Origin of the sequence: Nitrincola schmidtii, assembly GCF_008973715.1 — a bacterium.
Lineage (GTDB): Bacteria > Pseudomonadota > Gammaproteobacteria > Pseudomonadales > Balneatricaceae > Nitrincola > Nitrincola schmidtii.
Genome location: NZ_WBOL01000003.1, coordinates 1 through 57,671, shown reverse-complemented (window position 1 = coordinate 57,671; position 57,671 = coordinate 1). Strand labels below are relative to the sequence as shown.

At 44.6% G+C, this 57,671-nt stretch carries 51 protein-coding genes (1 of these 51 running past the window's edge); 28 read left to right on the top strand and 23 right to left on the bottom strand.

Features of this window, described 5'->3' with window-relative positions; all coding sequences use genetic code 11:
* The 5 genes from F7R24_RS03585 to F7R24_RS03565 form a co-directional block, all read left to right on the top strand.
* Nucleotides 1-3,076, top strand: partial view of an efflux RND transporter permease subunit gene (locus F7R24_RS03585; protein ID WP_151669885.1) — the 3' portion only. Its footprint begins 5 nt before the window's first position; the window shows 3,076 of its 3,081 coding nt (coding positions 6-3,081); its start codon lies off the left edge, out of view; the stop codon is at nt 3,074-3,076.
* 150 nt (nt 3,077-3,226) lie between these two features.
* Nucleotides 3,227-4,417, top strand: coding sequence for a thiamine pyrophosphate-dependent dehydrogenase E1 component subunit alpha (locus F7R24_RS03580; RefSeq protein WP_151669884.1), 1,191 nt, complete (start codon nt 3,227-3,229; stop codon nt 4,415-4,417).
* Nucleotides 4,410-5,387 carry an alpha-ketoacid dehydrogenase subunit beta gene (locus F7R24_RS03575; RefSeq protein WP_151669883.1) on the top strand — a complete coding sequence of 326 codons (978 nt, stop codon included), beginning with the start codon at nt 4,410-4,412 and terminating at the stop codon, nt 5,385-5,387. Before F7R24_RS03580 ends, F7R24_RS03575 begins: the two co-directional genes overlap by 8 nt.
* A 26-nt stretch (nt 5,388-5,413) precedes the next feature.
* Complete coding sequence (locus F7R24_RS03570) at nt 5,414-6,679, top strand: 2-oxo acid dehydrogenase subunit E2 (protein WP_151669882.1); 1,266 nt, start codon at nt 5,414-5,416, stop codon at nt 6,677-6,679.
* 15 nt (nt 6,680-6,694) lie between these two features.
* Nucleotides 6,695-8,530, top strand: coding sequence for a protein kinase domain-containing protein (locus tag F7R24_RS03565; RefSeq protein WP_151669881.1), 1,836 nt, complete (start codon nt 6,695-6,697; stop codon nt 8,528-8,530).
* Nucleotides 8,531-8,542: 12 nt separating this feature from the next.
* Here the strand turns inward: F7R24_RS03565 and F7R24_RS03560 are convergent, their stop codons facing one another.
* The 9 genes from F7R24_RS03560 to F7R24_RS03520 form a co-directional block, all read right to left on the bottom strand.
* Complete coding sequence (locus F7R24_RS03560) at nt 8,543-9,391, bottom strand: alpha/beta fold hydrolase (protein ID WP_206057463.1); 849 nt, start codon at nt 9,389-9,391, stop codon at nt 8,543-8,545.
* A 7-nt stretch (nt 9,392-9,398) separates the two neighbouring features.
* Nucleotides 9,399-9,998 (bottom strand): phenylacetic acid degradation protein PaaY, encoded by a 600-nt coding sequence (gene paaY / locus F7R24_RS03555; RefSeq protein WP_151669880.1) that lies wholly within the window; start codon nt 9,996-9,998, stop codon nt 9,399-9,401.
* A gap of 38 nt (nt 9,999-10,036) precedes the next feature.
* The gene (locus tag F7R24_RS03550; RefSeq protein WP_151669879.1) at nt 10,037-10,966 is read right to left on the bottom strand and encodes an electron transfer flavoprotein subunit alpha/FixB family protein; all 930 of its coding nucleotides are present in this window, start codon (nt 10,964-10,966) and stop codon (nt 10,037-10,039) included.
* The gene (locus F7R24_RS03545; RefSeq protein WP_151669878.1) at nt 10,963-11,715 is read right to left on the bottom strand and encodes an electron transfer flavoprotein subunit beta/FixA family protein; all 753 of its coding nucleotides are present in this window, start codon (nt 11,713-11,715) and stop codon (nt 10,963-10,965) included. The genes F7R24_RS03550 and F7R24_RS03545 overlap by 4 nt, the downstream gene beginning before the upstream one ends.
* Before the next feature lie 31 nt (nt 11,716-11,746).
* Complete coding sequence (locus tag F7R24_RS03540; protein WP_420812979.1) at nt 11,747-12,667, bottom strand: branched-chain amino acid ABC transporter permease; 921 nt, start codon at nt 12,665-12,667, stop codon at nt 11,747-11,749.
* 77 nt (nt 12,668-12,744) lie between these two features.
* Nucleotides 12,745-13,632, bottom strand: coding sequence for a branched-chain amino acid ABC transporter permease (locus F7R24_RS03535; RefSeq protein ID WP_151669876.1), 888 nt, complete (start codon nt 13,630-13,632; stop codon nt 12,745-12,747).
* A 76-nt stretch (nt 13,633-13,708) separates the two neighbouring features.
* Complete coding sequence (locus F7R24_RS03530) at nt 13,709-14,920, bottom strand: ABC transporter substrate-binding protein (protein ID WP_151669875.1); 1,212 nt, start codon at nt 14,918-14,920, stop codon at nt 13,709-13,711.
* Nucleotides 14,921-15,019: 99 nt separating this feature from the next.
* On the bottom strand, nt 15,020-15,742 hold the full coding sequence (locus F7R24_RS03525) for an ABC transporter ATP-binding protein (RefSeq protein ID WP_151669874.1): 723 nt from the start codon (nt 15,740-15,742) through the stop codon (nt 15,020-15,022).
* A complete protein-coding gene (locus F7R24_RS03520) occupies nt 15,742-16,515 on the bottom strand; it encodes an ABC transporter ATP-binding protein (RefSeq protein WP_151669873.1) in 774 nt (257 codons plus the stop codon). The genes F7R24_RS03525 and F7R24_RS03520 overlap by 1 nt, the downstream gene beginning before the upstream one ends.
* A gap of 285 nt (nt 16,516-16,800) precedes the next feature.
* Here F7R24_RS03520 and F7R24_RS03515 point away from each other — a divergent pair, with 285 nt between their 5' ends.
* Genes F7R24_RS03515 through F7R24_RS03480 form a run of 8 tightly spaced genes read left to right on the top strand, consistent with a single transcriptional unit; the run spans nt 16,801 to nt 26,131 of the window.
* Nucleotides 16,801-17,262 carry a MerR family transcriptional regulator gene (locus F7R24_RS03515; protein ID WP_151669872.1) on the top strand — a complete coding sequence of 154 codons (462 nt, stop codon included), beginning with the start codon at nt 16,801-16,803 and terminating at the stop codon, nt 17,260-17,262.
* A 22-nt stretch (nt 17,263-17,284) separates the two neighbouring features.
* Nucleotides 17,285-18,451: an isovaleryl-CoA dehydrogenase gene (locus F7R24_RS03510; RefSeq protein WP_151669871.1), complete on the top strand. Its 1,167-nt coding sequence runs from the start codon at nt 17,285-17,287 to the stop codon at nt 18,449-18,451.
* A 24-nt stretch (nt 18,452-18,475) separates the two neighbouring features.
* A complete protein-coding gene (locus F7R24_RS03505; RefSeq protein ID WP_151669870.1) occupies nt 18,476-20,083 on the top strand; it encodes a carboxyl transferase domain-containing protein in 1,608 nt (535 codons plus the stop codon).
* Between the two features lie 10 nt (nt 20,084-20,093).
* Nucleotides 20,094-20,909 carry an enoyl-CoA hydratase/isomerase family protein gene (locus F7R24_RS03500; RefSeq protein WP_151669869.1) on the top strand — a complete coding sequence of 272 codons (816 nt, stop codon included), beginning with the start codon at nt 20,094-20,096 and terminating at the stop codon, nt 20,907-20,909.
* Between the two features lie 5 nt (nt 20,910-20,914).
* Nucleotides 20,915-22,915 (top strand): acetyl/propionyl/methylcrotonyl-CoA carboxylase subunit alpha, encoded by a 2,001-nt coding sequence (locus F7R24_RS03495; protein WP_151669868.1) that lies wholly within the window; start codon nt 20,915-20,917, stop codon nt 22,913-22,915.
* On the top strand, nt 22,912-23,820 hold the full coding sequence (locus F7R24_RS03490; protein WP_151669867.1) for a hydroxymethylglutaryl-CoA lyase: 909 nt from the start codon (nt 22,912-22,914) through the stop codon (nt 23,818-23,820). The genes F7R24_RS03495 and F7R24_RS03490 overlap by 4 nt, the downstream gene beginning before the upstream one ends.
* Complete coding sequence (locus F7R24_RS03485) at nt 23,813-24,385, top strand: peroxidase-related enzyme (protein ID WP_151669866.1); 573 nt, start codon at nt 23,813-23,815, stop codon at nt 24,383-24,385. The genes F7R24_RS03490 and F7R24_RS03485 overlap by 8 nt, the downstream gene beginning before the upstream one ends.
* A 57-nt stretch (nt 24,386-24,442) precedes the next feature.
* The gene (locus tag F7R24_RS03480; RefSeq protein ID WP_151669865.1) at nt 24,443-26,131 is read left to right on the top strand and encodes an AMP-binding protein; all 1,689 of its coding nucleotides are present in this window, start codon (nt 24,443-24,445) and stop codon (nt 26,129-26,131) included.
* A gap of 93 nt (nt 26,132-26,224) precedes the next feature.
* Here the strand turns inward: F7R24_RS03480 and F7R24_RS03475 are convergent, their stop codons facing one another.
* Nucleotides 26,225-28,126: an SLC13 family permease gene (locus F7R24_RS03475; protein ID WP_151669864.1), complete on the bottom strand. Its 1,902-nt coding sequence runs from the start codon at nt 28,124-28,126 to the stop codon at nt 26,225-26,227.
* A gap of 168 nt (nt 28,127-28,294) precedes the next feature.
* On the opposite strand from F7R24_RS03475, the gene F7R24_RS03470 reads away from it, so the two are divergent.
* Together F7R24_RS03470 and F7R24_RS03465 are read left to right on the top strand one after the other, a co-directional pair.
* Nucleotides 28,295-29,359 carry a sulfate ABC transporter substrate-binding protein gene (locus F7R24_RS03470; RefSeq protein WP_151669863.1) on the top strand — a complete coding sequence of 355 codons (1,065 nt, stop codon included), beginning with the start codon at nt 28,295-28,297 and terminating at the stop codon, nt 29,357-29,359.
* Between the two features lie 52 nt (nt 29,360-29,411).
* Nucleotides 29,412-29,978, top strand: a complete 567-nt coding sequence (locus F7R24_RS03465; protein ID WP_151669862.1) for a TlpA family protein disulfide reductase — start codon at nt 29,412-29,414, stop codon at nt 29,976-29,978.
* Between the two features lie 61 nt (nt 29,979-30,039).
* Here the strand turns inward: F7R24_RS03465 and F7R24_RS03460 are convergent, their stop codons facing one another.
* From F7R24_RS03460 to F7R24_RS03450, 3 genes are read right to left on the bottom strand one after another with little or no spacing between them, the layout of a single operon-like run.
* On the bottom strand, nt 30,040-30,822 hold the full coding sequence (locus F7R24_RS03460) for a CLCA_X family protein (protein ID WP_151669861.1): 783 nt from the start codon (nt 30,820-30,822) through the stop codon (nt 30,040-30,042).
* Nucleotides 30,823-30,840: 18 nt separating this feature from the next.
* Nucleotides 30,841-32,481 carry a sensor domain-containing diguanylate cyclase gene (locus F7R24_RS03455; RefSeq protein WP_168926767.1) on the bottom strand — a complete coding sequence of 547 codons (1,641 nt, stop codon included), beginning with the start codon at nt 32,479-32,481 and terminating at the stop codon, nt 30,841-30,843.
* 8 nt (nt 32,482-32,489) lie between these two features.
* Nucleotides 32,490-33,245, bottom strand: coding sequence for a CHASE domain-containing protein (locus F7R24_RS03450; RefSeq protein WP_151669859.1), 756 nt, complete (start codon nt 33,243-33,245; stop codon nt 32,490-32,492).
* Between the two features lie 109 nt (nt 33,246-33,354).
* Between F7R24_RS03450 and F7R24_RS03445 the strand changes: the two genes are divergently transcribed.
* Nucleotides 33,355-34,035, top strand: a complete 681-nt coding sequence (locus F7R24_RS03445; protein ID WP_151669858.1) for a type 1 glutamine amidotransferase domain-containing protein — start codon at nt 33,355-33,357, stop codon at nt 34,033-34,035.
* 33 nt (nt 34,036-34,068) lie between these two features.
* Here F7R24_RS03445 and F7R24_RS03440 read toward each other — a convergent pair whose 3' ends face one another.
* Nucleotides 34,069-34,263 carry a CPXCG motif-containing cysteine-rich protein gene (locus F7R24_RS03440; protein ID WP_151669857.1) on the bottom strand — a complete coding sequence of 65 codons (195 nt, stop codon included), beginning with the start codon at nt 34,261-34,263 and terminating at the stop codon, nt 34,069-34,071.
* Between the two features lie 107 nt (nt 34,264-34,370).
* On the opposite strand from F7R24_RS03440, the gene F7R24_RS03435 reads away from it, so the two are divergent.
* The 5 genes from F7R24_RS03435 to eutC all read left to right on the top strand — a co-directional run bounded on the left by F7R24_RS03435 (nt 34,371) and on the right by eutC (nt 39,296).
* Nucleotides 34,371-35,498 carry an RNA-guided endonuclease InsQ/TnpB family protein gene (locus F7R24_RS03435; protein WP_151669856.1) on the top strand — a complete coding sequence of 376 codons (1,128 nt, stop codon included), beginning with the start codon at nt 34,371-34,373 and terminating at the stop codon, nt 35,496-35,498.
* Between the two features lie 178 nt (nt 35,499-35,676).
* The gene (locus tag F7R24_RS03430; RefSeq protein WP_151669855.1) at nt 35,677-36,507 is read left to right on the top strand and encodes an alpha/beta hydrolase; all 831 of its coding nucleotides are present in this window, start codon (nt 35,677-35,679) and stop codon (nt 36,505-36,507) included.
* Nucleotides 36,508-36,570: 63 nt separating this feature from the next.
* On the top strand, nt 36,571-36,912 hold the full coding sequence (locus F7R24_RS03425; RefSeq protein ID WP_151669854.1) for an FKBP-type peptidyl-prolyl cis-trans isomerase: 342 nt from the start codon (nt 36,571-36,573) through the stop codon (nt 36,910-36,912).
* Nucleotides 36,913-37,080: 168 nt separating this feature from the next.
* Nucleotides 37,081-38,478 carry an ethanolamine ammonia-lyase subunit EutB gene (locus tag F7R24_RS03420; protein ID WP_151669853.1) on the top strand — a complete coding sequence of 466 codons (1,398 nt, stop codon included), beginning with the start codon at nt 37,081-37,083 and terminating at the stop codon, nt 38,476-38,478.
* A complete protein-coding gene (eutC, locus tag F7R24_RS03415; RefSeq protein WP_151669852.1) occupies nt 38,475-39,296 on the top strand; it encodes an ethanolamine ammonia-lyase subunit EutC in 822 nt (273 codons plus the stop codon). The genes F7R24_RS03420 and eutC overlap by 4 nt, the downstream gene beginning before the upstream one ends.
* Nucleotides 39,297-39,320: 24 nt before the next feature.
* On the opposite strand, the gene F7R24_RS03410 is transcribed toward eutC, so the two are convergent.
* Nucleotides 39,321-40,769, bottom strand: a complete 1,449-nt coding sequence (locus tag F7R24_RS03410; protein ID WP_151669851.1) for a diguanylate cyclase domain-containing protein — start codon at nt 40,767-40,769, stop codon at nt 39,321-39,323.
* Nucleotides 40,770-41,011: 242 nt separating this feature from the next.
* Between F7R24_RS03410 and F7R24_RS03405 the strand changes: the two genes are divergently transcribed.
* Nucleotides 41,012-41,782, top strand: coding sequence for an SHOCT domain-containing protein (locus tag F7R24_RS03405; protein WP_151669850.1), 771 nt, complete (start codon nt 41,012-41,014; stop codon nt 41,780-41,782).
* A gap of 93 nt (nt 41,783-41,875) precedes the next feature.
* On the opposite strand, the gene F7R24_RS03400 is transcribed toward F7R24_RS03405, so the two are convergent.
* Nucleotides 41,876-42,271 (bottom strand): ectoine synthase, encoded by a 396-nt coding sequence (locus tag F7R24_RS03400; RefSeq protein WP_151669849.1) that lies wholly within the window; start codon nt 42,269-42,271, stop codon nt 41,876-41,878.
* A gap of 218 nt (nt 42,272-42,489) precedes the next feature.
* Between F7R24_RS03400 and F7R24_RS03395 the strand changes: the two genes are divergently transcribed.
* Nucleotides 42,490-43,554, top strand: coding sequence for a zinc-binding metallopeptidase family protein (locus tag F7R24_RS03395; RefSeq protein ID WP_151669848.1), 1,065 nt, complete (start codon nt 42,490-42,492; stop codon nt 43,552-43,554).
* Between the two features lie 38 nt (nt 43,555-43,592).
* Here F7R24_RS03395 and F7R24_RS03390 read toward each other — a convergent pair whose 3' ends face one another.
* The 5 genes from F7R24_RS03390 to F7R24_RS03370 form a co-directional block, all read right to left on the bottom strand.
* Entirely contained in the window at nt 43,593-44,378 is a 786-nt protein-coding gene (locus tag F7R24_RS03390; RefSeq protein WP_151669847.1) for a DUF2189 domain-containing protein, read from the bottom strand.
* Nucleotides 44,379-44,579: 201 nt separating this feature from the next.
* Nucleotides 44,580-45,881: a GGDEF domain-containing protein gene (locus tag F7R24_RS03385; RefSeq protein WP_151669846.1), complete on the bottom strand. Its 1,302-nt coding sequence runs from the start codon at nt 45,879-45,881 to the stop codon at nt 44,580-44,582.
* Between the two features lie 20 nt (nt 45,882-45,901).
* Nucleotides 45,902-47,245, bottom strand: a complete 1,344-nt coding sequence (locus tag F7R24_RS03380; RefSeq protein ID WP_151669845.1) for a substrate-binding periplasmic protein — start codon at nt 47,243-47,245, stop codon at nt 45,902-45,904.
* Nucleotides 47,246-47,414: 169 nt separating this feature from the next.
* Nucleotides 47,415-49,241 (bottom strand): ATP-binding protein, encoded by a 1,827-nt coding sequence (locus F7R24_RS03375; protein ID WP_151669844.1) that lies wholly within the window; start codon nt 49,239-49,241, stop codon nt 47,415-47,417.
* A gap of 27 nt (nt 49,242-49,268) precedes the next feature.
* Nucleotides 49,269-49,781, bottom strand: coding sequence for a putative pterin-binding protein (locus F7R24_RS03370; RefSeq protein ID WP_151669843.1), 513 nt, complete (start codon nt 49,779-49,781; stop codon nt 49,269-49,271).
* Between the two features lie 143 nt (nt 49,782-49,924).
* On the opposite strand from F7R24_RS03370, the gene rlmF reads away from it, so the two are divergent.
* Both rlmF and F7R24_RS03360 read left to right on the top strand, forming a co-directional pair.
* Nucleotides 49,925-50,923, top strand: a complete 999-nt coding sequence (gene rlmF, locus F7R24_RS03365) for a 23S rRNA (adenine(1618)-N(6))-methyltransferase RlmF (RefSeq protein ID WP_151669842.1) — start codon at nt 49,925-49,927, stop codon at nt 50,921-50,923.
* 130 nt (nt 50,924-51,053) lie between these two features.
* Nucleotides 51,054-54,260 (top strand): EAL domain-containing protein, encoded by a 3,207-nt coding sequence (locus F7R24_RS03360; protein WP_168926766.1) that lies wholly within the window; start codon nt 51,054-51,056, stop codon nt 54,258-54,260.
* 297 nt (nt 54,261-54,557) lie between these two features.
* Here the strand turns inward: F7R24_RS03360 and F7R24_RS03355 are convergent, their stop codons facing one another.
* On the bottom strand, nt 54,558-55,463 hold the full coding sequence (locus F7R24_RS03355) for a BLUF domain-containing protein (protein WP_151669840.1): 906 nt from the start codon (nt 55,461-55,463) through the stop codon (nt 54,558-54,560).
* Between the two features lie 413 nt (nt 55,464-55,876).
* On the opposite strand from F7R24_RS03355, the gene F7R24_RS03350 reads away from it, so the two are divergent.
* Entirely contained in the window at nt 55,877-56,689 is an 813-nt protein-coding gene (locus F7R24_RS03350; RefSeq protein ID WP_151669839.1) for a squalene/phytoene synthase family protein, read from the top strand.
* An 83-nt stretch (nt 56,690-56,772) separates the two neighbouring features.
* On the opposite strand, the gene F7R24_RS03345 is transcribed toward F7R24_RS03350, so the two are convergent.
* Nucleotides 56,773-57,012: a GGDEF domain-containing protein gene (locus F7R24_RS03345; RefSeq protein WP_276613233.1), complete on the bottom strand. Its 240-nt coding sequence runs from the start codon at nt 57,010-57,012 to the stop codon at nt 56,773-56,775.
* A gap of 104 nt (nt 57,013-57,116) precedes the next feature.
* On the opposite strand from F7R24_RS03345, the gene umuD reads away from it, so the two are divergent.
* Nucleotides 57,117-57,551 (top strand): translesion error-prone DNA polymerase V autoproteolytic subunit, encoded by a 435-nt coding sequence (gene umuD, locus F7R24_RS03340; protein ID WP_151669837.1) that lies wholly within the window; start codon nt 57,117-57,119, stop codon nt 57,549-57,551.
* 3 nt (nt 57,552-57,554) lie between these two features.
* Nucleotides 57,555-57,671, top strand: a 117-nt coding sequence (locus F7R24_RS03335) for a Y-family DNA polymerase (protein ID WP_206057469.1), incomplete at its 3' end; no start/stop codon positions are given.

Sequence of the window (57,671 nt, the reverse complement as noted above, 5' to 3'; positions counted from 1 at the left end):
TCGAGCGCTACTTCGCAATACAGTTCTAGCTAACCTTGTTTTTGTATTAGTGTTAGTCATAGGGGCATTATCCTATCAAATGCTGCCACGCCAGCAAGATCCGACCATTAACTTTAACTGGATCGTGATTGTCACCGCTCTACCCGGTGCCAGTGCAGAAGATATTGAGATGCGCGTTACGCAGCCAATGGAAGATGCGCTGCGTAAACTGAATGATGTCAATTTTGTCTCCAGCACATCCCGTGTAGGTCTTTCGAACATTTTGGTTCGCTTTCGTGATCTTGATGAGCGCACCTTCGATAAACGCGTTAACGACCTAAGACGAGAAATTCAAAGTAAGCGTAGTGAACTGCCACGCGATATTGTCGAGCCAATGATTCTTGAAATCACCAGTGCCAACGCCTTTCCTGCTGCCACTATTGTGGTTCAGGGTATGGATAATGATGAGTCATTGCGAAGAATGTCCTATCAACTGCAACGTGATTTAGAACAACTTCGTGGCATAGATCGTATTGACACACTCGGGCTCAACGATCCTGAAGTTCAAGTAAAGCTGGATTTCAATCGATTGGCCTCGTTAGGTGTCAGCCCTGTTCAAGTTGCCGATATGATTGCTATGCAGTGGCAGGATCTTGCGGCGGGTAAATTGACGGTATCCAATCAACAGTGGTTAATTCGTCACATAGGACAATCACCCGATCCGGAAGCGTTGGCCCGCCTTGAACTGCCAATCCAGACTGGTGAAGTGTTACTTGAAGAGGTCGCTAGCATTCAACGTGCTCGCCAAGATGCGACGCAAAAAGTCCTTTTTGAACAGCAGCCCGCCGTCATGATGGCGGTAATGAAAGACGCCAGTGCCAATACCTTAGAACTGGTTGAAACACTTGACCAATACCTAAACGACTGGAACCAACTTAATTCCTCTCAAGGTATCACCGCCATTTTAGCGGATGATCAAACCGAAACCACGCGAAGAGCGATTGAAATCATGCAATCCAATGCTCTTCAGGGGTTGTTATTCGTCTTTGCGGTGAGTTGGCTGTTTTTAGGATGGCGAATCGGTGTCTTGGTTGCCTTAGCGATACCCTTCTCGTTGACCGGTGTATTTATTTTATTGAGAGCGCAGGATGAAACACTCAATCTCACGGTCTTATTAGGCGTCATTATTGCACTAGGCATGCTCGTGGATGTTGCGGTGGTCATGGTAGAGGCAATGCATCAACGCTTGCAGCGTGGTCTCGATTCGATTGAGGCCGCCCTAGGAGCTATGCAGGAAGTTGGCTGGCCTTTATTGGCTGCCATTATGACGACAGTCGCCGCTTTTCTTCCCTTGATGCTGATGCCTGGTATTTTAGGTGATTTTATGCGCGTCGTGCCTTTAGTGGTGACCTTTGCACTGCTATTTAGTTTAATTCAAGCTTTCTGGATGCTGCCATCTCAAACCAAACTATTGCAATCAGACCCTGCCTATCAGCAACACCGCATTAGTCAACGTGAACGTATCATGATGCGTTTAAGAAATCTCTATGGACGAATTCTTGTTCGAAGTTTCCGTCATCCCTGGGTTACATTACTGCTATTGTGCGGAGCTTTTTCATCAGCAATCTATCTGTTTGCCAGTGAACGGATTGCCACCAACTTTTTTGCAGCGGACACTCTGCAAGTTTTCTATGTCAATGTTGAAATGCCAGCAGGATCAACTCTCGATAACACCTTGGAGGCAACAAGACAGGTTGAACTCTTATCAAGAGAATTGATAAAGCCTGACGAGCTTCGTTCTATGGTGACCTATGCGGGTCAGATATTTACCGAGACAGAACCCTTATTGGGAGAGTCTTACGGACAAGTTTTTATCAGCCTTACCTCACGTCAGAACAATGGTCGAAGTGCGGACGATATTATTCAAGAACTTCGCGATCAACTCCCGCTACTAGCGCCTGCTCCTGCTCGAATTAACTTGTTAAAACTTTCCGGCGGACCTCCAAGCTCGATGCCGATCAGCATCAAAGTACGTGGTGATGATTACACCCTCATTCAGAAAGCGGTCGATGATTTAACCGCCATCTTACAAAGCATTAACGGTGTGACAGATATCAGCAATGACGCCTCACCCGGTGCGCAACAACTGGTCACTCAGTTAAACCTGCCTGCCATAAGTCGTGCGGGTCTGGATCCTGTCACCGTCACTCGAACACTTCGTATCATGACCGATGGTGAAATTGTTGCACAGATGACAGATCGTGGAGAACAAGTAGACCTTCGCGTGCGTGCCCCTTCAACCAGAACAGATGATATTCGTCAGTGGCTAGATACCTTAATAGCAACGCCGAGCGGTCAATTGATTCCGTTAAGTGAACTGATTCACATTGAGGTTAGAACCGGCTTTGAAAGTTTGCGTCATTACAACTTCAGCCGCGCGATTACCCTTGAAGCGAATTTAGATCGCGATCAAATCGATACATTGGAAGCTAATCAGCGCATCCAAGATGCCTGGCAACTCATCGCAACGGAGCATCCGGGCATTAACCTAGACTTCTCTGGCGAGCTTGATGATATACAAGAATCCTTAAGTGCACTAACCCTATTGTTTATCTTAGGTGTTGGCCTGATGTACTTAATTCTAGGGGCTCAATTCAAAAGCTACTTTCAACCCTTTATCATCCTACTGACCATTCCTATGGCATTTACTGGGGTTGCTTATGGTTTATGGCTAAGCAACAACCCGCTTAGCCTCTATACCCTTTATGGATTAGTCGCGCTATCAGGCATTGCTGTAAACTCTGCCATCGTGTTAATGGCAGCCGCTAACAGTCGGCGCTCAGCAGGCATGAGCGTGCAACATGCCATCGTTTATGCAGCAAGAAGACGCTTGGTACCTATCCTTATCACAGCCGCCACCACCATGGCTGGCTTAATGGGGTTAGCCTTGGGGCTAGGTGGAAAGTCATTGATCTTTGGTCCCGTCGCAACCGCAATAGTGTGGGGCATTAGTGTATCCACACTGTTAACTTTGTTTACTATTCCATTGATTTATAAACTAGTTACACCCAAGAAAAATATTAATCTATTAGATTAGCGTAACCAGATCTACCGCACTTGGTTGAAAGCTTCTTTACAACAACCGGTTAAGAAGCTAATTTTAACCTTGTAAAGACAGTGATCCTGTCTGAGACGATAGCTATTGACACAATCAGTAGATATTACAATAAAAACAAGAAGGTTTATTATGACTGATAAACGTGAGACGGCTGCACTGATCGTGCATGAGCCGGCATTCTATGATGCAACATCGCTGCAAATTCCAACCCTAAGAATCCTCCGAGAAGACGGCACCCTCTACCCTGGCGCTTCGCTTCCCGAAATAAACCAAACGCTTGCCTTAAAAATCTACGACACATTTTTATTCATACGTGCCCTAGATGAGCGCTTATTAGCGTCGCAACGCCAAGGCCGAATCAGCTTTTACATGACGGAAACTGGAGAGGAAGCGGCTGACATTGGCAGTACCGCAGCCTTGGCAGATGACGACATGATCATGGCGCAATACCGTGAACAAGGCGCGTTAGCTTTTCGTGGATTTACGCCCGATCAGTTTATGAATCAGCTCTTTTCTAACGAAAAAGATCTTGGCAAAGGCCGACAGATGCCGATTCACTATGGGTCCAGCGAGCTTCACTATATGACCGTCTCTTCAACCTTGGGCACACAACTTCCTCATGCCACTGGGTATGCCTTTGCTCTGAAAGCCCAGCAAAAACCTAACTGTGTGTTGTGTTTTTTTGGTGAAGGCGCGGCCTCTGAAGGAGACTTTCATGCGGCTCTCAACATGGCAGGCGTGTTCAAAGTTCCAGTGATTTTTTTCTGCCGCAACAACGGTTATGCAATCTCAACACCCGCACATGAACAGTACGCAGGTGATGGCATTGCGCCTCGTGGAGTGGGTTATGGTCTTAAAACCATTCGTGTCGATGGTAATGACGTTTTTGCTGTGCTCAAAGCCACTCAAGAAGCACGTAAACTGGCGGTAGAACATCATCAACCGGTGCTAATTGAAGCCATGACCTATCGTTTGGGTGCTCACTCCAGTTCCGATGACCCCAGTGGTTACCGCAATAAATCGGAAGAGGATACTTGGCGAGCCAAATGTCCGGTGATGCGCTTAAAAAACTGGTTAATTCATCAACATTGGTGGGATGAAGAACAGGATAGCCAACGCAAGCAGTTTCATCGGGATGCCATCGTGGCAGCCATGAAAAAAGCGGAAAAGCTCCCCGCCCCACCCCTTAATGATCTGTTCACTGACGTCTATGACGCCCTACCTTGGCATCTTAAAGAACAACAGGCTGAACTCGTTTCACATCTGCGTAAATATCCTGACGCCTATCCTAAATCAGCCGGGAGGTTAGGTGATGAGTAAGATGAATTTATTGCAGGCGATCAATAACGCCTTAGATATTGCACTGTCCAGTAATGAAAAAGCCTTGTGCTTCGGTGAGGATGTAGGACATTTTGGCGGCGTATTTAGAGCCACCAGCCACCTTCAAGAGAAGTACGGCAAGCATCGTTGCTTTAACACGCCACTGACCGAGCAAGGTATTGTTGGTTTTGCCAATGGTTTAGCCGCCCAAGGGATGACGGCGATTGCGGAAATTCAGTTTGCCGATTATATCTTTCCGGCCTTTGATCAGATCGTCAATGAAACGGCTAAATTCCGATATCGTTCAGGTAATGAATTTAACGTGGGTGGCATCACTATTCGCACTCCCTACGGAGGTGGCATCAATGGTGGTCATTACCATTCACAGTCTCCTGAAGCCTATTTTACCCATACCCCCGGCTTAAAAGTGGTGGTGCCACGCAACCCAGAACAGGCAAAGGGATTACTGTTAGCCGCCATTCGCGACCCCAACCCAGTTATTTTCTTTGAACCCAAACGCATCTATCGTGCTTCTGTGGGCGAAGTGCCCGACGAGGATTACCAACTTCCCTTGGGTAAAGCCGAGGTGGTTCGTGAGGGCACGGATATCACCTTGGTGGCTTGGGGCGCTCAAATGGAAGCCATCGAAAAAGCAGCCGATCTTGCCGAAAAAGATGGTATCTCCTGCGAACTGATCGATTTACGCACATTATTGCCTTGGGACAGAGACACGCTGGCTGAGTCCGTTAAAAAAACGGGACGATTGATTATCAACCACGAAGCGCCCAAAACTTCCGGTTTTGGTGCAGAAATCGCGGCAGCTATTCAAGAAGCCTGCTTTTTGCATTTGGAATCACCCATATTGCGTGTCACCGGTCTGGATACCCCCTTCCCGCTTGCACTGGAGAAGGAATACTTACCGGATCATCTGAAAACCTATGAAGCTATCATCACGAGCATCAATTACTAATTTGCCGATTCAGTTTGGAGTAAGCCATGAAAATTGATTTTATCCTGCCTGATATTGGTGAAGGCATTGTTGAGTGTGAGCTGGTCGAGTGGCGCATCGCAGAAGGTGAAACCATCACAGAAGATCAACCTGTTGCGGATGTTATGACCGATAAAGCCTTAGTCGAAATCACCTCAATGTATAACGGCGTGATCAGTAAACTCTACTATCAGCAAGGGGATATCGCTAAGGTTCACCAACCCTTATTTGAGATAGAAGTAGAGTCTGAACAAGACGCCATCGAAGAAACCGTAGAAACAATTGATACAGAAACCGTAGGTACACCGATCAAACAGTCTAAGCCAGCGAGCACCAGTCAATGCCCACTCGCAACTGCTAATGCTGTTGGTAATAAACCGATTGCCAGCCCAGCCGTTAGACGCCTCGCCAGAGAGATGCAGTTGGATCTGAAAGCCGTTGAGGGCAGTGGCAAAAACGGCCGTATCTACAAAGAGGACCTTCAACAACATCTACAGCATCATGCTCAAGCAAGTAACGACACCAACATTAATTCGAATGAAAAAGTGACGCCAAGTCAAACGGATACTGTGAATAAAACCGAGAGCATCAAAGGCATCAAGGCTCTGATGGCCAAACAGATGCAAGATTCGGTAAGCAGTATTCCTCACTTCACTTATGCTGATGAACTGGATGTCACCGAGTTAGAAGCAACTCGTGATACTTTAAAGCCAAGTTTTGAGGCGGAAGGTTTACGCTTGAGTCTGATGCCTCTGTTTATAAAGGCACTCTCGCTAGCTTTACAGGAACATCCTTTATTGAACAGCCGTGTTAATGAAGCCTGTACCGAAATCCTCTACCAAGAGGATCACAACATCGGCTTTGCGGTGGATACCCCATCGGGTCTGGTGGTACCCAATATCAAGGGCGTGCAACATCTGACGCTGTTAGACATTACCCAGGAAATAAACCAACTGATAGAAGCAGCTCGACTCGGCAAGCTGACCTCTCAGCAGATGAAAGGTGGCACCATTACACTATCCAATATCGGTGTGATAGGTGGAACGGTGGCGACACCCATTATCAACAAGCCGGAAGTGGCTATCGTAGCCTTGGGTAAAATACAAAAGTTGCCTCGCTTTGATGAAAACGATCAGGTGGTTGCACGAAAAATCATGCAGATCAGCTGGTCTGGTGATCATCGTATTATTGATGGTGCCAGCATGGCGCGCTTCTGCAATACTTGGAAAGCTTACTTGGAAAACCCAATCAGCATGTTAACCAAGCTACGCTAACAAGGTCTTTTGGTGATGACGCGCCCTTTGCTGCAGCAGTTTTATATCAATGAGGAACAATCCATCTATCTGATGAGCCATGAAGATGCTCAAAAGATTAAAGACTGGGTGCAGCTCTGTATGGATCAGCTCAGATTACTGGGATTTTCCGATATAGAATTTATCGGCAAGGGCGCGTACGGTTTTGTGTTTGCTGGGCGATCCGACGAAGAATGTGACTATGTATTCAAATTCTCGCGCATCAACCTACCTCAAGCGGTGCAGGATCGACTGGAAGATGAAGCCTGGATGCAAAGCCAAGTGTTACATCATGGCATTCCTGCCGTGAGCGAATACACGGCTATTTCACGTCAATCTGTACTGATGATGGAACGAGCACAAGGGATGGATCTGGAGGCTTTTTCTATTCAGCAAGGCCCCCTTTCACCACGACTGATCATTAAGATTGCCGCACAACTGGTCGAGATTTTAACAACCCTAAGAGCCTTTAGGCTTGATGATCAACCCGCGCCCATCGTGCACGGCGATATCAAACCTTCCAACATTGTCTTTGACCCGATTCGTGAACAGGTCAAACTGATTGACTGGGGTTCAAGTGTGTTTGCTCAACAGGATGCTGATGGCCAGCCGGTCATTGCACCTGGGTTAAGTAGCCTCAGTGAGGATCTTCACACCACCAATGCACGACTCGGTGATGTTTACTTTATCGGTGAAGAACAACTCAACGGTGAACTCAGCTCTCCACGTTTTGACGAGCAAGGATTGGCGGGAACGCTTTATGCACTAGCCTCCGGACAGTCTTGTCGTTATGGTTATGACGCGATTCCGGTCACCGCTCTAGGACTTCCAGAAGCCTTTGCCATCACACTGCAAACGCTGTTGGCTGGCAATGCAGAGGAAAAACGCCGAGCAGGCGATTACTTGATCTCGCAAATGCCTTATATCAAGCGCTGGAGTGTACCCGAATTAGAGCGACCCACTGAGAAACCCCTGATTCCCGTCTGGGTGTTTCAAGAGCAACACAGCATGGAAACGGTGGTTTACAGCTCACGCAAAAGTTTTCTGCGGGAGGGTCACATTGATGCATCGCTCTTGAATGAAATTAATGATGTTGAACTGGAAAAATACTATAAAAACTTTATGCATAGCATGGGCAGTACTGAACGCGCGTTTCTCTGTGCGGTCAGTCGATTAGGCAAATATCCGGTATTAGGTGGATTAGCGATACGCTGGGAAGATAATGAGATCTATATTGATTCTAGCCTTAACTTACATGATTCCCATTTAAAGCAACCTTTTAACCATGCAGTCAATACGCTCGTGACCTTGGCCCGTGCGGTTCATCGTGAAGGGGTGTTTAAGTGCTGTTTTTTTGATGCGAAAACAACACTTCACCTGCACAGAGAACAAGAGTATCAGCGGTTTACTCCTCCCCCTGATATGACCATTGCTTTCGAAGTAACTCAAGCGCCTTTGCAAGAAGACAACAGCCGGAATCACTCTTACTTTGAAGATGGAGAAGACCCCGATGAATTCTTACAACTTCCAGACAGTATTATGCGAGAAATCACTTACCTGAATGAGATACGCCATACCGGATTGATTATATTTGAGGCACTTCCCAAGCATTTAAAAATCCATAACGACTATGTGCTGTTAGATCCTGACAGAACAGCCGATTTCGCTGCATCACTGCAACGGATCGTAGAAGCATTACCCGATATTGAAGGCTTAGGCGTTTCTGGATTTATGAAAATGCCCTATAAAAATACTCGAGAATTTACCCGACAAGCGCGTGTCCCCGATCACTTTTACCCGAAGAACCCTAAAGCAAAAGTGACGGAAAGATAACCCAGTATTTTATCATCCGCCATCTTTAGCGTTTTGCAGAAATGCAGAAATTAGGTTTAACACCGCCTCTGTTTGCTCAGCGTGAGGAATATGACCACACTGCGCAATCGTTGCTTGCTGCCCTCGCCCTTTGACACCTTCGGCAATCCGCACCGACAGACTGGCAGGGCCATACTCATCGGAATCACCATGCATCGCTAATACCGGAGAGGTGATCTTTGACAAATAGGGATAGATCGTCCAAGAACTAAAATCATCCGCTAACCAAGTTTCAGTCCATGCATCTAACACCCAGCGGGTTTTCTCACCATGCCACTTCCTGAGTTTATTAAAGGATTCAGTGTGTGCAAAAAACTGCTTTGCCTCTTCTATCCCCTCTAATAAGCGATCATGAATTTCAACCGGTGCAGCCAAGGTGATGACCGCTTTACACTCGCGAGGATGCAAGGACGCGATTGCGATGGCCATGGCACCACCGACACTGTGCCCAACCAGGCAATAGTGGTCGATATTCAACGCCTGACACAATACTGGAAAAACCACTTCTGCTTCTTCAGTAATAAAGTCAAAAGATGGCAGTGATTGGCGCGGTGTTGATAGACCAAAACCCAATCGGTCATAAGCAATGACAGGACGCTGCAAATGCTCCGCCAGCTGCTGTGGAAAACTTCGCCACTGAGCAACACTGCCTAGGGAGTCATGCAGCAATACCATAGGAACATCTGATTGAATCACCGCGGGCAACCAGGTTCTAACGAATACTTGTCCGCCCGGAATCTCAACAAAACAATCGTTAAGCTGTGGCTTTCCTGCTGAACACTGATCCAGTCGATTATCTGTCATGGTGGTCATATCGTTCATAATGCCTTTAAATCCCACTTGTTTTTTTAGGCTGCAAGCTACCTGCATCAATACGAGGACGATTCTCTTCTACTTCGGATAACGGTTCACAAAGCTCTAAACTTTCATGACAACGCTCGGTTAAGCGCTGATACACAGCCGTACCTTTGCGCTTCCACGCCATTTCGTCATCCGATAACTGTCTGACTACTTTAGCCGGAGCACCGACAATTAAAGAGGCTTCTTCACAGGTAAAATTAGCTTTGACAAAGGCCGTTGCGGCAACAAAAGAGCGCGCAGCAATGACGGCATTGTCCATCACCACAGCATTCATGCCGATCAACGCATCCTCACCCACGATACAGCCATGCAACACAGCACCATGACCCACATGACCATTCTGTTCAATCACTGTGTCTGAACCTGGAAAGCCATGCATCACGCAAGTATCTTGAATATTGCTGCCCTGCTTCAGAATAATGCGACCAAAATCACCCCGTAAACAGGCATTAGGGCCGACGTAACAGCCTGGTCCCACCTGAACATCACCGATCAACACCGCGGTTGGATGAACGAATGCAGTGGGATGAACCACGGGGGTGACTGAATCTATCCGGTAACAAGGCATTGATTTCTCCTAGCTGAACGCATTTTTAAATCACGCTTTCAAATGGCTTTTTCAAATTCAGGAACTGCCTCAAAAAGATCGGCAACCAAACCATAATCAGCAACTTGGAAAATAGGCGCTTCTTCATCTTTATTGATGGCGACGATGACTTTGGAATCTTTCATACCGGCCAAATGCTGAATCGCGCCGGAGATACCGATCGCGATATACAGCTCAGGAGCAACCAATTTACCTGTTTGACCTACCTGCATATCATTCGGAACATAGCCGGCATCGACCGCCGCTCTTGAAGCGCCTACCGCAGCACCTAACTTATCGGCAACTCGGTACAGCATCTCAAAATTCTCGGCGCTGGCGACTCCACGACCACCGGAGACCACTACTTTGGCAGCGGTTAGTTCAGGACGATCTGACTCTGCTAAGGCTTCACTGATAAAGCGAATGTCCGCACTGTTGAAATCATTAGACAGGTTAACAATCTCTGCGCTATTTCCGGTTGCCGAAACGGCATCAAATGCGGTACCACGAATAGTCATGACATGCACTGGCTCAGCAGACTCAACCGTTGCTATCGCATTACCCGCATAAATGGCACGCTTGAAACGATTTGCAGATTCGATCGCTAACACTTCCGAGACTTGATTCACCCCTAACAAGGCGGCCACGCGAGGAAGAATATTTTTCCCAGTCGTGGTGGCAGCCGCTAAGACATGTGTTAGACCCGACGCTTGTTCAGCAACCAAAGGTGCAATATTTTCAGCGAGTTGATGCTGATAACTGGATGAATCCGCTAACAGCACTTTACTCACACCCTCTACCTGAGCGACCTGTTCTGCGACTTGAGCACATGATTGACCCGCCACTAAAACAGCAATATCCCCACCGATTACTTTAGCCGCAGCAATAACACTTAAGGTTACTGGCTTTAGTGTTTGATTATCATGTTCAGCTAGAATCAAAATACTCATGCAATCACCTTCGCTTCTTGACGCAATTTGTCGACCAACTCTGTTACAGAAGACACCTTAATACCGGCACTGCGTTCAGCGGGTGGTTCAACACTGACCAGTGTTATGCGGTTGTTGATACTGATGCCCAACTCATCCGCAGTCATGACGTCTAGCGGCTTTTTCTTCGCTTTCATAATGTTTGGCAAGGATGCATAACGCGGTTCGTTAAGGCGCAGATCCGTCGTCACTACGGCTGGCAAAGTCAGCTGCAGTGTTTGTAAACCTCCATCCACTTCACGGGTAGCGGTTAATTGATCACCCTCAATCATTATTTCAGAGATAAACGTCGCTTGTGGACGATCGATGAGCGCCGCCAACATTTGTCCGGTTTGGTTGTTATCCGAGTCGATAGATTGCTTTCCTAACAAAATCAAACCCGGATCTTCTCGTTTAACGATTTCTGCAAGGATTCTTGCTACCGACAGAGAATCTGGATTATCAGGACCTTCAACCTGAATCGCTCTATCTGCTCCAAGGGCTAAAGCCGTGCGAAGTTGTTCCTGGCAGGCTTTACTTCCAATGGAAACCACCAGCACTTCAGAAGCGACGCCCTTCTCTTTTAACCTGACGGCTTCTTCTACTGCAATCTCACAAAAAGGATTTAGCGACATTTTAACGTTTGCTAAATCAACATCCGTCCGGTCCGATTTAACTCTCACTTTAACGTTGTAATCGATGACTCTTTTGACAGCGACGAGTAGCTTCATCGTCATTCCTCACCCAATATCCTGAATAAGATTATTTGAAGTTCTTTTTATAGAATTTCTGGAATTCACCGACAAAACCGGCTCTAAACATCAATACACACAGAATAAAGATCACACCCAAAATCACGTCCACCCAATCTCCTACTGGACTCTGAGCTAACTGATGTTCCAGGCTGATCACAAAGGTTGCACCGATAACGGGACCGAGTAGTGTTCCTACACCGCCAACCAATGTCATCAAAATCACTTCACCTGACATGTGCCAGTGCGCATCAGTCAATGACGCGAGTTGGAAAACAATGGTTTTGACAGAACCGGCTAGACCGGCCAGTGCTGCGGAAATTGTGAAAGCAACTAGCTTGTAGCGATCAACGTTGTAACCCAACGAGATTGCGCGCGGTTCGTTCTCCTTAATGGCTTTTAACACATGCCCGTATGGGGAATGCACGATACGCTGTACCAACGCAAAGCCAAAAATAAACACGGCAAGAACAAAATAGTACATCGCCAAGTTATTTTGCAGATCGATAAAACCTAGCAGTGTCCCTCTTGGAATACCATGCATTCCGTCTTCACCACGGGTGAAGGGCGACTGCAAGTAAAAGAAGAACACTAACTGAGCCAACGCTAGGGTAATCATCGCAAAATAAATACCCTGACGACGGATCGCGACCACACCAAAGGCAAACCCGAGCAAGGTTGCCGCGGAGGTTGCAATGATAATCGCCATTTCAGGACTAAAGCCGGAATAAGTGGTGAGCAAATAACCGGTGGTATATCCTCCGGTTGCCAAAAAAGCCGCATGGCCAAATGACAATAAACCGACATACCCCAATAAAAGATTAAACGCTATGGCAAACAGGGCAAAACACAGCACCTTCATTAAAAAGACCGGATAGAATATCACTGGCGCGACTAACGCGAAGGCAACCAATACCCCATACAGAATCATGTTTCGACGCGCAGCTCTTTGCTTAGATTCCAAATAGGCTTTGCGAGAATGAGTTTTTATTGCTGAAGTCGACATGATTATGCCTCCTTTCCAAATAAGCCTGCTGGACGTACCAACAAAACAATAACCATCACTAAGAAAATAACGGTGCTAGATGCCTCTGGATAAAACACTTTCGTCAGACCTTCTATGATGCCCATTGCTAGACCGGTAAAGATAGATCCAACAATCGACCCCATTCCCCCGATCACGACCACCGCAAATACAATGATTAAAATGTTTCCACCCATCACAGGGTTAACCGAGTAAATAGGAGCAGCAAGCACACCGGCAAACGCAGCCAACATAACGCCAAAACCATAGGTTAAGCTGACCAGTAGCGGTACGTTGATACCAAACGCCTGCATTAGTTTTGAGTTTTCTGTACCGGCACGCAGATAAGAACCTAGTTTGGTTTTTTCGATCATGAACCAGGTTCCGAAACAGACAACCAGTGCCGCCACAATAACCCAAGCACGATAGTAAGGTAGGAACATAAAGCCAAGATTAACACCGCCTCTAAATACTTCGGGTATGGCATAACGCATACCAGAAACACCATAGATATTGGTCAGCACACCTTGGATAACCAGTGCCACACCAAAGGTCAGTAGCAAGCTATAGATATGGTCTTCATTAGCGATTTTTCGGAGTAAAAAATACTCAATCAAAATTCCAAGCGTACCGACGATTAAAGGCGCAAGGAATAAAGCCACCCAATAATTAATGCCAAGCGTATTAAATAAAACCACTGTGCAAAGAGCACCCAGCATATAAAATGCGCCGTGGGCAAAGTTAATAATCTTAAGCAAACCGAATATAACGGCCAAACCCAAACTTAATAAGGCGTAAAATGCGCCGTTAATCAGTCCAAGCAAAAGCTGACCTGAGAGTACAGCAATAGGTACTCCGAATATCATGCTCATAATGAATATCCCAGTTAAAAATAACTTTCAGTCAAACATGCTGACGGCGCGCTCAAAAATGAGCGCGCCACACAGATTAGTTGTTAACCAGTCTGCATACACTTTCAGAGAGTGGACGGTAAGCCTCATCAGCAGGAATGGTACGAACGATGTTATACAAATCCCATTCGTTGGTAGATTCAGCTGGCGTTTTTACCTGAGCAAGATACATATCATGGACCATACGACCGTCTTCACGAATGATGCCGTTGGTGGCAAACATATCGTTGATTGGTGTATCCATCATGTGACGACGAACGGTTTGGGTATCATCCGTTCCAGTGGCTTGCACCGCATTAAGATAATGCATGGTGCTGGAGTAGATACCCGCATGAACCATACCTGGACGAACGCCCGTTCTTTCCATGAAACGATCAGCCCATGCACGGGTTTCATCATTCATGTCCCAGTACCAACCAGTGGTCAACTGAATACCTTGAGCGGCATCAACACCCAACGCATGTACGTCATTTAAAAAGACGACCATTGCTGCTATTGATTGACCTGATTGAGTCAAACCAAACTCGCCTGCTGTTGTGATCGCATTAATGGTATCAGAGCCAGCGTTGGCTAGACCGACAACATCAGCACCTGAGCTTTGCGCTTGAAGAATGAACGAAGAGAAATCTCCCGTTGGGAAAGGATGACGAACCTTCTGTACAACAGTACCACCATTGTTGGTAACAACCCGCTCAATATCCGCTTCCAGCGCATGACCAAATGCATAGTCTGCGGTCAAGATAAACCAGGACTTACCTCCTTCATCCACAACCGCCTTTGCCGTACCGTTGGCTAAGGGATAGGTATCATAAACATAGTGAATATGGTTAGGCGTACAGTGTTCATTGGTGATACTTGATGCCGCTGAACCAGAGATAATTGCTAACTTATCGGCTTGCTCGATGATGTTAACCGCAGCAAGTGCTACAGAGGTGGCGACCATACCGGCAACCATATCCACACCATCAGCCTCAATCCACTGACGAACCGTACTGGAGGCGACATCGGGGCTATTACGGTCATCTGCACTCACAACACGGATAGAGGCACCGTTCACTTGACCGCCAAAATCCTCAACCGCCATTCTCAAGGCTGTCAGTCCATTGGGACCTGCCAGATCACGATAGGTACCGGACATATCTGCCAGGTAGCCGATGCGTACTTCGTTATCAGAGATAGCGGCTTGAGCAGCACTTGCAATCATTGTTGATGCAACCGCCGCAGTGAGGAGTTTTTTCATTGTTTTCATAGTGTTTCTCCATTGCCATATTGGCTTTTATTTTTGTTGTTAACGTCAAACACGTTTTGTAACTACTTTACTTTCGATTAGTTACAAAGGGTCAATCATTTAAACACCTAGGTAGGTATTTAATAGTTCTTGTTTTTGGTTGAGTTCAGACGCTTGAATTTCTTCAACAATCTGCCCATGCTCCATTAAGTAATGACGATCTGCTAACGGGGCGGCAAATCGAAAGTTTTGCTCAACCAGCACGATGGTCAAACCCTTTTCTTTAAGCTTGATCAACACTTCAGCTAACTTTTGCACAATAACCGGCGCTAACCCTTCGGTAATTTCATCAAGAAGAAGCATATTTGCGCCAGTTCTCAGAATGCGAGCCATGGCGAGCATCTGCTGTTCACCACCAGAGAGACGGGTTCCTTGACTGAAACGACGCTCATACAGATTGGGGAACATGTCGTAAATTTCGTCTAAACTCATGCCACCACTGCGAACGGTAGGAGGTAGCATTAAGTTTTCTTCCACATTAAGACTGGAAAAAATACCACGTTCTTCAGGACAGTAACCGACGCCTAAACGAGCAATATGATGGGCTTGAGTGGCAATTGTTTCACGACCATTGATCATGATTGAACCGGTTCGATGCCCAACCATATTCATGATTGACTTTAAGGTTGTGCTTCGACCAGAACCATTACGCCCAAGCAGCGTCACTAATTCGCCACGACGCACCAACAGGTCGATACCATGAAGAATATGAGATTCTCCATAAAACGCATGAAGATCAGTAATCTTTAATTGTTCATAGTTGGGTTTGATTGCATCGGCCATCAGTGAGCCCCCTCTAAAACATTGGATTCACTGCCCATGTAGGCTTCTTTTACCTGAGGATTTTGAGAAACGGTTTGATAATCACCTTCGGTCAGCACAGCACCCCGCGTTAACACGGTGATCTGATCGCATAATTTGCTGACAACACTGAGGTTATGCTCAACCATCAAAATGGTACGACCGACGGCGGCTTGACGAATCAACTCCACTACCCGATCAACGTCCTCATGACCCATTCCTTGTGTGGGTTCATCTAACAGTACCAGCTCAGGTTCCATGGCGAGCGTGGTCGCCAGCTCAAGGGCACGCTTGCGACCATAAGACAACTCTACGGTAACTGTATCCGCAAAACTTTCCAAACCCACCGACTCAAGCAGTGCGTAAGCACGATCATTGAGCTTATTCAGGGCCTTTTCACTTTTCCAGAAATGAAAGCTGTTACCTTCAAATCGCTGCAACGCCACTCTGACATTTTCCAATGCGGTCATGTGAGGGAAGACTGCAGATATCTGAAAGGATCGAATAATGCCCTTGCGCGCAATCGCAGCAGGCTTCATCGAGGTGATATCTTGCTCATTGAAGAGAATATGTCCCCGAGTCGGAATCAGGAACTTAGTTAATAGATTAAACACGGTCGTCTTGCCAGCACCATTAGGGCCTATTAAGGCATGGATATGGCCTCGACGGACTTTCAGATTAACCTTATCAACGGCTGTGAACCCCTTAAACTCTTTCACAAGATCTCGGGTTTCTAGAACGAATTCAGAACTCATAAGATTGTGCAGCCTCTTTTTATTGTTGTAGACCAGCCTGCTCGCATTACATTTACGTAAGCGTCAACTTAAATTAGCAACGAACGGCAAAGCTTTACAAGTTATACTTTGGTCTAATAGGTGATGGAATTCTTAATAAAATTGTTATTTTTATATTTAAATTAGTTAGTTAACTTAATTACAACCAACACACCCACTAAACATTGTGTAAAAATAACACAAAAAAGCACTTTACGTAAACGTTAACTTTGAGTAATCTCAAATGACGAAGATGAGGAATACTCCATGAGCTTAAAAAAAAGAACCTACTCTATTAGCGAATTGGCCAGTGAATTTGATATCACCACGCGGAGCATTCGCTTTTATGAAGATGAAGGACTACTGAAGCCAGAGCGTAAAGGACAGACTCGCATCTACAGTTCTAAAGACCGAGTTAGACTGAAGTTAATTTTACGCGGTAAGCGCCTGGGATTTTCATTGGCCGAATCGAAAGAGTTGTTCGACCTTTGGGACGAAACCGAAAGCGGTAGCGAAAGACAGTTACTCAAAATGCTAGACACGCTGGGTCAAAAGCAGCGTCAGTTAGAACAGCAGCTCAACGACATCCAGATGGCGAAAATAGAATTAGAAAGTGCTCAACTTCGTTGCGAAGCGGCACTTCAAGAATTAAAGGCAAAAAAAGGGTCATCCCCTGACGAGGTCAAACCCTCCATTCAGGCAACTAACCCAGATCCATCACTCCATTAAAAATAACAAATAGGAATTAGACATGATCTCTCAATACTCTGAATTAAATTTTGGTTTAGGCGAAACGATCGACATGCTTCGTCAACAGATCAATAACTTTGCTGCCAGTGAGATTGCCCCAAGAGCAGCAGATATTGATCATGCCAATCTCTTCCCTGCGGATTTGTGGAAAAAGTTTGGTGATATGGGCCTCTTGGGTATTACTGCCGATGAGGAATTTGGTGGTTCTGGCATGGGTTACCTGGCGCACGTAATCGCGATGGAAGAACTCAGTCGTGCTTCCGCTTCTGTTGCCCTCTCCTACGGCGCACACTCTAACCTTTGTGTTAATCAAATCAATCGTAACGGCACTCAGGCACAGAAAGAGAAATATCTACCTAAACTGATCACCGGTGAACATATTGGCGCATTGGCGATGTCTGAGCCGAATGCAGGTTCTGATGTGGTATCCATGAAACTGACCGCACGTGATGCGGGCGATCATTATGTATTGAATGGCAACAAAATGTGGATCACCAACGGTCCGGATGCCAATGTCTATGTAATCTATGCAAAAACCGATTTGAATGCAGGCCCTAAAGGCATCTCTGCCTTCATCGTTGAACGCGATAGCCCTGGATTCACCCAAGCACAAAAACTCGACAAGCTGGGTATGCGCGGCTCCAACACCTGTGAGTTAGTATTCCAAGACTGCAAAGTGCCTAAAGAAAACTTACTGGGCGAGCTAAATGGTGGCGTCAAAGTACTGATGTCTGGCCTTGATTACGAGCGTTTGGTTCTAGCTGGCGGCCCGCTGGGTATTATGCAAGCAGCCATGGATATCGTGGTTCCCTATGTCCGTGATAGAAAGCAATTCGGTAAAGCCATTGGTGAGTTTGAATTGGTCCAAGGCAAATTAGCCGACATGTATACCCGCATGAACGCGGCAAAATCCTATGTTTACATGGTGGCATTGGCATCAGATCGCGGTGAAACCACTCGTAAAGATGCCGCCGGTGTCATTCTGTATTCTGCAGAAATGGCAACGCAAATTGCACTGGATGCGATTCAGTTACTCGGTGGTAATGGTTATATCAATGAATACCCAACAGGCCGTTTATTACGTGATGCCAAACTTTATGAAATCGGTGCAGGTACCTCAGAAATTCGCCGGATGTTAATAGGTCGCGAACTTTTCTTAAATAACTGATGGCTACTCACTGGGAGCATAACCATGCCAATTCTGCAAACAAAAATAAATGCCCGTTCTGATGAGTTCAGGGCCAAAGCAGATGCCATGTCAGCTGCGGTTTCCGATCTAAAGGAAAAGATTGCCAAGATTCAGCAAGGCGGCGGAGCTGACTACCAGGCTAGACACCTTGCGCGTGGAAAATTACTACCACGCGAACGTATCAACCGCTTAATTGATGATGGCTCTCCATTTCTAGAGCTATCTCAATTAGCAGCTTATAAAGTTTATGATGAAGACGTACCTGCCGCGGGTATCATTACCGGCGTGGGTCGCGTATCAGGCGTCGAGTGTATGATCATTGCCAACGATGCCACCGTCAAAGGGGGTACCTACTACCCCTTAACGGTAAAGAAGCATTTGCGCGCGCAAGAGATCGCTGAACAGAACCACCTACCTTGTATCTACCTTGTAGACTCAGGAGGTGCCAATCTGCCTCGTCAAGATGAGGTGTTTCCTGACCGTGATCACTTCGGACGTATTTTTTATAATCAGGCACGCATGTCTGCAAAAGGGATTCCGCAAATCGCTGTGGTGATGGGCTTGTGTACCGCTGGCGGTGCTTATGTTCCCGCCATGGCTGATGAGTCAATCATCGTGCGCAATCAAGGCACCATCTTTTTGGCTGGCCCTCCTTTGGTTAAAGCCGCTACGGGTGAAGTGGTGAGCGCTGAGGATCTCGGCGGTGCTGACGTGCATTGTAAAATTTCGGGTGTTGCCGATCACTATGCTGAAAACGATCAGCATGCACTGCAAATTGCACGACGTTGTATTGCCAACTTGAATCGTAAAAAGAAACTGGATATTGCCATCGCCCAACCCAAAGCACCTTTATATGATGCTGAAGAACTCTACGGCATCGTCGGTACCGATCTTCGCAAGCCTTTTGACGTTCGTGAAGTAATCTCGCGCTTGGTCGATGGCTCCGAGTTTGACGAGTTCAAACAGTATTACGGTGCTTCACTGGTTACAGGCTTTGCTCATATTCATGGCTACCCCGTGGGCATTATTGCCAATAACGGCATCTTATTTACCGAATCTGCCCAAAAAGGCGCGCACTTTATCGAACTGTGCTGCCAACGCAATATCCCCCTGCTCTTTTTGCAAAATATCACCGGCTTTATGGTCGGACGCAAATATGAAGCAGAAGGCATTGCCAAGCATGGCGCAAAAATGGTGATGGCCGTTGCCTGTGCCAATGTACCCAAACTAACTGTGTTAATCGGCGGTAGTTTTGGTGCCGGTAACTATGGTATGTGTGGCCGTGCCTATAATCCTGATTTCCTGTGGATGTGGCCAAATGCTCGTATCTCTGTCATGGGGGGTGAGCAAGCGGCGGGTGTCTTGGCAACTGTTCGTCGCGAAAGCATGGAACGTAACGGCAAAAGCTGGTCGGAAGAGGATGAAGCTAAATTTAAACAACCGATCGTTGATACCTACGAACATCAAGGCCACCCGTATTATGCCAGTGGTCGCATGTGGGATGATGGTGTGATTGACCCAGCACAAACTCGTGAAGTCATTGCATTAAGTCTATCAGCAACCCTTAATCGACCCACTGAAGAAACACGCTTTGGCGTGTTCAGAATGTAAGGAGTTGATGATGTCTGAGACTACTGAAATCATCACCCTTCGAACACTCGAGGCGGGAATTGCAGAACTAGTGCTTAATCGTCCTGAAAAGCATAACGCTTTTGACGACAGTATGATTAGCCAACTCATCAGCAAACTAGACGAAGCGGAACAAAACAGTGAACTTCGTCTGCTGATTTTACGTTCTGAAGGCAAACACTTTTCTGCCGGTGCTGATCTAAACTGGATGAAACGCATGGCCAATAATAGTCATGCTGAAAACCTCACCGATGCCGGTCAACTTGCACAGTTAATGAATAAGCTGAACCACTTTAGTAAACCGGTGATCGGATTAGTTCAGGGCGCAGCCTATGGAGGCGCAGTCGGTCTAGCCGCTTGCTGTGACATCGTGATTGCCAGTCGGGACGCTCGCTTTTGTCTTAGCGAAGTCAAAATCGGTTTGATCCCTGCCGTGATCAGTCCCTATGTCATTCGTGCCATCGGCGAGCGCCAATCCAGACGCTACTTCTTAACCGCTGAAGTGTTTGACGCAGAAACCGCACATGATTTTGGCTTGGTTCATCATCTGGTTGATGACGCCAGTGAGCTGTTATCCGCTGCTCAAGCCTTTATTGCCAGCATGAATCAGAACAGTCCTCAGGCCATGCAAGCAGCAAAGTCACTCATTTTTGCTGTGAGCCACCTGCCCATCACACAACCTGTGATTGAACAAACCACTCAACGTATCGCGGATATTCGCGTGAGTGATGAAGGGCAGGAAGGACTCAGTGCTTTCCTGAACAAACGCCGTCCGAACTGGTCGTCCACACTGGAATCAGGAGAATAATAATAATGTTCAGTAAAATTCTAATTGCTAACCGTGGCGAAATCGCATGCCGCGTGATTCAAACGGCTCACCGTTTAGGCATTCGCTGCGTTGCCGTTTATTCGGAAGCAGACCGCAATGCACGTCATGTGGCACTGGCAGATGAAGCCTTTCTATTAGGCCCAGCCCCCAGCAGCGAAAGCTATCTGCGTGGCGACAAAATCATCGATATTGCTTTACAAAGTGGTGCTCAAGCGATCCATCCTGGGTATGGTTTTCTATCTGAAAACACCGATTTCGCTGAAGCCTGTAGCAAAAACGGTATCGTCTTTATTGGTCCACCCGCCTCTGCTATTGCTGCGATGGGTTCTAAGTCTGCCGCTAAAGCGATTATGGAAAAAGCCGGTGTGCCCCTAGTCCCAGGCTATCATGGTGACGATCAAGATCCTGAAACGCTGCGTGCTGAAGCCCTCAAATGTGGCTTCCCCTTGCTATTAAAAGCCGTTGCAGGGGGTGGTGGTAAAGGGATGCGTGTGGTCAACAATATTGATGAGTTTGACGATGCATTATCCGCTGCCAAACGCGAAGCTAAAAATGCGTTTGGTAATCCCGACATGCTGGTCGAGCGCTACCTAACTCAACCTCGTCACGTCGAAATCCAGGTGTTCTGTGACAGTCATGGCAACGGTGTATACCTAGCTGAGCGCGATTGCTCAGTTCAACGCCGTCATCAGAAGGTGCTGGAAGAAGCGCCAGCACCAGGACTTTCAACCGAAACGCGTATCGCCATGGGTGAAGCCGCTGTTAAAGCTGCTCAAGCGATTAATTACGTAGGTGCTGGAACCGTTGAATTCCTCTATGACGTAGATGGCTCCTTCTTCTTTATGGAGATGAACACTCGCCTGCAGGTCGAGCACCCCGTCACCGAAATGGTCACCGGTCAGGATCTGGTTGAATGGCAACTGCGTGTAGCCGAAGGCTCTCCTCTACCGTTACTGCAAGATCAAATTCGCATTCGCGGTCATGCACTGGAAGCACGTATCTATGCAGAAGATCCAGACAATGACTTTTTACCCGCAACAGGCCACCTGAACTATTTACGCACACCCGACGAGAGTGCTCATGTGCGAGTCGATACCGGTGTGGTTGAAGGAGATGAGGTCAGTGTGCATTACGACCCAATGATCGCCAAACTGATCGTATGGGATGAAAATCGAGATCAAGCGATCAACCGTATGGTTCAGGCGCTAGAGCAGTATCGAATTCATGGCGTAAAAACCAACATTCGTTTCCTGCATGCCCTAGCGGATGCCCAACCTTTCCGCGAAGCCGATCTGGATACAGGATTTATCGAAAAGCATCGCTCGTTGTTGTTTCCACCGGCCAAACTAGATCTGAATAAAGCGCTAGTCTTGGCCGCTGGCTTTTTACTGGAGCAGAAGCGTAGCCATAATCCCAACAATGAAGACCGCTGGTCACCCTTTGCGCATCAAAATAGCTGGCGTCTCAACTCTGAATACGCCAAGCCGTTAGCCCTCAAAGTAGGCGATCATATTCATGAACTTAAAGTGCTGGAAAAAGACCATCACTATGAAATTCGCGTGGCTGATAGCCTTTACACCTTGGCGGTAGACCTAGTAGGCGATCAGCTAAAAACCGTCATTAATGGTCATCGCATTACAGTTCATGCAACACAACAGGGTAAAGAAGTCGTGGTTTTCCACGAAGGTGAATCTTTCCGCTGCGAAGCGCATGAAGAGACCTTTGGTCTTGAAGATGTCAGTGCGGCCGGAAGCTTGACCGCACCCATGAACGGTTCTGTCGTTGCCATTATGGTGAAGTCAGGCGATGTGGTGAAAGCCGGACAAACACTGGTGATTATGGAAGCGATGAAAATGGAGCACGCCATTAAGGCACCTAAAGCCGGTGTGGTAGATGAAATCTATTTTAATGAAGGTGAACTGGTTTCAGAAGGTGCTGAACTCCTTGCCGTCACCAGTGACGAACAGGAAGAGGTTGTCGTATGAGCTTCCCCGCTTCTGTCCGACTATTCGAAATGAGTCCGCGTGACGGGCTGCAAAACGAACCAGGTGAGTTGATTCCTACCGCCATTAAGGTGGAACTGATCAATCGCCTAAGTCAATGTGGACTTTCTCATATTGAAGCAGCCAGTTTTGTATCACCCAAATGGGTACCTCAGATGGGTGATGCAAGCGATGTGATGGCCGGTATCACTCGGAAACCCGGTGTGACCTACGCTGCCCTGACCCCAAATATGAAAGGGTTAGAATCGGCGATTGCCGCTAAGGCAGATGAAGTTGCGGTGTTTAGTGCAGCGTCAGAAGCCTTTACCCAGAAAAACATCAACTGCTCGATTGCGGAAAGCTTAGAACGCTTTGCCCCTATTATGGAAACCGCTAAACAGTCAGGCATTAAGGTGCGAGGCTATGTGTCTACCGTGATGGGTTGTCCTTACCAAGGTGATGTTGACCCTAAACAGGTCGCTAAAGTTGCTAAGGCGATGTTCGAGATGGGTTGCTATGAAATCTCCCTAGGCGACACCATTGGCGTGGGTACTCCGTTAAAAGCCAAGCGGATGTTGGAAGCCGTGAGTAAAGAGGTGCCAATCAACCGATTGGCAGCACATTTCCACGACACCTATGGTCAAGCAATCGGCAATCTCTACGCGGTGTTAGAAGAAGGTATTGCGGTGATAGATGCTTCTGTCGCTGGATTGGGAGGATGTCCTTATGCCAAAGGCGCCTCCGGCAATGTCGCCACGGAAGATGTACTTTATCTATTGAATGGATTGGGCATAGAAACCGGTGTCGACCTACAAAAACTGATTAACACCGGACATTGGATTACTCAGCAACTGAATCGTACCAGTGGCTCTAAAGTCGCTTTAGCGATGGGAGGCTGTGATGAGTAATCCAGTGGTAGCACTCGACCTTCCGATTCCCTCTTTTGCCGAATTACCTGAATCCGTGCAAGGCTATTTTGATAAGTGCCAAGAAAAGTTGGGCTTAATCCCAAATGTGTTAACGGCCTACAGTCAAAATCTAGAACAACTAGAGGTATTTTCTCGCTTCTACAACCAACTGATGTTTGGCGAGAGTGAATTAACAGTTCTGGAACGAGAAATGATCGCTGTGGTTGTCTCTTCCGACAACAAATGTTTTTACTGCTTAGTCGCTCATGGCGCAGCCGTGCGCGAACTTAGCGGTGATCCTGCGCTAGGTGAACATCTGGTGATGAATTATCGCAGTGCAAAACTTTCAGCAAGGCACCAAGCCATGCTGGATTATGCATCCAAATTAACGCGACACCCCTCAGAGGTCACTCCTAAGGATGCCAATGCCTTACGTGATGTAGGATTCAGTGACCAAGGAATCTGGGATATCTGCAATCTGGTTGGTTTTTACAACATGACTAACCGTGTTGCACTGGCCGTGGAAATGGCACCGAATGAGGAGTATCACACTCAATTTCGTTAGCCTTTAGTTTTTAAATAAACAGCCTCTTTGCATAAAAAAAATAATGGAGCCTGAACTATGTCAACACTACCAAGCTATACCAGCGGTACCAGCAGCAAACCTCTACTGGGCATGACCATTGGAGATATGTTTGATGCGACAGCCAACCGTTACCCTGATAACGATGCGCTAATCGTGTTACACCAAAATATTCGATGGACCTACAAAGAACTTCAAGAACACGTGAATCGCTGTGCACGGGCACTCTTAGCGATCGGTGTTCAACGTGGAGACAGGGTCGGTATCTGGTCACCTAACCGTTATGAGTGGACCTTAACCCAATTTGCGACTGCAAAAATTGGTGCGATTCTGGTTAACATCAACCCCGCTTATCGTACCCACGAACTGGAATATGCCCTGAATCAATCAGAAGCCAGCTACCTTGTCACAGCAGACAGCTTTAAAGGTTCTGATTATCGCAGCATGCTTTACGAGCTAGCACCTGAACTAAAAATGTGTGCCGAAGGAAAGCTAAAATCGCAAAAACTGCCGCTGCTAAAAGGGGTCATTAACCTTGATGAGAAAAAGCATCCGGGCATGTGGCGTTGGCAAGACTTTGTTGAGTTATCCAAAGAAATCCCGCAAGAAACAGTGGATCAAACTCAATCAGAGTTACAGTTTGATGATGCGATCAATATTCAGTACACCTCTGGCACCACGGGCTTTCCAAAAGGTGCAACGCTTTCTCATCACAATATTCTAAACAACGGATACTTTGTTACCGAAAGTATGGGCTTTACCGAAAAAGATCGCCTAGTGATCCCTGTTCCGCTGTATCACTGTTTTGGCATGGTGATGGGTAACTTGGGTTGTGTGACGCATGGATCAACGATGATCTATCCAGGCGAAGGGTTTGATCCCGCCACGGTTTTACAAGCGGTTCATCAAGAGCGTGCAACTGCTCTGTACGGTGTACCGACCATGTTTATTTCTGAGCTAGGTCACCCGGATTTCGACAAAATGGACCTTTCCAGTTTACGCACTGGCATCATGGCAGGCTCGTTATGCCCGACCGAAGTGATGAAACAAGTGATCAATAAAATGAACATGAAAGAGGTTCAGATCGCTTACGGAATGACTGAAACGAGTCCGGTTTCAACGCAAACCGGTGCCAATGATTCGCTGGAAAAACGTGTGACCACCGTAGGACGCACTCAGCCGCATTTGGAAAGCAAAATTGTAGATCCGGCTACCGGTCGTATTTTGCCTCGTGGCGAAATTGGTGAACTGTGCACACGTGGTTACAGCGTCATGTTGAAATACTGGAATAATGAATCAGGCACTAAAGAAGCGATTGATGCTGCAGGATGGATGCATACAGGTGATTTGGCCAGCATGGACGAAGAAGGCTACATCAAGATCGAAGGCCGCATTAAAGACATGGTAATTCGTGGTGGTGAAAACATCTATCCCAAAGAAGTGGAAGAATTTTTATACACCCACCCTGCCATTGCAGAAGTTCAAGTTACCGGTATTCCCGATAGAAAATACGGTGAGGAACTGATTGCATGGATCAAACTTCAACCCGGCGCTGATGAAATGAGCGATGAATCATTGCGAGCCTTCTGCAAAGGGAAAATCACCCACTTCAAAATCCCACGCTACTTTAAATTTGTCGAAGAGTTTCCAATGACCGTTACTGGAAAAATTCAGAAGTTTAAGATGCGCGAAATTTCTGTCAAAGAGCTGGGTCTAGAAGACGTCTAAACGAAAATTCCATGGATTAGACGGACATCACTTTTCGCCTACTCTTCCACACCCCTATAGCGGTCCTAAGGTGTGGTTGAGTAGGTGCTTTTTTTACAACGGCCACACCAGTAACAGCAAGGGTAATGATACTAGAATCACAAGAACTTCTAGTGGAAAGCCAAGTTTCCAATAATCACTAAACTTGAACCCACCAGGCCCTAAAATCAAGGTGTTATTCTGATGACCTATCGGCGTCAAAAATGCGCAGGAAGCGCCAATCGCCACGGCCATTAAAAACGAATCAGGACTCACCACCAGGGTATTGGCAATACTGATCGCGATTGGACACATGACGGCCGCTGTCGCTGCATTGTTCATCAAATCCGATAAGAACATCGTCACGATCAGAATTAATGCTAAGCCTACCACTGCATTACCCTGCGCCACATTTTCAACCAACACTCGGGCAATTAAATCGGCTGTTCCCGTTATTTCCATCGCCGCCGCTACTGGAATCAATGACGCCAATAACACGATCACAGGCCAATCAACGGCTTCGTACACTTGCCGCAGTGGTACCGTGCGTAAGGCCATAGATGCTAATACGCCCAATGCAAAAGCGATCGCTGCTGGCAACAAACCAAAGGCAGCTCCTGCAATAGAGAACAGCATAATTAAGCTGGCTTGCCAGATTTTTATTTTATCTGGAATACGTAACTCGCGTTGTGCCAGTGGCACACAGGCATTATCGGCTGCAAACTCCAATATAGATTCAGGAGGCCCTTGCATCAGCAATAAATCACCTGATTGAATCGCAATAGAACGCAAGCGTTTTCTCGATCGACTCCCCTCTCTAGAAAAAGCCAATAAGTTGATGCCATAACGTGTTCTTAACAGAATATCGCTAGCTGAACGACCTGATAATGGTGAGTTCGGCAGTACCGCAAGCTCCATTAACTCTATTTCTTTGGATTTACTGGAGCTTTCTTCCTCTTCTTCCTCTTCTTGATCTTTAGCTGACGTCTTACTTGCTGGTTGTTTGTTGTCAATCTTCTCTTTGATGGTTTTTTTCGCTGCTACTTTTTCCACCTGTGCAGGCTTTTCGTCTGAATCCTGTTCCTCCTTTACCGATTCTTCCAGGGTCAAACCTAAAATGGATAGCACATCAGCCAGGGCATCCACTTCTGCTTCAATCATCAAAATATCGCCTGCATAGACACGACGATTTGAATTAGCAGCAATAATTTTGACTTCTCGTTGAACGATACCTAGGACTTGAGAGTCAACATCCTCTAAAGCTTTTTCGATCTCAAACAAGCGTAAACCATCCGACTTACTCTTCTCTTCAATTCTAACTTCGGTGATATAAGCCCCTGATTCAAAACCTTCAAGATCCGATTGTTGTCGTGCTGGAACAAGACGCCAGCCTACCAGGGCAATAAAAATAATACCCACGAAAGCGACTGCAAAACCAATAATGGTGAAGTCGAACATGGCAAAACTGCCTAACCCAGCTTCTGCTCGAAATCCCGAAACAATTAGGTTGGGCGGTGTACCGATGAGCGTGGTCATGCCGCCTAGAATAGTGCCAAAAGCCAAAGGCATCAGGACTTGACCCGGCGTAAGTTCTAATCGATGCGCCACATGAATGGCTACCGGCATTAACAGCGCCATAGCACCGACGTTGTTCATAAAGCCAGATAAGAAGGCTCCTAACCCCATTAAGGCCAACATACTGACCATGCGCCCCGCATTCGCAGGTAACGCAACACGCGTTAATGCATCCACAGCACCAGAGTTCTGTAATCCTCGACTCAGAATTAATACACAGGCCACGGTTATCACAGCAGGATGACCAAAGCCACTAAAGGCTTCAGCAGGATCAATCAGACCAGCTAGAACACAGGCCAATAGTGAACCAAACGCCACCATATCGTGCCGCCAACGCCCCCATAGGAACATCAACACGGTGATTGCAAAAATAGAAATGATAATCCATTGATCTACAGTCATAAAACGCTTCCTTGACCTTGTGTGTATCTGATTATACTGAACTAGCACCAGTAACATTAGGAAAAAATTATTTTAATTTTGGTTATATTAAAATAATTATTAATTACTTTTAGATCTAAACAATAACACTTATCCTTGTCACACTTTTAGTTCAAGGAAACAGTTATCATGACGGACAAGAATCAACGTGGGCAATTCAAAAATATTCTAGCTGCCTTGCTTATCACACTTCCAATCAGTGCTTATTCAGCCGATATTGACTTATTGAATGTCTCGTACGATCCAACTCGTGAGTTTTACCAAGATTACAATGAACGTTTTGTTGATCATTGGCGAGCAAAAACTGGGGATACTGTGCGCGTCAGGATGTCTCATGGCGGTTCTGGACGTCAAGCGTTAGCAGTCATGCAAGGACTCAATGCTGATGTGTTATCGTTGGCTCTTGCCTATGACATCGATATGGTTGCAGAACGAACAGGTCGGCTGGATAAGCATTGGCAGGAACAGTTACCTCTTGCATCATCACCCTACACGTCTACCATTGTATTTCTGGTGCGTGAAGGAAACCCTAAAAATATCAAAGACTGGGATGATTTAGTTAACGAAAACGTTGGCATCATTACCCCCAACCCTAAAACATCCGGCGGTGCGCGCTGGAACTATCTAGCGGCATGGGGACATGCCTATCTCAATGCCATGGGTGGTATTCAACAACTCAATGATGCTGATGATGCATCCCGTGATCTAGCCGAACAATCTGCACGAGATTTCGTACAAAAACTTTACAGCAATGTTTTATTAATGGACACAGGTGCTCGCGGATCCAGTGTTACTTTTGTAGAACGAGGTATGGGAGATGTTTTGATTGCGTGGGAAAATGAAGCGCTATTAAGCCTCAATAATCTTAGCCACAATGGTCTTGAGATTATTATTCCTAGCCAGTCCATTTTAGCTGAACCACCGGTGGCGGTCATGACCGGCAATACCGACAGAAAAGGCAGTACAGAAGTAGCCAAAGCCTATGTTGAACATCTGTATTCGGAAGATGGTCAACGCATCGCAGCTCAACACTATTATCGCCCACAGTACCCAGAACTCGTCAGCACCCAGAATCTTGAACATTTTCAGCAAATTAATTTATTTAAGCTAGAGGATCTTTATCCCAATTGGTCGGTTGCTCAAGAAAAACATTTCAGTAATGGTGGTGTGTTTGATCAGTTAGTTAGAAAGTGAACTATGCTGGTGTTAATGATTAAGTTTGATCGATTTGCATAGGGCAGCATGAATGAAATATCCCCTTATTTTTGTCGTTCTTATGGTTCTACTCATCCTATCCGGATGCAATTCAAAAGATCCCACGGGCGAATATTATACTGACTGGGATATTGCCGGAGGCTGTACAAGTAACCTAGACAGATCGAGTCGCTTAAGTGCTAATGGTGAGACTATCGATGTGTGTGATGATACTTCATTATACCATTGGATTTGGGTCACTTATGCCGCTCCTTGGTGCAATGCAAGCTCACAACAAGCACCGCATATTCGACGCTTGACCGACACTGCATCAACCCAATTACAGATTTATACAGTCATGACGGGAGGTGATCAGCCTTTTGTCGATGCGACTGTCCAAGATGCGCAACGTTGGTCGAATCGTTTTAACCTTCCACCCAATCGAGTGTTAATAGAAGAAGGCTCAAGAGTCATACCACAGCACTTAATTATTGGACCCGATAGCAAAACTTGGTATCGCTACATAGGACACATGACAACTGAAGAGATGCAAGATATTCTTGCCGACTTTCAAGAAGGTAGAAAATATCCTAATGTGCGCTCGCTTCCTAGACGATAAGAAAAAATGTAGGGAAAAGCTAATGCAGGCGTAATAGGCAGATGGATTAGAACGCAGCACCTTAACGTGTTAGCGTTTGCTGTTTTCTCAAGCTATTTCCCAAGTGACGAAAATATTCCTGAAATGCTGTATTGATTATGGCTCTCTGCTCACCTTGAGGATAGAGCCCCAACAGCGCTTCTTTCGATGACTTAGTCCCTTTTACTAAGAAGTGATTACAAATCGCATGATCTTGAACATAAGACTCAAAAGCGCGAGCAGCCATCTCTTCAGGTAAGCTCCAGTAAAGCACTCCGGATTGTTGATCTACTTTTTTCGACGCCATAAAAAGTTCACTTGGCTCCAGACCTGTTTCATCAAGAAATATGGCTTTGAAGCATTTAAATAGAAGGTCATTGAGTGAATGCACCACGGGTGTTGCGTCATGTAGCCAAGCGCTGGAGGCAAACATTATCTTCGGAGCATCACTAAAACACTTATCTGCTAAATAGTGATCAAGGGCATGGAACCATTCATGCGCAATACTGCCGGGACCTGCATTTTTTGCCAGTGAGAAACAGCGAGTTGCAGGTTGATAGTGTGCGGCTACGCCCGGTCGCCCCCCTATTCCATATTGAAAAGCTAGGGTTCCACGCAATGAGATGAGCGATTCAGTACCATTTAGTATCGTCATTAAGTCTGCCAGAGCATCGTAAAAAAGCGCGGCAGCTTCCTCGTTTTCATTCCGCGTAACCCACCGACCTATCTCAACAGAACGAAAATCGTAAAGCTTTCGAATCGAGACAAAATCGACGATTTCGCCGTATCGATGTTCGGGGCCACGGCGGTAGTAGCGAGAGTTCATAAAGCCTTTTGAATGATCTTAAAGCTCTTCAAATACATGATAACGGTTTTTGCCTTTTAATTTTGCTTGATACATTGCATGATCCGCCTGGCGTTGTAACTGATCTGCATCGAGATTATCCTCTTGTGGGTAAAATGTAACACCAATACTAGCTGATACTTGAAGCATAAATTCGCCAATTTTCACCGGTTTTGAAACCACAGAAAGCAATCTATCTAACATGGGATAACACTCTTCACGGAATCCTAAATCCACCATCGCCACGATAAATTCATCACCCCCAATTCGAGCGATGGTATCACCTTCTCTAATAGCGGCTTTAAGGCGAGAAGCAATAGCAATTAACAGCTCATCACCAATTTGATGTCTATGATTATCATTAACTGCTTTGAACCCATCCAGATCAATGAAGGCGACAGCCAACATTTTTCGGTTACGCTTAACCTGAGCTATCGCCTGATGTAAACGGTCAGATAACAACACCCGATTAGGTAACCGTGTTAGCACATCGTAATGAGCAATGCTTTCAAGTCGAGTTTGATACTCTTTCACGGAGGTTATATCTGAAAAGATGGCAACATAATGACGCGCAGCACCATCTTCGTCATTAACGGCAGAGATAGTTAGAATTTCTGCATAAACCTCTCCCGTTTTACGGCGATTCCAAATTTCACCATGCCAAAAACCTTTTAGTTTAAGAGAGTTCCAAATTGACGCATAAAACTCTTTGTCATGTCGACCTGAACTTAGAATACGACTGTTTTTTCCAATCACCTCTTCAGCACCAAATCCTGTTATGTGTGTAAAGGCTTCGTTCACATCAATAATATGCCCACTGGTGTCAGTAATCATGACGCCTTCACCCGCATGACTGAAAACACTGGCGGCAAGCTGAAGCTTTTCATCTGTCTCTTTTCTTGAGGTAATATCGGAATGCGTACCTATCATGCGAAGAGGTTTATGGTCAGCATCCCGTTCAACTACAACCCCTCTTGCAAATACCCATTTCCAGCTACCGTCTTTACACTTAAGACGATATTCATGACGATACAGCTCGGTATTTCCATCCAAGTGCGCTTGGATTTCACTCATGGTCTGTTTAAGATCCTTTGAGTGAACACGAGAACGCCACTCATCAAAGTTGCTGCTGATTTCATCAGCAGAATATCCCAACATATCTTTTAGGCGCGAACTAAAGAATACTTTTCCATCTGCAAGATTCCAGTCCCAAAGACCATCGCCTGCCCCTTCGATCGCAAATCGCCAGCGAAACTCACTTTCCTTAAGTAGGGATTCGCGCTTTTGAATTTCTTGTGTGAGATTATCAGCAATAAGATTGGCACGTTGACGCGTCGTATTAAGGGATAACATCAAACCACACAGTAAGCCACTGAGAGCAAAACCACTGAATAACACAGCCCAAGCACTCAAATAACTAATATTGGCACTGGCCGCTTTTGCATCAAACACTAACAGCCAGTCAGTTCCATTAAAATTCAGTGTAATATTCTGATTAAAGATCGAGGACTGCTTTAAGTCATCCAATGATGAGTAATTAGTGAACAATAAACGTTCTGGGTTCTCATCTGTTCCATCATAGACTCGAAGACCCAGCACATTATCTTCGATAGTTGTCCAGTCGATGAATACCTGTGACATTAAATCTTTCATCCGATGGGACTATAAACCCAACCAAGCAAAGCTGAACGCCTAGATTCAACACTGTCAACCACATCGCCTTGACGATACACTGGTACATACATCAAGGTGCCTGCCTGAATATCGGTGTCCACTTCTTGAACCAGTTCAACCTTACCCGATAGAGAAGCCTTGCCTGTATCCCTTGCCTTTTCCATCGCTGTCCGACGCACAGGTTCCGAGAACATATCAAAGCCAATCGCTCTCATGTTGCGCCAATCTAAAGGCTCTAAGTAAACAATTGAAGTATAAAACGGTCTTTCACCTGCTGGATAAACTGTATAATCAGGAAAGCCCTCTGCACGAACCGAGTCGATGTGTTCTTGCAAATCTTCGGTGAGAATAACTTTTGAAAATCCGATCCCTTGAATACCTGAAACACTGGAATGCTCTCTAAGGGTATCAACAAAAACTCGCCATTGATCACGATCAACAATGTCAGAAGATCCATTGAAAAAAGCCACACCGCTCTGCAGAATCAGTGCGTAAGCTTGTAATCTTTCCTCAATTTTTAGGGTGACTTCTGCAGCTGCGAACTCAAAACGATGCGCTGCATCTCTTTCGATAGATTTTTTTACTGTCCAAGCAATAGAGAGAGACAGCAGCAAGCCCAGTGTAAGGATCAACCAAGCAAAGTGTGCTTTAAAAAGACGCGTTAAGAATTGCATGTCGGCAGTGTGCTGTTTAAAAATGCCATTAAACTCATTTCTGATATGTAAAGTCAATGCAAGAATATCCGCTTATTTAATAAGGCAAGAGATATCAATTCAGCAAATAGAGATCACATTGTTAATATTTTACGTAGTTTGAATTCATGGCAAAACAGGAGACTCTATGAAAATTTTAATGGTACTAACTTCACACGATCAACTTGGCGATACAGAGCATAAAACAGGATTCTGGCTAGAAGAATTTGCTGCTCCCTACTACGTTTTTCTTGATGCTGGAGCAAACATCACACTCGCCTCGCCTAAGGGAGGTCAGCCACCGATCGATCCAAATAGTTCGGTACCCGATGCTCAAACACCTGCGACAGAACGATTTAACCAAGATACTGATGCGCAGAAAGTTTTAGCCAATACCGTAAAACTGGCCTATGTGAACGCGAATAACTTTGACGCTATTTTTTACCCCGGAGGCCATGGCCCTTTATGGGATTTAGCAGAAGATCAGCACTCTATTAAATTAATTCAGGAATTTTACAAACAATCCAAACCGGTAGGTGCCGTTTGTCATGCACCAGCCGTTTTCAAACATACGAAAGACAGCAAGGGCGACCCTCTAGTTAAGGGCAAATCGGTTACTTGCTTCACCAATACTGAAGAAGATGCAGTTCAACTGACGGACATTGTCCCTTTCCTAGTCGAAGATATGCTTAAAGAAAATGGTGGCCACTTTGAGCGCACACAAGACTGGCAAAGTCATGTGGCAATCGATGGCTTGTTAGTGACAGGTCAAAATCCAGCCTCTTCTGATGCGACTGCCGAAGCACTTCTTACACTATTAAAGCAGTAGTTGGCTGTATATATTTTGGCTAGGGATAATTAATTAAACATCGTTCTCTGCGTGCGCTGTGACATACACAGCGCCTTCTTCATCTAATGCCACTTTGATGGTAATCGGGCTACAACATACTTGGCAATCCTCAATATACTGATCGCCCGCTTCTTGGTAATCAATTTGCACTTCAATCCATTCACCGCAGTAGGGACAACTGATCTGTTGGTATTCTAGGTAATTCATACACCCTCCACTCTTTAGCAAATCTGCGCGTAAACCATCGCCCAATGCTGGCGGTGATATAAGCGCACAAAGCAACGCGTTGTTAATGTGTATGGTATAATGTGAACATGATTTCTGCCACCAGAGTACGTATTTATCCAACACCCGAGCAGGCTGTTTTTTTAAACCAGCAATTCGGTGCTGTGCGCTTTTGTTACAACAAAGCGCTCTTGATTATACGTAACCAGTATCAACACCACGGTGTGAGCTTGCGTGCCAAGCGTGACATCAAGCCTTTACTGGCGGTGGCGAAAAAGTCACGTAAATACCATTGGCTTAAATCGTTCGATGCCATTGCACTCCAACAGTCAATAATCCATCTGGATACAGCTTTTGCCAAATTCTTTAAGAAGACGGCACGGTTTCCACGCTTTAAATCTAAGCGTAGCAAACAATCCAGCTATCACTGTACCAGTGTGAGCGTGGGTGATGATTGGATTAAGATCCCAAAGATAGCAGCTATTAAGGCCAGAATTCATCGTGATCTGGAAGGATCTATCCGCAGTATTACGGTCAGTCGTACCGCAACCGGTAAATACTACGCATCGATCTTAACCGACGATGGATTGAATGCGCCCATACCGATACAAACACTGGATCAAGTCGTTGGTATCGATATGGGATTGACGGATGTCTGCATCACCTCTGAGGGCGTTAAAACGCCAAATCCGAGGTTTTTAAAGAATGCAGCCTCTAATCTGCGGCGCAAGCAAAAAGCCCTGTCACGCTGCCAGAAAGGCAGTCGGGGTCGGGCGAAAGCCCGATTACTGGTAGCCAAGGCGCATGAGCGCCTGGCCAACACTCGTGCTGATTTTCAGCACAAACTGTCTCGACAACTCGTTGACGATAACCAAGCAGTGGTTGTTGAGACATTAAAGATTACAAACTTATTGAAAAACCACCGGCTCGCCAAGCACATTGCGGATGTAAGCTGGGATGGTTTGATCAAAAAGTTAACGTATAAAGCGATGCGTGCCGGTAAGCACCTGGTGAAGATTAATCCGTGGTTTGCCAGTACCAAAACCTGTGCTTGCTGCGGTTACAAAATCGCATCGTTACCACTGGCTGTTCGCACGTGGGATTGTCCTGCCTGCGGCACAACAGATATTGATCGTGACATCAATGCTGCGATCAATATCCGCCAGCAAGGTTTGATTCATTTACGAGCGGAAGGACTGTTCGTTCCTGCCAACTGAGGCTGTGTAAATCCGATCACGTATCGGTTACGGCCTGTGACGTTGGAAGCATCGCCTAAAGGGCGGTGAGCAGTCACAAAACTATAGCTGGAATTCTCGATAAGTACACAGAGCAATGTATGATTCAATGATTAGATGTACACTCATTCTCTGAATTCAGGATCAATAGGTTAAGTCAATGAACTACGCTAAAACGATCTTACGCATAGGTGTGTTTTTTAGCGCCATCTACTTGTTGATTCTACTAATCATGTGGATGTCACAAGAGCGCTCAATTTTTTTAACGGATGTTGGACGCGAACCTATCGGCACTCCCAGTGATATTGGCTTAACTTGGCAATCGGTTACACTGACTACTGAAGATGATTTACAGTTAGATGCTTGGTGGTTACCCCATGACGAACCTCGCGCTTCTCTTTTATTTTTGCATGGCAACGCCGGTAATATTTCACATAGACTGCCATCCTTAGCGCAGTTTCATCAACTCGGTCTTGCTGTTCTTATTCTGGATTATCGCGGCTATGGTCGAAGTGAAGGCAAGCCTTCTGAAGCAGGAACGGCAATGGATGCAGATGCTGGCTGGCGCTGGTTAAAAGACAACTCTGGGCATGACCCAGATCGCTTTATTATTTTTGGGCGCTCGCTTGGTTCTGCGGTCGCAGCTGAATTAGCCTCTCGAACAGATTCAGCCGCGTTAATCTTAGAGTCCCCCTTCCGCTCAATGCCCGAATTAGGCCAACAGTTATACCCTTGGTTGCCGGTAAAACTCTTAGCGCGTATTCATTACCCTACGGCTGAATACGTCACTCATCGCGAAATGCCCTTGTTAGTCATCCACAGCAAAGATGATGAACTAGTCCCCTTTCGCGAGGGTGAAAAGGTGTATGAATTGGCTAATCCACCGAAACAACTGCTAATGATTCATGGTGGTCACAACACCGGATTTTTGGATAGTGAAGCCATTTACCTGCAGGGAATTGATGAGTTTTTGATCAGCATTGGGTTTTAGTTTAAATTTTACTTATTTCGCCATCCTCTTAAAAAATTCATCTTGATAGTCTAAGGAATTTTCATGCAGTCCAAATTAACCATAGAAGACCTTATCGAAGGCACTGGCAAAGCAGCAGAGAAAGGGGCATTGATCACTGCACATTATCGGGGATGGCTTGAAAACGGAACTGAGTTTGACTCGTCATACAAACGCAACGAACCTTTTCAAACAGTATTAAGCCACAAACGCGTGATACAGGGTTGGGTTTTAGGGCTGAAAGGGATGAAAACCGGCGGAAAGCGAAAGCTTTGGGTACCCGCAGAGCTAGCTTACGGTGAACGCAAAATGGGCAATCTCATCCCAGCCAATGCTAACCTGATTTTCGAGATAGAGTTGTTGGAAGTGTTAACGAGGGATGATTGATTCTGTAGTTAAAACGTTGACGAGTCATCTATCACACATTCTCTACCTAGCACTGGGCTAGAGAATTATAGATAAGGGTTTGATAACGTAATCAATATAAAAACACTACACGTGCGTAGTGTTTTCGAAAGGCAGGCTATCAATAAAATATATTGCGTGAGTAAAGCCATGGCTTATCAATGTGCAATCGGTGTTCAGCGTTATCAGTTTAACGATCTTAAAACCTTAATGGCGAAAGCTACTCCATTGCGCTCGGGTGATTGCCTTGCAGGGATCGCTGCCGAGGATGCACAGGAACGCATTGCAGCACAAATGTTATTAGCCGATCTGCCGTTAACGACCTTTTTGAACGACCCACTGATTCCTTATGAACAAGATGAGGTGACACGGCTGATTATTGATCAGCATGACACCTCAGCCTTTTCTATCGTGGCACATCTGACAGTCGGTGATTTCCGCGATTGGTTGTTATCGGATCACGCCGATACCTTGACACTGCAACAGCTCGCTAAAGGCTTAACGCCGGAAATGGTCGCAGCAGTCAGTAAAATCATGCGCATACAGGACCTGATTAATGTATCGGCTAAATGTAACGTCGTGACGCGCTTTCGAAATACGCTAGGATTATCAGGGCACTTATCAACGCGTTTACAACCTAACCACCCGACCGATGATCCTGCCGGGATCGCAGCGAGCGTTTTGGATGGGTTACTCTATGGCAGTGGCGATGCCGTGATTGGTATCAATCCTGCCTCTGACAATGATTACGCTGTTACCACCTTGATGAAGATGCTAGATGATGTCATTCAGCATTATCAAATACCCACGCAGTTCTGCGTCTTAAGCCATGTGACAACGCAAATTGATGCCATTAACAAAGGTGTGCCGGTCGATTTGATTTTCCAATCTATTGCAGGCACTGAAGCAGCCAATACTAGTTTTGGCATTAACTTAGCCTTGTTAAGTGAAGCCTTAGATGCTGGTCGCTCGTTGAATCGAGGTACCTTAGGCAACCATGTTATGTACTTTGAGACAGGACAAGGCAGTGCGTTATCGGCTAATGCTCATCACGGTGTTGATCAACAAACCTGTGAAGCTAGAGCTTACGCAGTGGCACGACATTTTGAACCACTATTGGTCAATACGGTGGTTGGGTTTATTGGACCAGAGTATCTATATGATGGTAAACAGATTATTCGTGCAGGCTTAGAAGATCATTTCTGCGGAAAGCTGTTGGGTTTGCCGATGGGGTGTGACATCTGCTACACCAATCATGCGGAAGCGGATCAAGACGATATGGATATGTTGCTGACCTTATTAGGTGTGGCAGGCATTAACTTTATCATGGGCATTCCAGGTTCTGACGATATTATGCTGAATTACCAAACTACCTCTTTTCATGATGCGTTATATGTTCGACAAGTGCTGAATAAAAAACCGGCACCAGAATTTGAACGCTGGCTGCAACAGCAAGGCATTTTTAATGCGCAAGGTCAGCTTAACACCGCGAGTGAGTTACCAGGTGATTTTGCGAGGTTAAGCTTACCAAAGGGGAATGGACGATGAATAAAGAGCCTATTGTTATTCACAACCGCTGGAATACCCTGCGCCAGCATACGGATGCTCGTATTGGCTTGGGTAGAGCCGGTGTTAGTCTTCCAACCCGCGAGCAACTCGCCTTTCAATTAGACCATGCTAAAGCCAGAGATGCCGTGCATCTTCCCTTAGATGAAGATCACCTGCAGCATCAATTACAAGAACAGGGCTTTGAGGTCTATCGACTGAAAAGTCGGGTCAAGGATCGTCGAGAGTATCTACAACGCCCTGATTTTGGCCGTCGCTTGAGTGCAGAATCGGTAGCATTTTTGCAAAACCATGCCAGTAACCATTCAACTCCAGACACCCTGATTATTATAGCTGATGGTTTATCCTCCACCGCCGTTGCTTCCCATGCGGTTGCCATGGTGAATAGAATCGCCGCAGGGTTAAACGCTGAAGGTTTTAGAGCTGGACCTATCTGTATGGTTAGCCAAGCCAGAGTTGCCATAGCTGACGAGGTAGGTGAACTACTTAAATCGCAATCGGTAATACTGCTAATTGGCGAACGACCCGGATTAAGCTCTCCAGATAGTTTAGGGATTTACTATACCTATGCTCCCCGCTTGGGTCTAACTGATGCCGCTCGAAATTGTATCTCTAATATACGCCCACAAGGGCTGAGTTATGACGAAGCGACACATACATTAATGTTTTTATTTCTGGAGTCTTATCGAAGAAAACTTTCAGGGGTGCAGTTGAAAGATACGTCGGTCAACGCAAGTCAGCATGAACTTGACCGACCCAAACAGCATTTCCTGTTGCCGACTGATCAAGTTCAAGAATAATGTGTCGCTAATGCCTTAGATGGGCTAAGCGCTTTCTTGATAAAACTTAATCGTATTTCGGCCCGCAGCTTTCGCATCATACATCGCTTTATCTGCACACTTTAAAATTTCATCGGGGTTTGCTTTGTGGTCGATAAACACATATACACCAATACTGGCCGTACAACGATGTTCGACAAGCCTTTCAGCTTGGTCATTATGTTTAACCTTCAGTTGATAGATATCCGAAAGGCGACAACGAATTTTTTCTGCCACACTGCTTGCATAGGCGACTGATTTTTCGAAACTGGTATCCAAATCACCGAGCAGCAACACAAACTCATCGCCACCGAAACGTGCTACGGTATCCATTTCACGAACACAATCTTTCAGGCGCTTCGCTACTTCAACCAATAGCAGATCTCCAACATGATGGCCGTGAACATCATTGAGTGGTTTAAAGTTATCTAGGTCGACAAACATTAATGCACCGTGATGCCCTGTTCGCTTGCTGGCGGCTGAAGCTTGGTTAATTCGATCAATTAGAAGACGGCGATTAGGCAATTGTGTCAGTGTGTCATAAAAGGCCAGCTGTTTAATCTGATCCTGCATGTTTTTACGTTTCGTTATTTCCCGGGTAATGCCATGAAAGCCGATAATGTTTCCAGCCTCATCACGAACCGCTTTTGAAAAAACCTCACCCCAAATCACACTTCCATCCTTACACACATGCGGGGCTTCGAAGTTAACGAAACCTAGTGGATTACCCTCCTTCTCTGAAACTTGTCGCTTTTCTAAGGCTTTGATGACAATGGCAACGCCCTCTTCATTAAATAATGAAAATACATGGTGCCCTATCACCTCTTCAGATTTAAAACCCCGCAACCGCTCGTCTGAAGGACTTACATAGGTAATCACAAGATTAGCATCAGTACGCCACAATACATCTAAGGTGTCTTCAGTCAGTAACCGATAAAAGGCCTCTCGTTGGTTTAATTCCTTGGTGCGTTCTTCTACCAACTCTTCCAAAATACGGTTACGCTCTTGTAATGAGTTAAGTGGGAAAACCTCACCCTGCTCTACTAAGTGATAAGGCACAGAAAAACTGCTGTGAACAATTTTCCAACTTTCCTCTTCAAGTCGAAAGATAAGTACCAGCCTGACAATCTCTCTTGAGAAAATTACTTCAGGATCAGAAAGATGCATGTGAAAGAAAGCCGTCACAGAAACAATATCTTTACTTAAATCTTGTTGAGAGAGATCAATCAATTGAATTTTGATCTGTTCAGGAACTTCAGCAAAATCTTGTCGTGTAATTGCGATCCACTCTTCTCGATCTTTGACTAATACACTTCCACCACCAGCAAAACCACTGAACTCTTTACTAAAAAAATCAATAAGCCGTTCATGACGACCAGCATAATACTCGATGTACTGATCAAACAGTCCTCGAATTTTATGATGTCGTTCAAGTTGAGCATCATTAGAAATCATGTGGTAATACTCAGTATTTAAACACTACATTCATTTATAGCACTGATTCGATATACTGTCATACCTAACTTTATGGAAAGCAATTTTAAATTTTGCCGCCCCTAAATAAAGAACACCGAATGGCATTTAATTCTTTGCAGTATGTTAGAATAAGAAAACATATTTATCACGACACACACCTGAAGTTATTCAACTCCTGTCAGTCTAACGCTTCGAATTATCCCACTTTTTGAGAATAAATCATGCAAAACCTTACCCAAGATGGCCAACAACTCGTTAATAATCTTAGCGCTAAATACAATTTAAGTTACGACGCAGTGATGCACATGCTAATAGCAGTCAATAATGGCTGTGGTACTCAGGCTCAATTCAACTGCCCTGAGTTAGGCGGTGCCGGCCAATGGATGCGTGGGGGTATGACCATGGTGGGCGATATGTTCAATTACGGCTTAAAAATGACAGTCGATAACCTATGTAGCGAGCTTTCCAACGGCCTTGCCAACCTGCAAGTGTTTGTCAAAATTCCACAAGGTATGCCGGGCAGTAGTGAATGGTGGCCAGGTAATTTAGGCAACCCCTTCAGCACAGGTGCCCAAAACAACATTCGTTACGCTGTTTTCCCGAATCGTTTAGCGGTGGAGCTTAATGGTCAAGTTACCGTCTATGATACGCTTGATCACAGCATTGGTGGTGTTAGCCAACAACAAGGTGGTGATTCTTCTTTAACGTTTAGTAGCCAATATGGCACCATCTCCGTTAATAGCTTGCCAATCATTTCGGGACAAGGGACACCTCCAGCACCACAACAGAATTTTGCAGAGCCCATCCAACCTCAATACCATCAAACCAGCCCGAATAATCCAAGTCAGGCTTTTCAAAACCCAACACCGAGCACATCATCTGTTGATGAAGCTATTCAACTGATTGAAAAACTTGCCAAATTAAAAGAAATTGGGGCAATCTCGGATGAAGAGTACCACGCGAAAAAAACAGAACTGTTAAATAGAATTTAAGTTCAGCAAAAAAGACATCGACGACAACCCCAATAGCGAACATGATTGCTCAATATTGGGGCTTGATGTCACTACACAGCTATAACTCAGGCATTAATCTTCGCTGGTGTCAGGCAAATAAGCGCCATCTTCATCATGAACTTCTCGACCTGTGACGGGTGGGTTGAACGCACAAATCAAGCGCATATCTTCAGTACCACCGCGAAGGGTATGCTGATCATGTTTATCTAGCGCGTAAAGGGTACCATCGCTGATTTGATGTGTTTCACCGGTTGCTTTGTCATAAATAGTGCCATTACCGGCCACACAGTAAACCGCTTCGAGATGATGTTTGTACCAAAGGTTGAGCTCAGCGCCTGCTGGAATGATGGTTTCATGGAAAGAAAAACCCATGCCATCTTTTTTAAGCAACATTCGACGACTCGTCCATCCTGGGCCATGCACTTCGCGCTCAGTACCGATAATATCTTGCACTCTTACAATCTTCATTCATTTACCTCAGTTGTTAACAAAACCGTTATAAATACATAAATCATATTTAGAAATGGTTAGTGATAAGGGTAACATTGCAGAGTTGTTGATTAAAGGTGCAGTAAGAACGTGATTAGAAGTGTTAAGTGATGTCACGTGGGTTGTACTCTTGAGGGACTAGCGGATAATGGTTGTATTATTTTTAGCCGAAACACGGCTTGCTAGGAGAGCACCCTATGCGTTTATTTAGCTGCGGTCATTGCGACAATCGACTGTATTTTGAAAATGTCACTTGTGAGCGTTGTGATGCAACCTTGGGTTTTCTGCCAGATAAACGCAAACTCACCTCTCTAAATTTGCTTGAAAACAGTTTATGGCAACCACAAGGACAAAAGTCATTTTATCGAAAATGCGCTAATTACGAACAGCATGACTCCTGTAACTGGATGATACCCAGCAACGATCCCCATGAACTATGTATTGCCTGTCGACTGAATCAAACCATACCTAACCTAAGCGTTGAAGGTCATGTGGATCTTTGGAGAGACCTTGAAACAGAAAAAAGACGCTTAATTTATTCATTGATGAGACTTAACCTTCCGCTTCCTCCTTTAAGTGAAGACCCAACTGGTTTAGGTTTCGATTTTAAAGCTGATAGCCCCCACCCCTTTAGTGAGCGTGACAAGGTATTAACAGGTCATGCCAATGGTTTGATAACGATCAATATCAAAGAAGCTGATCCGGTAGAGCGTGAAAAAATGCGTGGCACACTCGATGAGCCTTATCGCACTCTTCTTGGACACTTTAGACATGAATCGGGGCATTATTACTGGAATAAGTTGATTCAAAATACCGAGTTACTGGGGGAATGCAGAGCACTATTTGGTGACGATACCTTAGATTATGGCAAAGCATTAGAAAACCACTACCAAGAAGGCGCTCCGAATGATTGGCAAGATAATTTCATTAGCTCCTACGCCACTATGCATCCTTGGGAAGACTGGGCAGAAACCTGGGCACATTACCTACATATTATTGACACTTTAGAAACCGCTTGGCAGTTCAACATCGGTATACGCCCGAAAACAGGTGATGATTTTGAAAAAATGGTACGCAATAATTTTGACCCCTACAAAGCCGATTCAATAGAAACGCTGATAGAACAATGGTTACCCTTAACCTTCGCACTGAACAGCTTAAATCGCAGCATGGGGCATGAACATGCCTACCCCTTTGTCATCTCTCAGCCTGTTATCGAAAAGCTTGGATTTGTTCATCGAGTCATACACGCTACTGATTAATCAGCAGTTTGAAATAAAAAGAGTGGGTTGAAAGCAACTCACTCTTTCAAAATACTGCTCGGCCATTGCTCTGCATCAATTGTTTCTCGATATGCATGCCAAGATGCATGACCCAAGACAGGCATAATGACGATAAGTGCGACCCATGCGGTTAAGGCAGCTATCATGATTAAGCAGGAAATCATAACTGCCCATAGCATTAATGGGTATTTGTTCCGCATCACCGCGTTCACACTTGTTACAACCGCCGTGACAGCATCGGCCTGACGGTCAATGAGCATAGGCAAGGAAAACGCACTGACTGCGAACATGACCAAACAAAACAGGGCGCCAACAGACATCCCCGCTATGACAAAAACTGCCATTTGACTAAAACTTGGATCGCTCACTTCAGGAAAAAAAATGTACATAGTGTTGGCCGCACGCGCCCATACAAGCAATACAACCACTAAGATGAAAGCAAAAACTGTAGCAGAACCAATGGCTCTACCAGCATCCCGTATCGATAACCGTAGGGATACTCTCTCACCTCTTTCAAGCCTTAAGCTGATTGCATAAAGGGTTAACGCCAACCAAGGTCCAGCAAAAACGAAGCCACTGACTAAACCAAGGTAAAGACCAATGGTTCCAAATTGCATAGTCACCAAGGTCATCCCCCAACTTAACAACACAGTCAAAGCGCCATACACTAAACTCTGTCGAGGTGCTGCGCGTAAATCATCTACTCCTTTTTGTAACCAACGTAGTGGAGCATCATCGCTTACTTTTCTACAGGGTGCAGCAAATGGAAGTTCGGATACATCTATTTGTTTATTATTATTCACGCTTAATCCCTCTTATACAGCCATGAACCTATTCAAGACATATCATTCTCTTGGAAAGGCTTAATAGAAATGACTTCATTTCTATTAACCGTTACGTCTTAGATGCATTGTTAGGATTTTTTGATGACGCCTTATGACATGAAATATATTCATATAAAAGACACTTGTAGACGTATAGCATTCAATCCAGCAAATAAATCATTAAACGCTTTCAGCTTCAACAGCATTTTCTTTAAGGATAATTTGGTTTCGACCCGCTGATTTCGCCATATACAGGCGTTCGTCAGCCAAGAGTAGCAGTCGGTCTGGCGCTATTTCATTGTCCATTGGGATTTCAGCCGCTATACCTATGCTGAAGGTGATTCGTTCACTACATTGCGAATAGGCATGTGGAAGATTGAGTTTTTTGATATTTTCCTGCAATCGACAGGCAAGTTGATAAGCACCTTGCAGATCAGTATCTGGAAGCACACAAACAAATTCTTCACCACCATAGCGCGCCACTAAATCATCAGGACGCGTTACGGTAGTCAGAAGTAACTTGGCTACCTGTTGCAGACACTCGTCTCCAGCAGCGTGACCATAGTTGTCGTTAAAGGGTTTAAAGAAATCGATATCCATAAAGAGTAATGCTAGAGGCTTCTTATCTTTTCTTGCCTCTTGCCATAACTGATTAATACGGGCATCAAAGTGACGACGATTTGCTAATCCGGTTAACGCATCAATACTTGATAAGGTATGTAATTGATCCCGTTGATCAAGTCCTTTTTGAAAAGCATTTAACAAATTATCCAACCCTTTAACTAAGTGCTCTAACTCATCACCTTTGTTGTATTTAAGGTAAGGTCGCTTCCACCGACCAGGCTCTTCAAGGTTGATGGTTTGAAGTGCCGTGTAAACCCGTAATAAAGGCCTTGTAATCAAGAACGCAAACACCCAAACCATCAACAATACGATGCCTAAGGTTTTCAACAAACTGAGAACGAAAATCAACAAACTCCGCTCACTAAAAGCCTGCCCCAAGGATTGTAACGATAGGGTTAACTCCAAGTCGCCAACGATACGACCCGATGCATTTGCAAGAACACGATATTCTAAAATCTGTCGATAACTCAGGATGTTTCCAAACAAGTAATGATAAAACGCATTATCTAGTTGATCGTCAGTGCCTAGGCTGAACATGACGCGCCCAAAGTCATCCCGTAACGTAACTTTCGAGACAGTATCACTTGAATAAAGTCCCGTTACTACCTGTTCAGCTAGCTCTGGGTTTAATTGAAAAGCTGCTTCTGCTGCAGTCGCTTCGACTAACTTAAGCATTTGCAATGTTTGACTTTGCACTTCGTCGCGCATTTTACGGGCATCAAAGATTAACTCGATAGAACCAGCAATAAGACTCAGAATCAGTCCAGCTAATAAGGTTGCTAATGCTTGTTTGGTTGTCAGACTTCGAAGACGAGAGACTTTATTCGATGAGCTCTCTGAACCATTCCTTTCTATCAAACGTCTATCTCCGAATTGACTTAACGAACATTCTGCATATTCAGCACTGAATCTAAGGTTACTTGTAAAAGCCGCTGAAGATTTTGGTTCATTGCCTTGTTACAGGCAAGATAAAGTTGCGTATCATTAAAGATAAAAAGTTTATCTAAAGCAATATTTTGACTACTTGCAAGATGTTCGGCGGCATCGATACTGGTTAACCACACATCAATCAAGCCAGCTTTTAAACGATCTAAATTTTCTGGATCAGACGATGCTAAGACAAGATCGTAGCCTAAATTTTGTACATACTGTGCTATCGCATCTTCTCGAGAACTCCCCATGCGCAAATGGCTAATCTCATCCAAATGTTTGGCCTGTACATCAGATGTCGCCAACGTAAATGCTCCCCACTGATTGTTTAGCAAAGGCCCAATCCAGACAAACTGCTCTTCTCTTTCCTGCGTCCTAGTGGTGGAGTAGACGCAGGTATTCTCTATCATTTGAGTTTCAGTTAATGCCCGAGCCCAAGGAAGTAGTTGAAACTCTGCTTCAATACCAATCATTCCAAATGCCGTTTTAAGTAACTCCGTGGCAGATCCGACCACCTCACCAGATTGACTAAGATAATTAAATGGCGGATAGTCCTCCGTCAATAATCTAAGTTTGGGGAAATCTTCTTTAGCAGCCATGATTGCATTTTGGAAGCGATGCACAAGTTCAGGATCTGAATCGACGTTAAACGCAAAATAAAGATACGCTTCACTTAACGTAAAAACAGGCTCAAACTCGTCGCGATCATATCCACCTTTATCCATCAACCAGAAAGCGACATCTTCACCATAGGCCCATAGATCAACACGATTGGCATTTAGCATAGTCAATGCGCTGGTATTATTCATGGCAGTATGAATACGGGCTGGATTAACTCCCAGCTCTTGTAATCGCTGAGCACCAATATCTTCATGTATAACAGCAATATTTAGACTGGATTGATTTAGCTCATCAACACTATTGATTTTAATCCCACTGGATTTACGAGCCATTAATACCACTCGGTCGGCAGAGATAGGACCTGCCCATTGAAATAGAGATTCGCGAGTTTCTGTTCGAGTAGTAGAGAAAAGAACCGTGTTAGGGGTATTAAGAGCAGTTTCGTATCCACGCGCCCAAGGCAGCAACTCTATACTGTCACGATCAAGCCGCTTTCCCTCTGAAGCCAATGCTCGTTCCAATAAATCTACCGCAATCCCACTTAACTTAGCGTTCTCAACAAAATTATAAGGAGGGTATTCTTCAGTTATGAATCTAAGTTTATCTAGATCAACCTGCGCATACACGGTATGTGCCTGTATAAGAATAAGTAACAAAAACAAGATACGCATAATCAATCCCTTATTCTGTATATTGATAAAAAACCTGTTAACCTAGACCTATCGATGCTTTTTCATTAACTGTTTAAAAACTACACAAGATTTCACTGATATACAAGCTGTTATGGGCAACAGCTTGTTGCATTGAGAGAGGTTGGTGGATGAATCTGATGCTTAAAACTTAACTGCGCGTAGCTAAATACTGCTCAATTAGATTTGAAAGATCTTTCTTACTGAAAGGTTTACATAAAAAATCATTCATCCCAGCATCAAGACAGGCTTTAAGATCTTCAGGCAGGGCATTCGCCGTCACAGCGATGATAGGGGTTGAGGCAGAGGGATGATCAAGTTGACGAATTTTTTCTGTGGCAGTCACACCATCCATGACAGGCATTTGCATATCCATCAGAATCAAATCAAATAACTGAGTCTCGGCCAACGCCAATCCTTCTGCACCATTATTGGCTATGCTACAGGTATAACCGAGTTTTTTTAACAAACCAACGGCCACCATCTGATTAACTTTATTATCTTCAACCAACAAAATCCGTGGTGCGATTGGCTCTTTATCAGCAGTGACGTCTGTTGAAGTAGAGCTTGGTAGTTCAGATTTGTTTGTTAAAGGCGCATCAATCGATTGAAGGGGTATCTGAAATGAAAAGCAACTGCCCTTACCCTCTTCACTCACAACACTGATGCTACCAGCCATCTGCTCAATGATTTTTTTACTAATGGCCAGACCCAACCCAGTGCCCCCATAACGACGGGTTGTAGAAAGATCTGCTTGAGTAAAAGGGGTAAACAGGGTTTCAAGCACTTGTGGACTGATGCCAATTCCCGTGTCTTCAATTGAGCAAGCTACGAGATCTGGCGCCACTTGGCTAATGGTCAGAGTGACTTTTCCATGATGAGTAAACTTAATTGCGTTACCCAGTAAATTGAGCAGCACCTGACGGAATCGACCCGGATCAGACTGGTAGTGACTCGATAACTTATCATCTAAAACTAATTCTAAACTTATCTGTTTACTCTTAGCGGTGACATCAAATAAAGCTATCACCTCTTGTGCCAAATTAACGAGCGAAAAGGGTACCGAATCTAATGTCAAACGTCCTGCTTCTAACTTAGAAAAATCAAGAATATCGTCAAGAATTGCCAGCAACGAGTTAGCACTGGAATATAAAGTTTTGATCTGCTGCTGCTGCTCTTGTTTTAAGTCACTATCTTGTAACAAGCTCGCCATTCCAAGAATACCATTCATAGGTGTTCTCACTTCATGGCTCATCATGGCTAGGAATTCAGATTTTGCTTGAGATGCTCGCTCAGCTTTGACGACAGCATCTTGTAAATCACTTGCCATGGATTCAGCATGGATGCGTGCCTTGGCTGTTAATCTCATGTGACGAAATAACATAAACATCAATATGCCAGTCGTGAGCATAACCAAAACAATTAACAGTGTTACGTAAAGATATTTGCTTTGCTGATCCTTGCGCTCTTCATTAATACGTAAAGCACTTAAACCTTTCATGTCGACAACAAGACGCTCTGTTAATACAGCAAGTCGATTAGATAACTCGATAATTTTCGGAAGCTCCGCAGAAACAGTCTCGGCCCCTTTCTGGAAGAAATCATCCATCTCGAAAATGAGCTGAATCGATTCATGGTAAACAGGTGCAAGATTACCTATCTCTGATCCGAACAACTCCCCAATGTGACCACGCTGAAGCAACCCAATTCTGCTGTAAAGAATCTCAAATCGTAACTCTAAAGAGTCCCAATTCGCTCTTGAAGGATTGCTTTCGTAACCACTAAGTAAATTACTGAGTTTTAAATTTTCTCGATCCAGTTGATATGCAGCCCAAAGTGCGTCTTCTCGAGCTGCTTCAGTTAACTGCTGATGACGATCATTTAGAGTGAACAATATAAAAAAAATGGCAGACAAAAAAAGGAGAGCACAGGTTAATAGTACTCCCCAAGTTCTGCGAAAGTGCGGCAATGAAGACACGTTAAGAGCCTAGCATGAACTTGCCACTTAATGGATCTCGATCGCTTTTATTTGCCATACAGAACGATTGTAGTAAACCTCTGTTTTCAACGCTGGATCAGCATCAAAGGGGTAAACTAAAAATAATGGCCCTTTATCACGAACACGCAACACTTCCCCATTGAGTTTCATGGCAAGAATAACTCCATGCTCGATGAAATCAGACGCTGGAACCACAGCACTGTAGTCATTTAACGCAATGATTCTTAGATTGTCTGAACTGTTGGCACCAACAGCCTCTAGAATGGCTGAACCTAGCGGCCCTTCAAATTCACTAACCTCATCGTACCAAGGGGTTTCAGTGATAATCTTTGCCTGTGGAAGCGCTTCCAGCATTTCACGATCAAAAACCCATGCATCACCCTGATTAGTGACTGAAATGTTACCTGTCAGTGTCAGTACCGGTTGGCCTTCAGGACTTTGCGCTAATAAGTAGGGACTGATCAACATTGACAAGATGAACGCGGTAGTCAGTGACCAACGTCTTGAGTGGTTATTCATTATGAACCTCTAATATTTCCGAATTTTCTGTTTCGAATTATAGTGTGGATTGACCACAAGGTAAAATGCTATTTTGAAAAAATGGCGCACTCTTGTTAGCAAAATCCTTTAAGATAATATCTTTTATAAAGAAATATTTCTCAATGACCAGATCAGTTTTACCGACAGCATCAGGAGTCTCACGATTACACCCGCGTAATCCACATCAAGGGCGTTACGACTTGCATGCACTGACAGTCAGTTATCCTGCGCTGACTCAGTTTCTTCGCAACACCCCAAACGGTGATGTAACCATCGATTTCGCAGATAACCAAGCCGTCCTCTGTTTAAATGCAGCACTTTTAGCACATTATTATCAGATTAAATACTGGCAGATTCCGCCTGGCTACCTTTGCCCGCCTATTCCTGGTCGAGTTGACTATATTCACCATGCAGCAGACTTACTGGCAGAGTCCAATCAACAGATCATTCCTCAAGGACGACGCGTTAAAGTTCTGGATATTGGTTGTGGCGCAAATTGTATCTATCCCATCATTGGTTCGCGTGTTTTCGGTTGGCAATTCGTGGGTACCGATGTAGATAAGATCGCCGTAAACTCTGCCCAGATGATTGTTCAATCCAATCCTTCGATTAGCAAACTTATTAAAATCCGTTTAACCTCATCAGTTGATGATATTTTTACCAATACTATTCAACCTTCAGATAGGTTTAGCCTAACCCTATGCAACCCTCCTTTTCATGCATCCCAGCAAGAAGCAGAATCCGGGAGTCAGCGAAAGTGGCGAAATTTAAATAAACAACCTAAAAATACACAAAAACCTCATCTAAATTTTGGCGGCCAAGCAGCTGAACTCTGGTGTGAAGGTGGTGAGTCAGCATTCTTAATACGCATGATTCAACAAAGCGTTGCGTTCAAATCACAGATATGTTGGTTTACCAGCCTTGTTTCTAAAGAGAAAAATTTACCTCTATTGAAAAAGCAGTTGCAACGTGAAGGTGCAGTTCAAGTCAAGGTTGTTTCTATGTCTCAAGGACAGAAAACCAGCAGATTATTGGCGTGGAGCTTTATGGATAAGATCGCGCAAGCAGAGTGGGCGAAAAACCAAGTGCAACATAACATCACTAGCAGTTTCCAGAATTAATACTTAATTAAGTTGACTGAACCTCTATCCTTAATGCTATATCAGTCATGGTGCATTTTGAACAAAGAGTGCTAATCTATGGGTGTAAACTCAGCACCAATCAAACGCACAATTAACCTTGGGGTTTAGAGTGTTTAAAATTTTCCCATGGAATAAAAATCTAGAAATAGGCATTGGCGAAATAGACAAACAGCACCGAATGCTGCTGGCTATTCTCAATCGTTTAGCCAATGAAGCTACCTTGGCCCCCAACCAAGAATCTATTAAAAAACAATGTGAAGAACTTGCGGAACTAGCACAACGTCACTTCGAAACAGAAGAAGCCATCTGGACACGTTACTTAAATAATGAAGAGATTCAACAGGAGCGCATGCATGCGCACCAAACTTTTATAAAAAAAGTTTCTTTATTAATTAAGCAATTAGATAAGCAAGATGCAAAGCATGTTGCTAAGCATGCCCTCGAATATTTAGCGGAGTGGCTCATATTACACATTGTTGATGCTGATCGTTACATGGCGCATGTCATGCAGTCAAAAATAGCAGGGTTATCTGACCAAGCGGCTCTTGCACTAGCAAACGAGAAAATCAGAAGCCATGAGAACCAAACTTTATTAAGACTTATTAGTGACTTGTATGTCAAAAATGCGTTTAGTCGAATTCAAAATATTCATGAAATTGATGAGCAGCAAAGAACTAATACGGCACTAAAGCGCCAACAGTCTTACCGAGAGTTTATTCTACAGCTAGCAGTATCGCTCATCAACCTTCCCACTGAAAACATTGACGCTGTCATTGAACATGCACTTGCTCAAATGTCAGTGCTTCTGAACACGGACCGTGCCCATGTCTTTGAGTATGATTTCGTCAATCAAACCTTAAGCAATACACATGAATGGTGTGCTGAAGGTGTGGAGCCAATGATTGAAAAGTCACAACAATTGCCACTGTCATTATCGACTAATATGTTACCGGAACATCTTAGCGGGCAAGTTGGCATTATTCCTTCAGTATTCGATCTGCCCAAGGGGCCTTTTCGTGACCTCTTGGAATTTCAAGATATCAAAAGCCTAATCACCATGCCACTCATGATCAGCGGCCAATGTACCGGGTTTGTTGGCTTTGACTCCACAAAAAAATTACGGTCATTTGATCAGGAAGAGCAAGGTATCTTAGCTCTCTTCACCAGTCTGGTATCAAATATTAAACAACGCAAAGTGATGGAGGAACACTTAGCTCGCAAAACGGATGAACTTGCCGAATCTCATAAACGACTGGTTAATATTCTTGATGGTACAGATGCTGTTGTATACGTTGCTGATATTGAAAATCACGAGGTGTTGTTCGTCAACAAAAAAGGACGAGAACTGGTGGGAGATATCACAGGAAAAACCTGTTGGAGAGCCATTCAAGGTAAGGTGGACGGTCCCTGTAGTTTTTGTACTAATCCGCAGTTAATCAATCAGGCTGGTGAAGCCAACAGTCCGGTCGTCTGGGAGCACTTTAATGAAAAGACAAATCGTTGGTTTCAACTTCACGACCAAGCTATTCCTTGGGATGATGGTCGACTTGTCAGGTTAGAAATAGCGATTGACATTACCGATAAAAAGTCATTAGAACGGTCACTTCGACAAAGTGAGGAACGTTACCGATCTTTATTTGAACAGTCGCGCGATGCACTGATGATCATCTCTCCTCCCGACTGGACGTTTATTGATGGCAACCGAGCAATGGTTGAACTGTTTGGCGCTGAGAACCTTAAACAACTTCGCCCTCTGACACCTATCGATTTGTCACCCAGCCAGCAACCCTGCGGGCGCTCATCGATGGAGTTATGCTTAGAAAAGTTAAAAGTAGCAATACAAGATGGATCCTGTTTCTTTGAATGGTTACACCAACGCCTAGATGGAAAAATCATTAACTGTGCCGTTTTATTGACTCGTACCCAAACAGATGGACAGATGTTAATTCAAGGAACGGTTCGGGATATCACCGAACAAAAGGTTCAGCAACGACAGCTGGAACGAATTGCACACTACGATATATTGACCTCAATGCCAAATCGAGTGTTACTGTCCGACCGGATGCAAAAGGCTATGGCCAATGCCAGACGAACCGACAAAGTTCTTGCCGTAGCTTACCTCGATATCGATGGATTTAAACTGATCAATGATCGACATGGACACAACTCGGGTGATCGCTTTCTGGTTCAACTGGCAAAACGTTTGCAGCTTGTGCTAAGAGAGACTGATACCCTTGCCAGAATTGGTGGTGATGAATTTGTCATTGTTATGGGGGATTTTCAAAGCCCTGATGCCAGCCTCCCTGTTTTTGATCGTCTGTTAGAAGAAGCCTCTGTTCCTTTCGTTGACGACGATATTACCTTTCAAGTTTCTGCCAGTTTAGGGATCACTTTTTATCCACAAGCAGATGCTATTGATGCTGATCAACTACTACGTCAAGCAGATCAAGCCATGTACCAAGCTAAGCTGGCCGGAAAGAATCGTTATCATCTGTTTGATCTGATTAATGATCAGGCCCAACGTGGTCATCATGCCAATATTGCACGTATTCAAAGAGCTCTTGAAACGGAAGAGTTTGTTCTGTTCTATCAACCAAAAGTAAATATGTTAAGTGGCGAGATACTGGGGGTAGAAGCCTTAATCCGTTGGCAACATCCGAAAAAAGGACTGTTGGGTCCTTGTCAGTTCCTGCCACTGATAGAAGGTCATTCACTTGAAGTCGCTGTCGATAACTGGGTACTTGAGTCCGCATTGATGCAGATGTCAAACTGGAACAAACAAGGCATTAAACTTCCAATTAGCATCAACATTAGCGCCTCACAACTTCAACATCCAGACTTTGTAGCAACACTGAACAATGCATTACAACGCTATCCCAACTGTTCACCGCAGGACTTGCAGCTTGAAATTTTGGAATCAAGTGCCTTAGGTGATCTTGAACTGGTTATTCAGGTAATGAATGAATGTATATCACTGGGCGTTCACTTTGCTTTGGACGATTTTGGAACCGGATACTCTTCACTAACCTATTTAAAACGACTACCAGCGAATACGCTTAAAATTGATAAGAGTTTTGTCAGAGATATGCTAGATGACGATGATGATTATGCGATATTAGAAGGCGTATTAGGTCTGTCACGCGCATTTCGTCGTCTAGCTGTGGCTGAGGGTGTAGAAACAATTGATCAAGGAAAAGCCTTACTGAAACTCGGATGCGAAGTAGCTCAAGGATACTGCATTGCCAAGCCTCAACCTGCTGCAGACATTGTGCTTTGGATAGATCAATGGCGTACACCGGGTGAGTGGAAGGTCTAATTATTATACGACTGAAAGAAAGCACAATTTTGAAAATACACGAGTTAAACAATAACGATGGTTAGTATCGTTAACATTGCAGCTACTAAAGCATAAATTCCAAATTCATAGCTTTTAAAAACGGTGAAGTGGATTTATCTAATTAATAAGAGAGATAAGATTGCCACCCGAGAATAATCTTTTAACGTATAGCAATATTAGAATCTTCCAAATATAGAATCCTTGTGTTCACTAGGCTTCCATTTTTTATAATATGCACCTTCCACCTCGACATACCAAAACTTACCCAGTATGTTGTCAGTCAGATAGCTTCCACTCACCTGATGAAAAACTATTAATTAACTTCACTGCATTTTTTTGATCAAATTGTTCAAAAGAAATATGATTGTCGTTACTGTGAGTAAATGCGACATCATTGATAACCTCTTCTGATTCAAATCTTGCATAACCCATAGCCCAGCGTTCAAACATTCTCGTTTTAATACTGCTCATTAGGATTATATTAATATCTTTATGCCTTTTATCACTACAGATAACCGATAGCCTGTCTTTAATATCAGACATTTCTCCTTCTAGGAACTGTAAAAAATAACCATCATTATAAAATAGAGCTCCAGTAATGCCTTTCTGCGCATTATTTTTACTCGACTTTTCAATTATTGATTCAATATCTGAAATTTCGATTTTACAAGTAGCTTTAGAAGTATATACAAGCATTACATCAGTTGAAATTCCTGAGTTTGTTAATTGCGACATAATGCTTTGAATAGTATATTCATTAATATGTGCTTTAATAGAGTCATAGAATTCAGATTGTTTAATGTTTATTAATGATCTAGAAGCTCGGCTAAGGTGCTTCTTTAATGCATCTATAGAAACAGGCTTCGTTAAGAAAAAATTACAACCCAATAGTTGCGTTTTCAAAACAATATCAACTGATGATTCACCACTAATGGCAATAATGGGTATATCACGGGAAGCTTTTGTTCTTCCAGCACGAACTTCTCTTACGATGTCAATTCCTGAATCGTTTTTTAAAAAAATATCTGTTATAAGTACATCTACTTTTTTATTATTTAATATATCAATCGCGTTATCAAATGTTAATGCACCTAAACAATTACAAACCTCAATATCCTTTACCAGAATCTTAAGTGCCATTTGCATAGTTGATGAGTCATCAACAATTAATATATTTCTCATAAAGTTTACTCATATTGTTCTAGTATTCGGTATTAGAGTAGATAGACTATACTGTCTATTGATATAGTCAATCTAGACATAAGTGTCAATAAGATTTGTTCAATAATGCTAGCCGCAAAGCTGTAGCTCGCACAGTCGTTTAGCAGAGAGTCGACGAGCAGTTGAAGCAACTCTAGGTATAAGTACTTTACGCATGACGAACTCTTGATTGAATGTATGAGTCTAACTAAGGATAGATGTTAATGTATTTCTAAGGGATGACGCGGATATCACATTTTTGTCATGTATAATTCAGTAAACAGTGGATCACATCCCGTTGGTGGTTTATAGGTATGCCAACTGTAGAAAATTAAGTTAAGATTACTAAACAGAATTTGTATAGGTCTGTTCTGTAGGCATGAGGATCAATATTAGTGAAAGTACACAAAGATGCATTACAAATTCTGAAGGAAACGAGTCGAACCTTTTATATTCCCATTACTCGTTTACCCGCTAACCTGCAAGAGGCGGTTGCATCTGCTTATTTATGCATGAGAGCGATCGATGAAATTGAAGATCATCCTCACCTGGACAATCAAACTAAAGCCAAAATATTGCGTGATATCAGTCTAGTACTTCAATCAGGGCATCAAAATATGGCCCAAGAAGAAATGACGATTGTTATTCGCGCTTATGAAGATGTGATACCTGAGGTAAGCTCTCGTTTTGGAGAATGGGCTTTACTCGCGCCATCTAGCATTCGTGGCAGAATCTGGGATTCGACAGCGGCTATGGCAGATAGAATGGCGTATTGGTCTGAAAATAATTGGACGATCAAAACCAAATCTCATTTGGATCAGTATACTTTCAGTGTGGCTGGTGCTGTAGGGATACTCTTGTCTGACTTATGGGCATGGCATGACAATGCGCAAACAAATCGAGATGACGCTATCGGTTTTGGTAGAGGATTACAGGCAATTAATATTCTTCGTAATCATCAAGAAGATAAACTGCGTGGTGTGAGCTTTTTCCCTGAAGGTTGGCAGTTGGAAGATATGTTTGAATATGCCCGTTACAATCTCAGTTTAGGGGACGCTTATACAAATTCTTTACCAAGAGGCCCTGCTCAACAATTTTGTCAAATCCCCTTAACACTGGCTCACGCTACCTTAACAGTATTAAAGTTAGGTAAGCCAAAACTTTCTCGTAATGATGTTATGGCGTTGGTTGCCAAAGTCTGTCAGTGAATTCAAGGCTTCACTTTCTATCCGAAGCAAGCAACTGGGATATAATTTGAACTAGTGCTAAGGATATAGTTAACTGATCGTTCTTATACACATACTTTGTTACGACCCTGTTTTTTAGCACGATACAAAGCTTCGTCGGCATGACTGATAAGATCTTGTAAGGTATTGGTTTCATTTGGGGTTACACAAGCTACGCCAATACTGACAGTAATATGCCCGAACTCGCTATGCGCATGCACAATGTTTTCTGCTTCAATATTGCAGAGTAGAGTTTGGGCCATCTGATAGGCTATTTGAAGCACTATACCCGGGAAAATAACTATGAACTCTTCACTCCATACGAGCTGATTTAGTTTGATAACACTCGAATCCTTTTGATATCTCCCTTATACTGTACATATAACCAGTATTGAATTAGGTGTCTGTTATGAACGTCACTCTGTTAGGGCCGGTTGACGTTGACTCACTCAGTGCAACAGCCGTCCCGTTTTACAGCGAATCCGTTCCCTGTGGTTTTCCCAGCCCTACCGCAGGCTATGAGGATACACGTCTTGATCTAAATGAACTCTGCATTCCCCGCCCTTCTTCCACCTATATGGTTCGCTGTGATGGCGATTCAATGAATGGGATCGGTATTTATGCGGGTGATATTTTGGTGGTGGATCGATCGATTAAGCCAAAACATGGCGACACCGTCGTAGCGGCTGTCGATGGCGCGTTTACTGTCAAAACGCTGGCATTAAAACCGAGAGTGCGATTGTTACCTCAAAATCGTCAGTACGCACCCATTGAGTTCAACGAAGGTTCTGACTTACAGCTATTTGGTGTCGTCACGCACTTAGTCAGAGCGATGCAGAGGTAACGCATGCCGATCTATGCTTTATGTGACATGAACTCTTTTTATGTCAGTGCTGAATTGTTGTTCCGTCCTGACTTGGTCGATAAGCCTTGTATCGTGTTATCCAATAATGATGGCTGTGCA

What these genes read in the sequence shown, in the direction of transcription:
- F7R24_RS03580 (WP_151669884.1), top strand. Translation starts at nt 3,227, where the DNA reads ATGACTGATAAACGTGAGACGGCTGCACTGATCGTGCATGAGCCGGCA.
- F7R24_RS03575 (WP_151669883.1), top strand. Translation starts at nt 4,410, where the DNA reads ATGAGTAAGATGAATTTATTGCAGGCGATCAATAACGCCTTAGATATT.
- F7R24_RS03570 (WP_151669882.1), top strand. Translation starts at nt 5,414, where the DNA reads ATGAAAATTGATTTTATCCTGCCTGATATTGGTGAAGGCATTGTTGAG.
- F7R24_RS03565 (WP_151669881.1), top strand. Translation starts at nt 6,695, where the DNA reads ATGACGCGCCCTTTGCTGCAGCAGTTTTATATCAATGAGGAACAATCC.
- F7R24_RS03560 (WP_206057463.1), bottom strand. Translation starts at nt 9,391, where the DNA reads ATGAACGATATGACCACCATGACAGATAATCGACTGGATCAGTGTTCA.
- paaY (WP_151669880.1), bottom strand. Translation starts at nt 9,998, where the DNA reads ATGCCTTGTTACCGGATAGATTCAGTCACCCCCGTGGTTCATCCCACT.
- F7R24_RS03550 (WP_151669879.1), bottom strand. Translation starts at nt 10,966, where the DNA reads ATGAGTATTTTGATTCTAGCTGAACATGATAATCAAACACTAAAGCCA.
- F7R24_RS03545 (WP_151669878.1), bottom strand. Translation starts at nt 11,715, where the DNA reads ATGAAGCTACTCGTCGCTGTCAAAAGAGTCATCGATTACAACGTTAAA.
- F7R24_RS03540 (WP_420812979.1), bottom strand. Translation starts at nt 12,667, where the DNA reads ATGATTCTGTATGGGGTATTGGTTGCCTTCGCGTTAGTCGCGCCAGTG.
- F7R24_RS03535 (WP_151669876.1), bottom strand. Translation starts at nt 13,632, where the DNA reads ATGAGCATGATATTCGGAGTACCTATTGCTGTACTCTCAGGTCAGCTT.
- F7R24_RS03530 (WP_151669875.1), bottom strand. Translation starts at nt 14,920, where the DNA reads ATGAAAACAATGAAAAAACTCCTCACTGCGGCGGTTGCATCAACAATG.
- F7R24_RS03525 (WP_151669874.1), bottom strand. Translation starts at nt 15,742, where the DNA reads ATGGCCGATGCAATCAAACCCAACTATGAACAATTAAAGATTACTGAT.
- F7R24_RS03520 (WP_151669873.1), bottom strand. Translation starts at nt 16,515, where the DNA reads ATGAGTTCTGAATTCGTTCTAGAAACCCGAGATCTTGTGAAAGAGTTT.
- F7R24_RS03515 (WP_151669872.1), top strand. Translation starts at nt 16,801, where the DNA reads ATGAGCTTAAAAAAAAGAACCTACTCTATTAGCGAATTGGCCAGTGAA.
- F7R24_RS03510 (WP_151669871.1), top strand. Translation starts at nt 17,285, where the DNA reads ATGATCTCTCAATACTCTGAATTAAATTTTGGTTTAGGCGAAACGATC.
- F7R24_RS03505 (WP_151669870.1), top strand. Translation starts at nt 18,476, where the DNA reads ATGCCAATTCTGCAAACAAAAATAAATGCCCGTTCTGATGAGTTCAGG.
- F7R24_RS03500 (WP_151669869.1), top strand. Translation starts at nt 20,094, where the DNA reads ATGTCTGAGACTACTGAAATCATCACCCTTCGAACACTCGAGGCGGGA.
- F7R24_RS03495 (WP_151669868.1), top strand. Translation starts at nt 20,915, where the DNA reads ATGTTCAGTAAAATTCTAATTGCTAACCGTGGCGAAATCGCATGCCGC.
- F7R24_RS03490 (WP_151669867.1), top strand. Translation starts at nt 22,912, where the DNA reads ATGAGCTTCCCCGCTTCTGTCCGACTATTCGAAATGAGTCCGCGTGAC.
- F7R24_RS03485 (WP_151669866.1), top strand. Translation starts at nt 23,813, where the DNA reads ATGAGTAATCCAGTGGTAGCACTCGACCTTCCGATTCCCTCTTTTGCC.
- F7R24_RS03480 (WP_151669865.1), top strand. Translation starts at nt 24,443, where the DNA reads ATGTCAACACTACCAAGCTATACCAGCGGTACCAGCAGCAAACCTCTA.
- F7R24_RS03475 (WP_151669864.1), bottom strand. Translation starts at nt 28,126, where the DNA reads ATGACTGTAGATCAATGGATTATCATTTCTATTTTTGCAATCACCGTG.
- F7R24_RS03470 (WP_151669863.1), top strand. Translation starts at nt 28,295, where the DNA reads ATGACGGACAAGAATCAACGTGGGCAATTCAAAAATATTCTAGCTGCC.
- F7R24_RS03465 (WP_151669862.1), top strand. Translation starts at nt 29,412, where the DNA reads ATGAAATATCCCCTTATTTTTGTCGTTCTTATGGTTCTACTCATCCTA.
- F7R24_RS03460 (WP_151669861.1), bottom strand. Translation starts at nt 30,822, where the DNA reads ATGAACTCTCGCTACTACCGCCGTGGCCCCGAACATCGATACGGCGAA.
- F7R24_RS03455 (WP_168926767.1), bottom strand. Translation starts at nt 32,481, where the DNA reads ATGTCACAGGTATTCATCGACTGGACAACTATCGAAGATAATGTGCTG.
- F7R24_RS03445 (WP_151669858.1), top strand. Translation starts at nt 33,355, where the DNA reads ATGAAAATTTTAATGGTACTAACTTCACACGATCAACTTGGCGATACA.
- F7R24_RS03440 (WP_151669857.1), bottom strand. Translation starts at nt 34,263, where the DNA reads ATGAATTACCTAGAATACCAACAGATCAGTTGTCCCTACTGCGGTGAA.
- F7R24_RS03435 (WP_151669856.1), top strand. Translation starts at nt 34,371, where the DNA reads ATGATTTCTGCCACCAGAGTACGTATTTATCCAACACCCGAGCAGGCT.
- F7R24_RS03430 (WP_151669855.1), top strand. Translation starts at nt 35,677, where the DNA reads ATGAACTACGCTAAAACGATCTTACGCATAGGTGTGTTTTTTAGCGCC.
- F7R24_RS03425 (WP_151669854.1), top strand. Translation starts at nt 36,571, where the DNA reads ATGCAGTCCAAATTAACCATAGAAGACCTTATCGAAGGCACTGGCAAA.
- F7R24_RS03420 (WP_151669853.1), top strand. Translation starts at nt 37,081, where the DNA reads ATGGCTTATCAATGTGCAATCGGTGTTCAGCGTTATCAGTTTAACGAT.
- eutC (WP_151669852.1), top strand. Translation starts at nt 38,475, where the DNA reads ATGAATAAAGAGCCTATTGTTATTCACAACCGCTGGAATACCCTGCGC.
- F7R24_RS03410 (WP_151669851.1), bottom strand. Translation starts at nt 40,769, where the DNA reads ATGATTTCTAATGATGCTCAACTTGAACGACATCATAAAATTCGAGGA.
- F7R24_RS03405 (WP_151669850.1), top strand. Translation starts at nt 41,012, where the DNA reads ATGCAAAACCTTACCCAAGATGGCCAACAACTCGTTAATAATCTTAGC.
- F7R24_RS03400 (WP_151669849.1), bottom strand. Translation starts at nt 42,271, where the DNA reads ATGAAGATTGTAAGAGTGCAAGATATTATCGGTACTGAGCGCGAAGTG.
- F7R24_RS03395 (WP_151669848.1), top strand. Translation starts at nt 42,490, where the DNA reads ATGCGTTTATTTAGCTGCGGTCATTGCGACAATCGACTGTATTTTGAA.
- F7R24_RS03380 (WP_151669845.1), bottom strand. Translation starts at nt 47,245, where the DNA reads ATGCGTATCTTGTTTTTGTTACTTATTCTTATACAGGCACATACCGTG.
- F7R24_RS03370 (WP_151669843.1), bottom strand. Translation starts at nt 49,781, where the DNA reads ATGAATAACCACTCAAGACGTTGGTCACTGACTACCGCGTTCATCTTG.
- rlmF (WP_151669842.1), top strand. Translation starts at nt 49,925, where the DNA reads ATGACCAGATCAGTTTTACCGACAGCATCAGGAGTCTCACGATTACAC.
- F7R24_RS03355 (WP_151669840.1), bottom strand. Translation starts at nt 55,463, where the DNA reads ATGAGAAATATATTAATTGTTGATGACTCATCAACTATGCAAATGGCA.
- umuD (WP_151669837.1), top strand. Translation starts at nt 57,117, where the DNA reads ATGAACGTCACTCTGTTAGGGCCGGTTGACGTTGACTCACTCAGTGCA.